The organism is Rhizobium sp. AAP116 (assembly GCF_001295785.1).
In the GTDB taxonomy this organism is placed as follows: Bacteria; Pseudomonadota; Alphaproteobacteria; order Rhizobiales; family Rhizobiaceae; genus Allorhizobium.
Window position 1 is genome coordinate 229,309 of sequence record NZ_LJIB01000002.1, and the last position, 55,672, is coordinate 284,980.

The window sequence follows — 55,672 nt, forward strand, 5'->3', positions numbered from 1 at the left end:
TGCCTGATACCCACACCGATCCCCCATCTCTCCTCATCTCAAACATAGTCAGCATCGGTAGCCTGAAGGTTACCGATGCTGACTATGTTTGCTGTGGTGGTACTACAAGCAGACGGGCGAAACGCGCAAAAGGAAAGGGAGCCCGAGAGCTCCCCTTCCCCATGCGGCCCGCCTTGGGAGGCCGTCAATCGCTGGCGGTCTGGTTCTCGGCCGGTAGCACTGCAGCGGCCGTCTGAGAGGTTGTCTTCATCGGCAGTGCACTGCTCTGCTCCGCCGGTGCCATCCGTTGGGTCACGCCCGGCTGATAGGTCGTGAAGTCCGGCACCGTGATCGGGCCCTTCTTGGCCAGGGAGTCGACATAGTCCTGGAGCATCGAGACACCGTAGAGCGGCTTCTGCACACCGGCATGGCAGGTTGCGCAGCCGACCTTGAAGACATCGCCTTCCGGTCCCTTGCGGGTGTCAGGGAAGACCGGCGTCAGGCCAACCATGTAGTTGGCGTTGATGTCGCGGGTCATGCGGATGCCGTGCCAGGCGGTTACGCGCTGCGGTGGGCTTTCATCCCAGGCATTGAAGGCTCTGGAGTTGTGGCAGGTGGTGCAGTTCACGCCGAGCGATTCCGACATGTGCATCATCAGTGACCAGGTGGCTTCGGTTTCCTTCGTCCCGGCGAGGTTGGTGCCGGTCGGCAGAGCCGTCGTCGAATGAACACGGATCTGCTCGGCTTCGAGAAGGTAGTCCTTCAGCACGTTCTGTGGCAGGGACGAATTGCCTGCGAACTTCGCCACGACATTCTGGCCCGCGCGGTTCTGGGTCATGCCGCCGGCCGGCTTGGGCTCCAGATCCTCGTACCAGTAGTTGGCGGGGATCGCCTGGCCACGGTGACAAGTGTAGCAAGTGGCGCCAACCTGACCGACATGGGCAGTCCAATCGACATTGATCGCCTGAGTCATCTGGATCATGCGGCGGGAGACAACTTTCTGGTAGACCTCGTCGGATGCGAGGTTTTCCGGATTATGGCAGTAGTTGCAACCCACTTCAGGCGCGATCCATTCGGTGATCGAGGCCATAAACTGGTTGAACTGGTCGTCCGACAGATCGCCGAGGATCTGCACATTTTCGTAGATGTCGCCTGCCCTGTCGCCCGCGGGGTCGGCTTCCCATGGAGCTGGCGGCACGACGTTCGCCAGCTTCAGTGCTTCCTGCTTTTCGACATCCCGGTGGACATACATACCGGTACCGCGAAAGCCGATCTGTTCGCTCTCGACGGGCGGAGCATCCCAACCGGCGCCGACGAAGCTTGCGATTGTCAGCAATGAACCGGCGGAGACGGCGAAGGGAATCCAGAGTTTCATCGTCGTTCTCCTCAAAGCGCCGGGTCGACGACGCCGGGATAGCCCGGCAGCGGGGACACGATCCCGTGGTTGATGCCCCAAAGGTACCAGTTGTCGACAACGGTGCCTGTCAGCAGGATGCCGATGCCGCCGGTGATCGGGGTCAGAATGGCGAACCACCAGGCCCAGCGGTGGACCGATTCCATGGTGGCGTTGAAGCCCATGGTCCATCTCCAGAAGAGGGCTGCGCGTTCGGAAGCGGTGCCGCGATCGGTGATCTGTTCCAGTTCGCGTTCACCACCATACTTGCCGACGGCCAGGATCGTCGCGCCATGCATCGCAAAGAGCAGCACGGAGCCGTAGAGGAAGACGATCGAGAGGCAGTGGAACGGATTGTAGTAGAGGTTGCCGTAGCGGATCGAGAAAGCAGCCGTCCAGTCGAGATGCGGGAAGATGCCGAAGGGCACGGCTTCCGAGAAGTTGCCCATCAACAGTGGACGAATGAAACCGAGCACCAGGAACAGCCAGATTGCGGCTGCAAAGGCCCAGGCTACATGAGTCCCCATCTCCAGCTGGCGTGCCCGACGATAGACGCGCACCCACCACAAAAGGACCGACATGGTCAGGAAGAAGCCTGCGATCAGCCACCAGCCACCTTCCGCGAGCGGCGGCAGGACCTTCAGGCCGTATTGTGCAGACGGCGGTTCTAGACCCAGCCAGAAGAGCTGGCGGACGAACTGGATCGGATCCCAGCCGACCGAAGCCAGCATGTTGAGGCCGATGATCTCAAAGGCAATGAAGCCGAAGACCAGCGACAGTGTGCCGAGCCAGCCGAGATAGATCGGTCCGATCTGGGCATTGCCGATGATACCGAACAGGCGGACGAAGATCGGTTTGCCGGTGCGCGGGCTGTCGCCTGCGGGAAGGGGCATGCCTTCTTCCGCTGGACCGCTGACCTGGATCGGCGTGATGATGTTTTGATATTGCGCTAAGAACATGGTCCGGTCCCCCTCAGTTCCAGATCGGCAGCGTCAGCCACCAGTTCCACCATTGCGGCCAGCCCTGGTTCCAGAACGGTCCGCTGATGACGATGCAGACGGCGCTCCAGAAGCCCGCGTTCAGCGCCAGGATGAGGCCGAGGCGGTGGATGCCCAGCGTGCCGATCGAGTAGCCGATGATGTCGCGGAAGAATGTGTCTTCGTATTCCGGCGTCTTCACCTCTGCCTGCTTTCCGGCTTCGGTGATCGATGAACCTGGATTGGCAGCGGACAGGATGAGGCCACCATGCAGGGAGAGCGCCAGCGTCGTGGTGAAGAAGAAGGTCACCGCGATCATGTGCGCCGGATTGTAATGGAAGTGCAGATATTGGTAGCCGACGTTCGAAACCCAGTCGAGGTGGCTGAAGATGCCGTAGGGAAAACCATGTCCCCAGGCGCCGAGCAGCAGCGGACGGAAAACGACGAGCGTCGCATAGGCGAAGATCGCGACGGAGAAGGCGAAGGGTACGTGGTAGCCCATGCCGAGCTTGCGGCAGATCTCCACTTCACGCAGGGCCCAAGATATGAACGCGCCCAACGCGCAGACGGTAACTATCTGCCAGAGGCCGCCTTCCTTGAGTGGCGCCAGCGCTAGACCGTAGGATAGGTCGGGTGGCGCGATCGAGATCCGCCAGATGTTCCAGGTCGGACCGATGGCCGCGCCATAGACCAGAAGTGCAGTCCCGAGGATCGCGAAGAATGCCGTGGTGACGCCGAAGAACCCTACATAGAAGGGTCCTACCCAGAAATCGAAGAGATCGCCCCCGAGCAGTGTCCCGCCTCGTACGCGATATTTGCGTTCAAAACTCAGCAGCGCCATGTTCGTTTCCTCCAGAGGTGATCAGCCAGGCGGCGTTGTCGGGTCGTGCCGTTTGGCGGCGGGCGAGACCGAGGTGCCGCCCGCTGCCGTCTTGGTTCTTCAGCCAATGAGCCGGAAATCCACGCCTTCAGAGTGGGACTGCTCGACAGAGCTGGTCGTGAGGGGCTTGCCCTCGAACCAGTTGTAGCGGTCCGTGCTCAGCAGGATGAAGTGGATCAGGATCGCTAGCGTGAACAGGAATACAGACAGTGCAACCAGCGCCTTGCGCGGGTCGAACATAAGCCAGACTCTCCACATATCGCGTCCTCCTCAGGTCAACATCGGCAGAAGCGTGAGAGCCGTCTGGTTAATGCCCTCGAGAGAGCTGTAACCTTCCGGACCCGGGATCCAGGGACGCCACATCCAGACCAAGATATGCGCGACGATGGCAATCGCCGTGAATATCATGAAGCCTTGGATGAAGAATCCATGGACCTCGCGCGCTTCGCTTTCGGTCAGACCCGAAAGTGAAACATTTGATGTTTCAGCCATCAAATTCACCTCCTAGTCTCGAACACCGCGGCGCCCCCGCGGCGGGGTTTCGGGAGGTCTTTGAAAAGACCTGCCGGGTTTCTGCCGGTGTCGAGAACACCGGCAAAGGGATCGGGTCACGCGTGGAAGGCGTAACCGGCAGCTGCATAGGCCGAGGAGCGAGCCTCGGCGAAGATCGATTGAGCTGGCCGCTCGGCGGCCTCTTCCGCATGGCCGGTCATGCGCGACGCGACGGCCGCGAACAGGCAGAGCGGATAGAGTAGCAGGTAGAGGCGCCGCATGTTCTGGCGCTCGGACTGGCGGTCGCGATGTCGACGCAGGTCCTGATCGGATCGGGTTGCAGTGACCATGGCTTTGCCTCCAGTTGTCCCGTTGATGGGTCTCGTTCCGATGTTCATGCGTAGGCTCCCTCTAGGCGGGCGGCCGTTTCGACATGATCGCGGGTAACTTCGTTATTTTCGGCGCGGCGGGCTTCGCGTTCCGCTGCTTCCCGCAGCCGCTTGGCGGCCGAGATGCGGACGAGGACCGGCTCGTTGCCGATGAATTTTTCGAGCGATGCCTGGGCATCGGAATGCCAGGCCATTTCCGTGCGCGGGCGGGCCGTCGTCGCCTCGATCGCGTCCAATTCTCCGGCGCGCGGCAGGATATCGAACAGCATGTCGAAAAGCGCGTTGCAGACTTCCTGGATCAGCCAGGCCGCACCCGAATAACCCATGACAGGTGTGCCGGGATGGCGGCGCACGATGGCGCCGGGATAGGACAGCTGCACGAACTTGCCGCGGGCCCCGCGCTCGGCCATGTACATGCGCTCGTTGAACGAGCCGAACATGATCATCGGCGGTTTCTTGGCGGTCAGTTCCGCAACCTCGATATTGTCAGTCTTCGATCCGGCCTTGCGCGGGATCGCGAAGTTGCAGGGCAGGCCCATTTCCTCTTCGAGGAAATTGCGGATGCCGCGCACATAGGTCTCGTTTGCGACGATCGCGAAGCTCGCGGTCGCGAAGAAGTCCTGGGTGACGGAGCGCCAGAGATCCCAGAGCGGCTTCAGCGTCGTGTGCTTTTCCTTCAAAATGAAGGGTTCAGGGTCGAGCCCGAGCATGTCGCCGAGTTCGCGCAGGAAGGCCGTCGTCGAATGGATGCCGATCGGTGCCTGCAGATACGGGCGGTCGAGCGTTTCACAGAGCAGGCGGCCGAATTCGCGGTAGAGGCAGATATTGGCATCGGCATCGGCGAGCTTGCGGACGTCTTCGAGATGGCTGCCCAATGGGAAGACCATGTTGATTTCGGCGCCCAGTCCCTCGACGAGACGGCGGATTTCCGCCAGATCCGAAGGCATGTTGTAGGTGCCGTAGATCGGGCCGATGATGTTGACGCGGGGCTTTGCGCCTTCCGGACGTCTGCGCGGTGCGGGCACCTTGCCGCCCTTGGGGCCGAATTCTGTCCAGAGCCATTTCAGGGCGCGGTCGGCGCTCTGCCACTGGTCTTCGTCGATCGTGCGGGGCAGGAAGCGGACGATGTTGGAACCTTCCGGCGTCACGCCACCACCGATCATCTCGGCGATCGAGCCGGTAACGACGACGGCCGGCAAATCAGGATCGAGCGCGAGACGCGCCCGCTTCATCGCACCTTCCGTGCCATGTTGACCGAGTTCGTCTTCGGAAAGACCCGACACGACGATCGGCAGCTCGTGCGGAGGCAGGGCGTCGGTGTAGTGGAGGACCGAGGTGACCGGCAGGTTTTCGCAGCCCACCGGGCCGTCGATGATCACCTGGAGACCCTTAATCGCGGTGAAGGCATAGACACTGCCCCAGTATCCGCCGGCTCTGTCGTGGTCGAGGATCAGCATCCGACACTCTCCCCATTGTCGACGGCGTTGCGGGACTGCTTGACCTTGGCGGCGAATTTCTTGCGATAGGCGCTGCGATCTTCCGGCACGTCTTCCCAGATACCGGCGCCATCGCCCTGGCCTACGCCTTCAAAGAAGGCGTTCATGGCGAGGAAGCGGTCCTTGTTGCCGATCGCGGCGTTGATCACGGCGGGCAGCGAGGCGACGCCGGCCGGACCCATGAGTGGGCGGGCGGAAATCAGGTTGGTGAAGTAGAGGGCAGGGGTGGCGCTCTCCTTGGCCTTCTGCACCACGGGGGTCGTGCCGATGGCGAGGTCCGGCTTGAACTCATGGAAGGCGGCGAGGTCCTGCTCCAGCGATGCGCGGAAGCGCAGCTGCACACCATGCGCGGCAAGCCATTCGGCGTCTTCACTGTTGTAAGGCGTCTTCGGACAGGCAGTGCCGACATAGCGCAGGTCTGCGCCGAGTTCGACGAGCAGGCGTGCGACCAGCAGTTCGGAGCCTTCGTAGCCTGACAGCGTGATGCGGCCGTTGATCTTGTGCTCGGCGAGTGCTGCCTTGATTGCGCCGCGCATGGCATTGCGGCTGATATTGGTCTTCGCCTCCGGGACGTTGCAGCTGTCGCCGATCGCCTTCAGCCAGGCATCGGTACCGTCGATACCCACAGGGGCCGATCCGACGATCGGACGACCGGCCGCCTGGAATTCGCGGATGCTTGCCGTGTAGAAGGGATGGATCGCAGCCACAGCGGCGCAGTCGAGAGCAGAATAGAGCTCGCGCCATTCGCGGACGGGAACGGTCGGGCCGGCAGCAAGGCCCATGGGTTCCAGCATGCCGCCGATCACAACTGGATCGACCGGGAACATTTCGCCGAGCAGTGTGACTGTTGGCCTGTCCTTCAGTCCACCACGCGGACGCTGAACCGGGCCTTCGCCGATTTCCTGGCGGGCATAGGCGAGCATCGCGCCTGACAGAACGTCCTTGGCTTCCGCATGGGTCGGGACACCAAAGCCGGGGACGTCAATCCCCACGATACGGACGCCATCGATTTCGCGTGGCAGCATGCGGAGCGGCACGCCCGAGGCCGAGGGGACGCAGAGGTTGGTGACGACGACGGCGTCGAACTTCTCCGGATCCGCCATCTGGTGCACGGCCTCGACGATGTCCTCGTATAGTTTGCCGGTGACGAGCGTTTCGGAGGAGAAGGGCACATAGCCGACCGAGCGCTTCGCGCCGTAGAAATGCGAGGTGAAGGTCAGGCCGTAGACGCAGCAGGCAGAGCCCGAGAGGATCGTGGCGACACGGCGCATACGCAGGCCGACGCGGAGCGAGCCGAAGGCCGGGCACATGGATTGCGGCTGATCATGAGGGCCCTTGGGATAGTCCGCCTCGAAGCGATCCATCAGTTCGCCTTGGCCAGCGGCACGGGCCGCTGCCTTGGAAAGCTCGACGCCGCCATGGCATCCAATGCCGTTTGTGTCTGCGGTCGCCATGTCGCCAAGGACGGCGGCATCGTTGCCGACGGGAGCGATCCCGCCAGCGTCGTCCAGCTCGAATTCCTTGCGCAGGTCATCCATGATGTTCACCCGATCTCACACGTTGTCGTAGACGACTTCCAGCGACGGCCGTTTCAGCGCGCCCGTGGCGCACATGTCTTCCGGCAGGGCTGGCTGGAGCTTGTAATCGGCGCCTGTTTCGCTGGCGTCGAAGAGGCCGAGCAGGCCATCCTGGTCGAGCGGCTTCGGGAGGATCGGCGGCGCTTCGGCCAGATTGATCGAGAGCGCCTCGAAGAGGGGACCCCAATGGCTCTCATGCGTGCCGATGATCTGATAATTCGCGCTCTTGCGCCTGATGTCGTCGTCCTGCGGGATCGAGGCGAGCACCGGGATGCCAACGGCGTCCGCAAAGGCTTGGGCTTCACCCGTACCGTCATCCTTGTTGATGACGAGACCCGCGACGCCGACATTGCCGCCGAGATTGCGGAAGTATTTCACCGCCGAGCAGACATTGTTCGCGACATAGAGTGACTGCAGGTCGTTCGAGCCGACGACGACGACCTTCTGGCACATGTCGCGGGCGATCGGCAGGCCGAAGCCGCCACAGACCACGTCGCCGAGGAAGTCGAGCAGGATGAAGTCGAAGTCCCAGTCATGGAAGCCGAGTTTTTCCAGCGTTTCGAAGCCGTGTATGATGCCGCGGCCACCACAGCCACGGCCGACTTCCGGTCCGCCGAGTTCCATGGCGAAGACGCCATCACGTTTGAAACAGACATCCGAGATCGAGACTTCCTGGCCGGCTTCCTTACGGCGCGAGGCCGTCTGGATGATGGTCGGGCAGGCGCGGCCGCCGAAAAGCAGAGAGGTTGTGTCGCTCTTCGGATCGCAGCCGATCAGCAAGACCTTCTTGCCGAGCTGGGCCAGCATGTAGGAAAGATTGGCGAGCGTGAAGCTCTTGCCGATGCCACCCTTGCCGTAGATCGCGATGATCTGCGTATCCTTGGTCACCTTGCCGGTCGCCGGGGCATCGGGTTCGATGGCGGCTTCGTCACGAAGGTTCTCCTGCAGGCGCTCCAGGCCGTCTTGTGCGGGGTCGAGGCTCATGCGGCATTCCTCCAGTCGATGATCATTTTCAGGCAGTCGGGGTCTTTGAATGCGGTCCGATAGGCCGAGGCCGCATTCGATGGGTCGGAATGGTGGGTAATCAGGCCGCCTAAGGAGAGGCGCCCGGAGTCGACAAGGGCGAGCACCGCCTGGACATCCGCCGGCGTAAACTCCGCGGAGATGGCGATGGAGGCTTCCTTCATGAAGGCCGCCGGGAAGGCGAAGTCGAGCCGTTCGCCATAAAAGCCCGCGAGCACGAGTTCTCCGCGCCGGTTGAGGCGCGCGATGGCCTTGTCGACAACGCTGGGATCGCCGCTTGCATCGATGATGGCGTCGTGACGCTGGTCGCCGGCGGCCTCCGGTGTCTCGACGACATATCCGGTCGCTCCATCGCGGCGGGCAAGGCGTGTCTCCCAGACGGTCGGGGCCGAATGCCCGGTTGCCATGACAATCCGGGCGATCAGGCGGCCGAGGACGCCATGGCCGATGACAAGTGTGGCTGGATGTGCCGACCGACAGACGGCGTGGTGTGCGGTTGCCGCCAGCGCAAGCAGGGCCGCCTCTTCCGCGTGCTCAAATTGGGTCTTGACGGTGCGGGCACCGGGAACCACGAGCCTTGCGGCGCTGGCACCGAACAGTCCGGCAGCATCTTCATAACAATTGGCGCCCGGGACGAAGACCTGATCTCCGACGGAGCGGCCGGAGTCTGGCCCGGCCTCAACCACCGTGCCAACCGTCTCATAGCCTGGGACGAGGGGATAACGCATGCCCGGAAAGGCTGGCATGGTGCCGTCGTAGAGCAACTTCTCTGTGCCACTCGAGACGCCGCTGAAGCAGGACTCGACAACCACGTCCGACGCCTCGGGCGCACGGAGCGCCAATCGCCTGACGGCGAGTATTCCCGGTTTTTCAAAGACGATGGCTGAACTGCGCATTGTCGTGCCCTCCCCGGACACGGGATGCTTTCTGCTCCCAATTGTCATCTTAAGATTACGCATCAAAGTGTCAATCAAAATTTACACTTGGGGCTGTGAAGTTCACCAACATTCAGCGCTTGGCGATCACAAGGCCTGCCAGGAGGGGATTTGTTGTGGTGGCAACCTTCGCGCCGGCGAAGCCGCTACGGGCCAAGAGTGCGATGATTTCACTGGCGGTCCGGCAGCGGCCGGATCCCATGGCGGTGAAATAGCTGGTGAAATAGATGGCTGCGAGGTTGGGGCCGTCCGTATTGCCGGCCATGGCTTCCGCGACCAGGAGATGGGTGCCGGGTGCGAGATGCCGGTGCAGGTTGGCAAGGATCTTCAGGACGCGGTCGTCATCGTGATCGCAGAGAATCCGGACCAGCGTTACGCAGTCCTGGTCGGCCGGAATGGGATCGCGCGTGAAATCACCGGGGTGCAGTCTACTGCGGGTCAAAAGACCGCGCTCCTGCAGGTGGCGGGTTGCAAGCTGTGTGACCGCGGGCAGATCGAACAGCGCGAGCCGTGTCGCGGGATGCCGCGCGCCAATGGCTGCGAGGAATGCGCCTTCGCCGCCGCCGAAATCGAGGACGGATCGGTATTGGCCGAAGTCATGGGATGCCAGGAGGCAGTCGGCCAGCATCGTCTGGCTCTCGCGCATCAGGGCGGAGTAGGGCGCAGCCTCCTCGTTGCCGATGCTGGCGGGGTCGCCGCCCCTCACATAAGCCCAGTAGCGGCGCAGTTCCGTGTCGCTGTGATCGCCACGCCAAAAGGCGGGCGCATCGGCGAGATCACGGTATAACATGTCATGGTGCCGGATCATCTCCCGCAGACCGCGATCGGCGGCGAGCACCGTGCCGGCATCCGAGAGCAGCCAGAGATCAGGGGCGAGGCTGACGACGAGATCGAGCCGTCTTGCCTGCTCGAGCAGACGCCGCATGGCGTCCGACGGCATGCCGCAGCGGGCAGCAATTGCATTCGTGGACAATGCCTCGCCGTCCAGGGCCTCGAAGATCCCGACACCCACACAGGCAGACAGGATCTGGGTGTGGACGAAGCCTGTTGTCAGGCGAAACAGATGATTGGCCTTGCGGTTGGCGATCTGCCGCAGCAGCGGCATCCGCGAAACGAACGCGCGGAAGCGGGGCGAGGCGATTTGGCGGCTTCGCCAGAGACGAAGACCGATCGCCACCGACTGCAGGAGGCTTTGTCGAGGCTCCCCTCGCGCCTCGCTGGTGCGGATCGGCGGGCTGGCATCGAAGCCTCTTCCGCCTCCGGTGTCCATGACCTTACGCCGCGCTGGTGGCGAGCGTTTTCGGCATCAGCCGTGTCGCTTCGTTGCGGATCATTGCGCGGAAAGCTTCCGCACCGGGGCAGTCGGGCACGCTCTCGACGGCCTCGGTGACAAGACGCTTCAGGCGAACCAGCGCCGCTTCGAGGCCGATGCTGGCGACGATGTTCGGCTTGCCATTGCGGCTGTCCTGTCCGGCCGGCTTGCCGGCGTCGGACTGTCCCACCGCGTCATAGAGGTCGTCGGCCACCTGATAGGCAGCGCCGAGCGCGTCTGCGAGCACCAGCCATTCCCTCGGATTGCCGCCCGAGGCGATCGCGCCGGTCGACACGGCACCGCTGAACAGCGAGGCGGTCTTGGCGCGATGATAAGCGGTGATGTTGATTTCGGGTTCGCTTTCCCAGGCCTGGCCGGCCACGAGGCCATAGGGGCTGCCCACAGCATTAGCGATGGTGGCGATCATTGGTGCGGTCAGAAGCGGTGTCTGCTGTGTTTCCCGGGCGACCGTCTCGAAAGCTGCGATGATTAGGCCGTCGCCGACAAGAAGCGCGATCTCTTCACCGAATTGGGCATGTACGCTCGGCGCGCCTCGACGCGTCAGCGCATTGTCGAAGCATGGCATGTCATCATGCACGAGGGATGCGCAATGCAGGAGTTCGATGGCCACGGCAGCACTGTCGGCGGCATTCGGCTCACGGTCACCGCAGGCGGCCGCGACCGCAAGGCAGAGCCGAGGCCTGATACGCGCACCTCCGGGAAACACCGCATGCCGAAGGGCTTTCGCCAGGATGGGTGGGCATCCATTGGCGGTCGCATAACGCAGGGCGCGCTGCATGCCGGTTTCGATGCGCTCGGGGAAATCCATTGGGTTGACCTCCGGAGAATGCGCTGTTGTAAAATTTGCGCAACTCAATAATGTGTAAATCAAGATTGACACATTAAGTCCGTAAGTCAACTGGCCACAGGAGACGAAGGTGCCTGTTTCGACAGACGATACCGTGCTGGTGATCGGTGCCGGCATGGCGGGGCTCTCGGCTGCCATTCGATTGGCTGCGGCCGGATATCGCGTCGTTGTCTGCGAGGCGCAGGCAGAGGCCGGCGGCAAAATGCGTCGTGTCGAAGCGGCTGGCAGAGGCTTTGATGCGGGGCCGACGGTGCTGACGATGAAATGGGTCTTCGAGGCACTCTTTGCCGCTGCGGGACGCAGAATTGAAGACGAACTCAGCCTGGTCCCATCGAGCGTGATCGCGCGCCATTACTGGCGGGGCGGGGTCTGTCTTGATCTGCATGCAGACCATGACGAAACGATCAGGGCGATCGGAGACTTTGCCGGACGGCGCGAGGCAGAGGGATACCGGCGCTTCGCGGCCGACAGCCGGCGGACGTTTGAGGTGTTGAAAGACAGTTTCATCGACGCCACCAGACCCAATCCGGTTTCCCTGTCTCGTCGCATCGGGCTCGGTCGGCCGGCGGATCTGCTCGCGATCAAGCCGTTCTCGACGCTCTGGTCTGCGCTTGGCGGCTATTTTTCCGATGTGCGCCTTCGCCAGCTTTTCGGTCGTTACGCCACCTATTGCGGCTCTTCGCCCTTCCTGTCTCCGGCAACACTGATGCTGGTCGCGCATGTCGAGCAGGAGGGTGTCTGGACCGTCGAGGGCGGGATCAGGGCGCTTGCCATGCGTCTCGAAGCGCTGGCTGTCGAGCTCGGCGTCGAGTTTCGCTATGGCGATCCCGTCAGCGAGATCCTCATCGATCCCTCGCGTCGGGCCGTGTCCGGTGTGGTCACGCGAACTGGCCGACGGGTGGATGCCCGGCAGATCGTCTACAACGGAGATGTCGCCGCGCTGCCCCGGCTGATCGGCGCCTCGCCTCCGGACCCGGCTCGCAGTCGGGCACAACGGTCTCTGTCAGCCCTTGTGTCATGCAGCGTCGCCGAGCCTAAAGGTGTCGAGATTGCGCATCATACGGTGTTCTTTTCCGACGACTACGAGCGCGAGTTCGAGGCGATCTTTAAACGGCGCGAGGCACCTTCCGATCCGACCGTCTATCTCTGCGCTCAGGACCGCGATGCGACCGGTCGCCTAAAGGCCGGCGGTGTCGAGCCGGAGCGCATCTATGCCCTGATGAACCTCCCGGCGGATGGAGATCGTCACCGGTTCGATGAACGCGAGGTCAATGCATGTCTGAAGAGCATGGAACGGCGACTGTCACTGAACGGTCTGACGCTCTCGAACCCACAGGCTACGGCGAACATCACGACTCCGGATCGCTTTGCGAGCCTCTATCCGGGAACGGGGGGAGCGCTATACGGGATGGCCTCGCACGGGTGGATGGCATCCTTCGCCCGGCCGGGATCGGAGGGGCCGCTGCCGGGGCTTTATCTGGCGGGGGGCAGCGTACATCCGGGGCCGGGGCTGCCGATGGCGGCGCTTTCCGGCAAGCTCGCGGCCGAACGGTTGATGGCGGACCGGCCTTTGACCAGGCGGTCGCACCTGGCGGCTATCACTGGTGGTATGCAGACGGAACGAGTGACTGCGGACAGTTCGCCTTCACGGTGATCGCCTTCATCGGCTCCGTGTTTTCGCCCTACTATCACTGGTCCGGCCGGCATGATCCGGAAAATCATATTGCCTTCAATGTCGCGCTCTACGGGCCTCAGGGTCACGCCTGGGCGATGACCGAGCGTGGCAAGGCCCGGCTCAGTCGCGACAAGCACTCCCTGGCGATCGGCAAAAGTTCGTTCCGCTACGATGGTTCAGGCTTCGTGATCAGCTTCGACGAGATCTTCCTGCCCTGGCCCGGTCAGCGTTTGCTGCCAAAACGAATGCGGGGCGAAATCCGGCTAGTGCCGGATTTTCTTGGTGCGCGGGCCTATGGTCTCGATCGCGCCGGGTTTCATGCCTGGCAACCAGTCGCCCCCAATGGGCGGGTCACCGTCGCCTGCGAGGCGCTGCCCGATGGTGGATGGACGGGGACGGGCTATCACGACATGAACCATGGCGCCCGTCCGCTTGAGACGGATTTTTCCGGCTGGGACTGGGCCAGGGGCAATACGGGCGATGGCCGTACGGTGATCCTCTACGATTCAGTGCTGGCCGACGGGACGAACAGCCGCTTCGGGCTCATCTGTGGTCGTCACGGTGCGATATCCGACTTCGATCCCCCGCCACGAAAACTGCTACAGCGCGGGTTCTGGGGCGTCGGCGGCGGTATCGCCTGCGATGGTGGCGCAAGTCCCGTCTTGAAAAACGTGCTCGAAGACACGCCGTTTTACCGGCGCTCGCTGGTCGAAACGGTGATTGCCGGGGATCCGGTCGAGATGATGCAGGAGACGCTCGATTGTCGCCGACTGGCAAATCCGGTCGTCAGGCTGATGCTTCCGTTTCGCATGCCGCGCCGCGCCTAGTCGGTTTTCGGCTCTTCCGTAAGAGGCTGGCTCGCCTGCCGCTCGCGGGCTTCCGCCTCGCGCTTCGCTTTCTTCAGATCGCGCATCTGCCAGACATAGAAGGCGATCGCCAGGCTAAAGACGAAGATGGCTTCGATGATGCCGAAATAATGCTCAAGCAAGGCTCGCCGCCTTTTCCCGCGCCGCGTCTCGGCGTCTCAGCGTCTCAATCCGTGCGTCGGCATGAAGCCTCAGCAGAATGTCGGTTACCCGTCCCACGGCCGTCTCCCCATCAGATGCTGGCGTGTCGGGGCGTTGCGTCGGGGCACTCTCTCGCAAGATGCCGCTGAGTGTCACCAGCGATCGTGCGACAGGTTCCGTCCCGGCATGGAGATCGCGCACGGCCGTCGCCGTCCAGCGGCTGTCGTCGGAGCGTGCCTTGATCAGGAGGCCAAGCTTGGTGCTGAGTCCCGTTGTCGCGCGATGGTTGACGCTGTCATAGCCATTGGCTGCAATGCCCTGGCCGATCGCCTCATAAACCAAGGCGGCAGTGCGGATCGCATGACGACAGGGTTTCGGCAGGCTGCGGATGCCGGCATGGCCGAGCCGGTAGTGGCGGGCAGCCTCGTCGAGCAGTCGCCTTACCACCAGACCGAGCGCGGGGGTGAATTGCGGATTATGCAGGAAGGCCGCGACGTCGACACCCTGTTCATCCAGCCAGTCGAGCGGCAGATAGAGCCTGCCGTTTCGGGCGTCTTCCCCGACATCGCGGGCGATGTTGGTCAGTTGCATAGCGATCCCGAGGTCGGCCGCGCGGGAAAGCGCAGCCCTATCGCTGACGCCCATCACCGATGCCATCATCAGCCCGACGCTTGCAGCAACACAGGTCGCATAGGCTTTCACGTCGTCGATGGTCGCGTGGCGCCGCCCGTCCAGATCCATGGCAAAGCCGTCGAGCAGGGCTTCGACCACCGGCTTGGCGATGGCATGGTCGTGCACCACCCGTGCGAAGGCGCGGTCGCAGGCAAAGGGTGCCGGGTCCCCGGCATAGATCAGGTCCAGCCGCTCGCGCAGGCGCTGGAGGGCTGGCATGCCGCTGCGTGGATCATCGATCAGGTCGTCGGAATGCCGACAGAAGGCATAGAGCGCGCGCGCGGCCTCGCGAGTCGGTCCCGGCAAAAGCAGAGAGGCGAGGTGAAAGGATTTCGACCCCCGACGAATGGCGGCCGAACAGGCTCTTTGATCCTCGAAGTCTCCGGAAAAGCCATAGTTCAAGAGGATTGGCCGACGGATCGTCGGACGGGCCAGATAGGCTTCGGAGTGGGACGGGTGTGTGTCTGTCATTGTGCAGATCCTCTTCCGCGACCTTCCCAAGTGCCGGCTGGCAGGGTTGCCGGATCCGGCACCAGATCGGCGACGATGCGCGCCGACGACACGACGCCGGGCAGGCCTGCACCGGGATGCGTGCCGGCACCGCAAAGGAAGAGATTGTCGAGTTCCTCGCTTCTGTTGTGCGGTCGGAACCAGGCGCTCTGGAGGAGCTTGGGTTCGAGTGCAAAGGCGGCCCCCTGCCACGAAAGAAGTCTGTCCCGGAAGTCGAGGGGGGTCGCAATTCGCGAGGAGACGATGCTCTCTGAAAGACCGGGCAGCATGGTTTCCTCGAGCCGTTTTTCGATCTTGCGCCGGTAGATTTCTGCTGCCTCGTTCCAGTCGGTCCCGCTTTCGAGGTTTGGCACCGGGCTCAAGACGTAGAAGGCATCGCCGCCGGGCGGAGCCAGCGAGGGATCGCTGGCCGTCGGTCGATGCAGGTAGAGGCTGAAATCGTCTGCGAGGCGGTGGTTCCGGAAGATGTCGTCGAGAAGTCCTCGATAACGCGGGCCGAAGAGCATCGTGTGATGCAGGACATCGTCATAGCGGCGGTTCGTGCCGAAGTACCAGACGAAGAGGCTCATCGAATAGTCGCCACGTTTGAGCTTGGCATCGGTCCAGCGTTTCCGGGGATGGTGCTTCAGGAGCTTGCCATAGGTGGTGGCGGGATCTGCGTTCGAGATGACAATGTCGGCAGCGATCCGCTCGCCGGATGCCAGGCGTACGGCCGTTGCCCGACGTCCCTCCGTCTCGATGTCAGTGACCGTCTCGTTCAGCCGGATGCGTCCGCCGTTGCGGGTGACGAGCGATGCGATGCCGCGCACCAGCGCATTGGTGCCGCCGATCGCATGATGCACGCCATATTTGCCCTCGAGATGGGCGATCAGGCAGTAGAAGGAGGTGGCCGAGAAGGGATTGCCGCCGATAAGCAGCGGATGGAAGGAGAAGAGGGTGCGCAGCGTGTCGCTTTTGAAATGCTTCGAGACGACCGAATAGACGGAGCGATAGCCGCCCAGGCGCACCAGACCGGCAAGCGTCTTTGCCGTGAACAGCAGGCTGTGGAAGGGTTTGTGCGCCAGTTGCTCGAAGGCGACTTTATAGATCCGCCGGCTCTCGTCGAGAAAGCTGCGATAACCAGCGACATCCCTGGGTTCGATCCTCGCGATCTGTGCTTCCATCGCCGCGCGGTCGCCGGAATAGTCGAAGACCGTACCGTCGTCGAAGCGCACCCGGTAAAAGGGGGTGTTTGGCCGGAGTTCGACATCGTCACTCAGGCGACCGCCGCAGTCATGCCACAGCTTTTCGAAAAGCCATGGGGCGGTGATGATGGTCGGCCCGGCGTCGAAGGTGAAACCGTCCTGGCGATGGGCATAGGCCCGTCCACCGGGTTCGTCCAGCGGATCTATGATCGTGACACGATAACCTTTGGCGCCGAGCAGGGCACCGGTCGCGAGACCTCCCACGCCAGCACCGATCACGATCGCATGCGGTCTGTTGTCGATGGGTTTGGGCTTGTGTCTGGGAAAGCGGCCGGCGACATTCATGCTGCATCCGCTCCGTTCGGTCGCTGGTTTCCAATGGCCTCGTCCAGCCACCGCACGACGTCGGCGGGCCGGCATTCATGCAGAAGGTGTCCGCCCGTGTCGGTCAGCACGAGCCGGCTCCCCGGAGCCTGTCGCGCTGCGTGGCTGGAGTTTTCGATCGGTACCATGGGGTCGTCCTTGGCGGCGATGAGCGTCATGGGAAAGGGCAGGCGCTGCAAGGTGGCGTCGAAACGGGACAGGTCCCAGGCGGCCATCATGCCGAGCGCGCCGCGAACGTGGGCGGGGGAGGCGAGCAGCATGCGGTAGATCGCGCGCCCTTCCTCATCGATCGGTGAGCCGGTGGCGGTCAGCAGATTGCCGCCGAGCGGCGTCACCCGTGACATCAGGGAAAACATCGAGGCGGAAAATGGGTTGGCGAAGAGCGCCTTGGCCAGCGGCGAAAACAGTGCGTTGCCACGGATCGGCAGGTAGGCGCCGTTGATGCCGATGACATGGCGCGGCACGGCGGAGGCCTTGCTGGCCGCCAGCGTGACGGCGATGGCCGCACCTGCCGAATGTCCAAGAATGACGGCGGGGCAGCGATCCAGTCGAGAGACCAGTTCCGTCAATGCCCGCACCATCCCGGGAAGCGAGGGGTCTGTTGGTCCGCACGGCCGGGTGAAGCCGTGGCCGGGAAGGTCGGGCGCCACGACGCGAAAGCGCGCGCTGAGTAGCGGCAACAGATGCCGCCAGGAATGGGAGGATGCACCCGTCCCGTGCAGCAGCAGGATCATGGGTGCGGTGTCCTGCCCCGCAATCTGCACATGCCAGTCACAGGCATTGGTCTTCACGAACTGGCTTGCGCTGCGGTTCGGCCAGTTGCGGCCGTCCGTTTCCCAGTTCAGTCGATCGCGCCCGAGTGTCATACACGCGCCTCCTGCATCGAACGGTCCACGAGCTGTGAGACATGACCGGCATCGGCTTTTCGCAAGATGTGCAAGTCGGCGCCGAGCATGCTCGCAAGAGTGGTCACGCTTTCGCGCGGGCGGCGTGCAATATCGATGCAGATTGTCTTCAAGTCCCTGGATTTGCAGTTTCGGGCAAGACGCGAGAGTTCTTCGGCGGCCAGGGCCCGATCAGGGGTGCCATCGAGGGCGATGTTGCCGCTCCCATCGGTCAGCAGGACAAGCACAGGGCTGCTGCCGCGTCGCTCGACGGAGAGCGCGAGCTCAAGGCCGGCTTTCAGCCCCGCGGCAAGCGGCGTTGGCCCGCCGCCGGGAAGGGCGGCGAGTTTGCGTTTCGCGGCGGTGAGCGACCGGGTCGGTGGCAGAAGCAGCTCGGCGCTTGTGCCCCTGAAGGCGATCAAGGCCACTTCGTCGCGGCGGACATAACATCGCGCCAGCAGCTGTTCGATCGCGCCCTTGGTTTCGCCGAGGCGCTCCAGTGCGGTGGAACCCGAGGCGTCGACGACAAAGATTGCCGTCGAGGGGGCTGCATGGCGCAAACGCAGATACCGGAAGTCATCGCGGCTGACATAGGCGCGCGGCGCCGTGGCTCCTGACGATGGACGAGGGTTCGCCACACTCAGAGCCTGACGTTGGGCCGCGCGGATACGCTGAAAGGGCGCTGCTGCGCGCAGGGTCGCGATGATGTCGGGCCGGGCCTCCGGATGGGGCGGCGCTAGCCCAATGCCGAAAGGCCGACCCCGCCGGGTATTCTTGTGCAGGTCACCCGATTTACCCGCCCCGCCCGCATTGCGGCTGGGGCGCTGGGCGATGGTGAGCCAGGGATCTGCCGATAGCGAACCTGCCTTGATGGCCGCCAGCATTTCCGTCAGCGCGTCGAGCTGTGTCGGCTTGTCGGAATTGCTGTCTTGATCCTGATCGGCCGGGTCCGTCGGAGCCGAGGGATTAACCGGTTCTTCGGGCTGTCCCGGAGGAGCGTCTGTCGATGGATCTTCCGGCTGCTCGGCTGGCGCTTCAGCCTGAGGCGCCAGTCGCAGACCGAGGCACAGGCGAAGGGCTGTCAGCGCGTCGCTCTCTTCGACTGTCGTGCGGTCTTGTCGACATGCCAGAAGCCGTGCCGTGCGTGCGAGATGCGCCAATATGCGGGTCGAGCTATGGCCTGATATCGCCGAGATGGTGGCGAGGCCCTTCAGCAGCCGATCGTCGATCGTGACATCCTGCCAGGTGGCGACCGGGGTCCGCAACCGGGCTGGCTCTGTCTCTGGGCTGCTCACATGATGCCAGCCGATGCCGTCGAGATCGATGCGCAGCGCGAGGCGATCGGCAAGTCCGCCGGAAAGCGGGGCTTCATCATCAAGGGATTCATCGAGGGCGACCAGCAGAAAGCTGCTCTCTGCAGGTTGATCCATCGCGCGGGCGACCATGGCTGCGAGCGATGGGTCGAGGCGCTCTGCCATGGGAACCATCAGTCCGCCGCCTTCGGCCCGAGCCAGAAGCCCCTGTTGCCGGACGAGGCTTCCTGTCGCAGCGGTTGCCGCGAGGTCGACGCCGCCTGAGAGGTTGGCCGCAGATGTACCGGGTGGCAGGCGGACAAATCCGATATTGAGGCGTTCCTGGAGCCGGGACATGAAAAAATCGCGTACGCCACCCGACCGGGCCCTGAGCCAGACGCCGCCGAGGCTTGGGCCGCCCAGGCCGAGTAGCTCGATCGCCAGCTGCGCATCCGCCCAGAGTTCCGCGCCCCTGTCATCAAGGGCTTTCTCATAGGCGTCGTGGGGGCCGAGTTCAGCCATGGGCGTGACGGTCTTTGCCGGTGTCGTCGATCGACGCCAGGGCGCGCTCAATGCGGGGTGCAGAACCGGCATCGTCGAGCGGGTCACGGCGCAGACGGTGGCAAAGTACCATGGGTGCGATATCGGCTACATCATCCCATGTGACCTGAAGACGCGCGGAGAGCGCTGCGGCAGCCCGGCTGGCGCGCATCAGGGTCAGCTCGCCGCGCATGCCGTCGATCCCGAGACGCAAACAGAGCTGCGACATGCGCCTGACCACATGATCAGGGATCTCCACCTGACGGAGAATTTTTCGCGCGGCGATCACGCGGCGACCGACTGCGGCGTCGCGCTTGGCCCAGAGCTTAACGAAACCGCGCGGGTCCGTCTCGTAGGTGTCACGGCGACGGATCACCTCGATGCGTTGGTCGAGATCGTCGATGGTGCGGACGTCGACGGAAAGACCGAAGCGATCGAGCAATTGCGGTCTGAGATCTCCCTCTTCCGGATTGCCGCTGCCGACGAGGACGAAACGGGCGGCGTGGCGGATGCTCAGGCCTTCGCGCTCGACGACATTGACGCCAGAGGCTGCCGCATCGAGGAGGAGGTCGACCAGATGGTCCTCCAGCAGGTTTATCTCATCGATGTAGAGGAAGCCGCGGTTGGCGGCGGCCAGGAGCCCGGGCTCGAAGTGCTTCTCCCCGGCGACCAGGGCCTTTTCGATGTCGAGCGAGCCGCAGACGCGATCTTCCGTCGCGCCCAGAGGAAGATCGATCATCGGTGCGCGATGCTTCACTATAGCAGGTGGCTTCAGGCCGCTTGAGGGATTGCAGACGGTGCAGGCGGATTGCGGCTCTGCCGGGAGGCAATTGTAGCGGCAACCGTCGCGCGTTTCGATCGGTGGCAGCAGCTCCGTCAGGGCGCGGACTGCCGTGGATTTTCCCGTGCCGCGATCGCCGAAGATCAGCACGCCGCCGAGCAGAGGCTCGACGGCCGCCATCAAGAGGGCCTTCTTCATGTCCTCCTGGGCGACGATGGCGGCGAATGGGAATGGTTGGGCCATGGGTCCCGCCTCAGCTTGAGTGTAAAATTTAGTTTACACTTTTTAATGTCGCTTTGAAGGGGGTGTGCTGAGAATCTTCTGTCCAAATAAAAATGGCCGCGCTTGCCGCGCGGCCATATGTCCTCTGGTCAGTCTTTTCAGGTGCGTAGCACCCGGTAGATTGCGGGGATCACCAGGACCGTCAGCAGGGTCGACGAGATCAGGCCGAAGAGCAGCGAGATCGCCAGCCCCTGGAAGATCGGGTCGGTCAGGATGACGGCTGCACCGATGATCGCCGCAAGCGCCGTCAGGAGTATCGGCTTGAAGCGGATCGAACCGGCTTCGATCAGGACATCGGTCAGTGTTTTCCCGGTGTGATCGGCGTGGCGGATGAAATCCACCAGCAGGATCGAGTTGCGCACGATGATGCCGGCGAGCGCGATGAAGCCGATCATCGAGGTCGCTGAGAATGGTGCACCGAAGAGCCAGTGGCCGCCGAGGATGCCGATGAAGGTCAGCGGCACCGGCGTCAGGATGACCAGCGGCACCTTGAACGAACCGAACTGGGCGACGACGAGGATATAGATGCCGAGGAGCGCAATCATGAAGGCGGCGCCCATGTCGCGGAAGGTCACCCAGGTGACTTCCCATTCGCCATCCCAGAGAAGCGTTGCCTGATCTTCGTTGGTAGGCTGGCCGTTGAGGGTGATCACCGGCTTGGGAAGTCCCGTCCAGTCCTGCGCGTCGATCGCTTCCTGCACGGCGAGCATGCCGTAGAGGGGGGCCTCGAAGTCGCCGGCGAGTTCCGCCGTCACCATCTCGGCATTGATGCCGTTGTGACGGAAGATCGGCAGCGTGGTCTTTTCGTCGATGACGCGCACGACGTCGCCGAGTTCGACGACACCCTTGTCGCCGGGTAGGACATTGGCCGGCATCGGCGTCGAGAGGAAACGCTCGTCGATCACCTTCTCACTCTTGGCGCGTTCCAGCCGGATCGGGATCGGCGGACGGCCTTCGCCGCGATGCGAGTAGCCGATGGTCTTGCCGTTCGCGAGGATCGCGATGGTGTCGAAGACATCGCCTTCCTCGACACGGTAGAATTCCGCGTCGTCGGTCGAGATGACCAGCCGCTTGCGCGGTGCTTCCACGCCATAGGAGTTGTCGACGTCGACGATGAAGGGCACCGAGCGGAAGGCTGCCTCGACCTTTTCGGCCACGGCGCGGCGGATCTCAGGCGTTGGGCCATAGATCTCTGCGAGCAGGGTTGCCATGACCGGCGGTCCCGGCGGTGGCTCGACGACCTTGAGGCTGGTGCCCTCGGGCATGGCAATGCCCGAAATCTTCCGGCGGATATCAAGCGCAATGTCGTGGCTCGTGCGATCACGCTCCGCCTTGGGCGTCAGGTTGATGGCCACGTCACCCTGATAGGAAGCGGCGCGCATATAGGCGTGGCGGACAAGACCGTTGAAGTTGAAGGGGGCTGCTGTTCCGGCATGCGTTTGGACGGAGACCACTTCCGGCATATCGAGCACGGTGCGCCCCACGGCCTGGGCTACGGCATCGGTCGCCTCGACGGATGAGCCTTCCGGCAGGTCGATGGTGACCTGCAGCTCCGACTTGTTGTCGAAGGGAAGCAGCTTCACCGTGACATGCTTCGTGTAGAAGAGGCTCAGCGATCCGAGCGTCAGTACGCCGACGAGGATCAGGAAGACCCAGCTGCGGGTCTTTGTTGCAAGGATGGGGCGGGCGGTTGCCGCGTACATCCGGCCCAGTATGCCGCCGGTCTCGTGATCGGCATGGGTGTGCACGGGTGCGTTGCCGGCGACCTTCAGCATCAGCCAGGGAGTGACCATGACGGCGACGAAGAAGGAGAAGATCATCGCGGCCGAGGCATTGGCCGGGATCGGGCTCATATAGGGGCCCATCATGCCGGAGACGAAGAGCATCGGCAGGAGGGCGGCGACGACTGTCAGTGTCGCGACGATCGTCGGATTGCCGACCTCGGCTACCGCCTCGATGGCGCTGCGCTGGCGCGAGCGCTTGTCGGCCATGCCCCAGTGGCGGGCGATATTCTCGATGACGACGATGGCGTCGTCGACGAGAATGCCGATCGAGAAGATGAGCGCGAAGAGCGACACCCGATTTAGCGTGTAGCCCATCAGCCAGGAAGCGAAGAGGGTGAGCAGGATCGTCACGGGAATGACGATCGCCACGACTAGCGCTTCGCGTCTGCCGATCGCCAGCCAGACCAGCGCGATGATCGAAACGGTCGCAAGGCCCAAATGATAGAGGAGCTCGTTCGCCTTTTCATTCGCGGTTTCGCCGTAGTCACGGGTGACCTCGACACGGATGTCCTCTGGGATCAGCTTGCCTTCCAGAGCTTCGACGCGCTCGAGGATCGCCTCGGCGACGACGACCGCGTTGGAGCCGGCGCGCTTCGCGATAGCAAGTGTGACAGAGGGCACGCGTTCGACGGTATCGCCGTCCTTGCGCAGGGTGGAAACGAGGGCTTCGCTGGTGTCTGTGGCAAAGTCGATGGTCGCGACATCGCGGACGTAGACCGGCCTGCCATCGCGGGCCGTCAGCAGGAGATTGCCGATCTCGGCGGGGGAAGCGAGGGTTTCGCCGGCGATCACATCGATCTGGCGACCGTTTTCGCGGACCTGAGAGGCCGGCATCGCCGTATTGGCGCCACCGACCTTGCCGGCAAGCTGCTGCAGCGTGATGCCGTAAAGGGCGAGCTTTTCCGGCTGTGGCGAGATGCGGATGATCTCGTTGGTTTCGCCGACGACATAGGTGAGGCCAACATTATCGACCTTGGCGACCTCGTTGCGGACTTCGCGGACGATGCGGGTCAGGTCGTTTGCGCCCACATGGCCGCTCGCGTCTTTCGTCGGGGAGAAGGTGAGTGTGACGATCGCAACGTCATCGATGCCACGGCCGACCACCTTGGGCTCGGCGATGCCGACGGGGATGCGGTCGATGTTGGCGCGCACCTTGTCGTGGACGCGCAGCACCGCGGCATCCGCGGAGGTGCCGACCAGGAAGCGGGCGGTGACCATGACCATGTTGTCCATGGACTGGGAGTAGATGTGCTCGACGCCGTTGATGCTCTTGACGATGGTTTCCAGCGGCTCGGTGATCAGCTTCTGCGCATCGTCGGCGCGTAGGCCCGGGGCCTGGACGATGATGTCGACCATGGGCACGGAGATCTGTGGCTCTTCCTCACGCGGGAGCGAGAGCAGGGCCACAAGACCGAAGGCGAAGGCGGCGATCAGGAAGAGTGGTGTTAGCGGCGACTTGATGAAGGCGCGTGTCAAATGACCGGCAATGCCCAGATTGGTCATTGGCGTGTCGTCATCCGGCCCTGCGGGATTGGGTGAGTTGTCGACGGGAGTGCTCATTCTGTCACCACGATATCGCCGGCCGCGAGGCCTGAGAGTATTTCGACCTGTGTCACTCCGCCGATCTCCAGGGTTTCGCCAGCGACCACGGCGCGCTCGACGACCTGATCGTTTTCACGCACGGCGACGAAGTTGACGCCTGACCTGTTCGACAGGGAGGCTGCCGGCACCACGAGTGCCCGGCGGTTGCCGATCGGCAGTTCCACCAAAACCCTTGCCGCGACGAAATCGGTATCGAGTCCGTCTACCTCGACATCGGCTGTCACCCGGCCGCCTTCGATCTGCGGATAGATCTTGACGAGTTCGCCTTCGAGCGTCGTGCCGCTCGCTTCGATGCGGATCGGCGCCCCCTGTGTCAGGTCCTGTGCATGACGCTCGGGGATCGCGAGCCGCAGGAAGAAGCCGCCGCCAGCGATGGTCGCAATCGTCTCGCCTGCCATGACGACGGAATCGCTGGTCACGGGAACGGCGATGATACGCCCGTCAGAGGGGGCGAGCACTGCGCCTTCCGACGCCTGCTGGACTAGAACGGAGCGCTGGGCTTCTGCCTGGCGTACCTGGTTGGTCATGACGTCCAGCTGGGTCTTCAACTGATCGAGGCGCTGGGTGCTGGTAGCGCCACTGCGCACCAGCCGGTCAGCACGATCCAGTTCGACCTGAGCATCCCGCAGAGAAGCGTTCAGGCCCTGAAGCTGGGCATCGACGGCCTTGATCTGGAAGTCGATCTTGTCGTCCTTCACCTCGGCGATCACATCGCCAGCCTTGACGATGTCGCCTTCGGTGACATTCAGCTGGACGAGGGTGCCGCCCAGCCTTGCTCGGGCCAGTACGCTGTTGCGTGGCTGGATCTGGCCGTAGACCGCCTTCATCTCTGTGATGTCGACGGCTTCGAGTTTGAGATCAGCGGCATGGCTGACGGTCAGTCCCATGGCTGTCGCAGCCGCAAACAGGGCGATGAAGGCGGATTTCGGCATGACTTGTTCCTTAGAATGCTGTGCCGGGGCGAAGCCCCAGCTTGCGGAAAATCGTGGCCGCCGGGCAGAAGCCGGTGAAGGCCGACTGTATCATGTTCACGCCGATAAAAGCGGTGAACCAGACGAAACCTGGATGCACGAAGTATGTCAGCAGGAGGGAAAGCAGGATCATGAACCCTGCAAAGACGAGAACGGCGCGATCGATCGACATGTTTTTCTCCTTAAGATACATATCTACGATGATACGTATATATTAGATAAGCTTGTGTCAAGCCGTCATCCGCAGAATGGATGACGGTGTCGGCTGCCGCGTCAGGCGGCGCAGTCGGATGTTTTGCAGAAGCTGTCGTATAGAGTGCCGATGATGGCGCGCGCCGGTTCGCTCTCGATCCGGTACCAGATGGTCTGACCGTCACGCCGTCCCATGATGATCTTTTCCCGGCGCAACAACGCCAGATGCTGCGACACGGTGCTGTCGCGGATCCCGAGGAATTCGGCAAGCTGACCGACGGAATGCTCGCCGTCGGCAAGGCGGCAGAGGATCAGCAGTCGATATCGATTGGATAGCGACTTGAGGAGTTCGCTGGCCATATCGGCACCAGCCTTCATCTGTTCAGGATCAATCTTCATAGATACGAATATATATGAGAAATCGGCACTGGCAAGTGTTGACACCTACGACAGATCTTAAATATATAAAAAACGTTATGTGTAAAGCGGCGACTTCGGTGGGCAGCCGTCTCAAGAAGGAGTTCTCATGAGCATTCGCAGCATCGATCCAAGTTTCCATGTCACCGGACAGATCAAGCCGCAGGAGCTGCAAGCGATTGCCGAACTCGGCTTCAAGGCCGTCGTCTGCATGCGGCCGGACAAAGAAGGCTTCTTTCAGCCGGCCTTTGACGAAATTGCAAATTCAGCCCGTGAGGTCGGGCTCGACGCGCATTATCTTCCGGTAGTCCCGGGCTCCATATCCTTTGATCAGGCGCGCGAGCTGAAAGCGATCATCAGCCGGCAGTCGGGACCGATCCTCGCTTATTGCGCATCCGGCCAGCGATGCGCCGCAGCCTATGATCTTGCCAAACGCGTTCCCTGAAGCGGAGCGATGCGTCCCATGGTGCCTTCAGATCTTCGTTGATTAGGGCTGACTACTAAAATTACCAATCGACGGCATCGGTGAATTGCCGTCCTATGCGCAACTCTGATCTGGAGTTGTGCCCATGGATCAATTGCGTGCCAAACTTGATCGGGACCGATTGGTCGTCCATCCCGGTGTCGAGAAGCATCTCGGGGAACCCGTGTGGCAATTGGCGAGCGGCTATCTTGGCCATTCCGGCTTCGACAGGGCTGTGCTCGCCTATTGCCGCAGCATGGTGGAAGCCAATGCCTTCCGCTGGCCAGCCAACAAGATCTTCGCGCAGAAGATGCGCTACATCACCTGCTATATGCTGATCGGGCTGTCGGCACGTTTCGAGGAGGGCACGGGCCCTGCGCCGACCATGACCCTGCTGCAGACGTTGGTGCCCGGCAGCGCACGCCAGGTCAGCGATCTCATTTCGGGCCTGCGGGCCGGTGGCTATGTCGTGGCAGAACAGAATGCGCGAGACCGGCGAGAAATCAGGTTGCGTCCAACGCCGCCCCTCGTCATTGAGATCGCCCGCTCCCCTCTTGCCTTCATTGCCGCGTCCGCCATGCTTGAAGGCCATTCGCTTCGGGAGGCCCTGGACGCCGATGTGTCGCTGGTCTACCGCCTGATCGGCCGATCGACCATTGCCTTCCAGTCGATGGATGTCCTGTTCACGCCCTTCGAGACGGTCGTCGACTTTACCGGTCGCGACAGCGGATATCTCATTCTTTGTGCAGTCATGGGTGCCCACCTGGCCGGCGCGCTGGGTGAAGACTGGCCGCTTGCGCTCACCTATGATGCATTGTCGCAGCGGTTTCAGGTGTCTCGCCAGCACGTTGGAAATGTACTGGCGATCGCGACGACGCAGGGGAGACTCAGCATTCACGGTGGTCGGATCGGCGCGGTCGAGCCCTCGCTGCTGCAAGAATTTTCCTGGTGGAGTGCCGGACAGATGGCGCATTTCACCATGCTCGCCCGATGACGGCCATGTCCGTGGCACCAGTTGCGGATTATCCTGATTGATTTAGATATTCTTTAATTACTGGTGGGCTAAATTGATTTGGAGTGCAGGGCAGGCCTCTGCCGCCGGGATCCCCGGTGAACCAATATCGTGACACGGTGCCAGCCGACGTAGGCTTGCAGCAGGAGGAAATCGCAGATGAATACGACGTCGAACACCGCCGATGCCCTCGAAATCATCGCCTTTCGGCTTCATCAACAGGAGTTCTGCGTCAAGACGACATCGATCCGCGAAATCCGCGGTTGGGCTCCGGTTACGCCCATCCCGCACTCGCCCTATGAAGTTCTCGGCGTTATGAACCTTCGCGGAACGGTCATCCCGATCGTCGATCTCGCCGTGAAGCTCGGCATGCCGGCCGCCCAGGCGACGGAGCGCAGTGCCGTGGTCGTCACCGAAGTCAACGGCATGACCGTCGGTCTGCTGGTCGACGGCGTCTCCGACATTCTGACCGTGTCTGGCAGCACGCTGCAGCCTCTTCCTGCCGCGACCGGTCCAAGTGCAGCCTTCTCCGATGGCATCATCGCCCATGACAAGAGCATGATCTGCTTCCTCAGCCTCGAGCGCATGTTCGGCGATGACGACCCGTCCGCCTGGGGCATGGCAGCCTGAAATAACTCCGGGGGCGTAAGCCCCCTTAAGTCTTCCGGCCGACGCTGACTGACCATCACACTTTGCTTGCGATTCTGCCCGAAAGCGGCGTCGCTTGGGCGCGGCCCCTGGTGGAGCTGCGACTTCATCAAGTGTTAGGGGCCAGCTCTGATAGCGAACAGCTTCCGAAATTCCCATGTTTGTAGCAGGATGTCGCCGGTCGAGCGCCGAGGTGACGCCGTGTCTGCATAATCGGACAAAAGCCCTTCTGGGCTACCTGGGCGAAGGCCTTGCCGGCACGCATGGACGCGAGTGGCCTCAGGGCCGCCGGTTGTGTTTTAGATGCGCGCCCTTCAGGCCGCCGTGTCCAGGGTCTGTAGATCGCGTCGTGCTGCATAGGCCGGGGCCGCCGCCGCGCCGACGTCGACGTGCGACAACACTTCGTCGGCGAAGGCCTGTGCATTCAAGATCGCCTTCTCGCTGCCTGGAGTCTGGGCGTTGTCCAGCTTTCGAAGCGGGCGATGCATGTCAAACATTTCGCGGAAGGCGGCGCGTTCGGCAATCGGTGTGTCGAAGACACGGATGTCCTGTTCCGACAGCAGACGCTTCACCGCCTGCATCGATCGCGTCGTGATGGCCGGATTGACCCTGGACAGGACGACGGAATACGGGATGCGGATGCCGGCCTTACGGTCGAGGTAGCGCAGGAGATCGAGGACCTGAGCGCCGCCCTGGGCGTCCATGCTCGAGCCCTGGATCGGAACGATGACGTGATCCGACAAGCCGACGGCCGAGGCGAGCAGGGGTGACTGTAGGCCCGGCAGATCGATGATGACGAAATCCCACTGGCTGCGGCGCTCGTGGACGATCTTCTGGATCGTCGGCGCCGACACATAGGTTTCGATGGAGAGCCTCGGCATCAATGCTGCGCCTTCGTACCACTTCGAGAACCACCGCTGGGGGTCGGCGTCTATCACGCAAACTCGATAGTTGCGGTGGAGAAGTTCAGTGGTCAGAAGGAGGGCCGCAGTTGTTTTTCCTGCGCCACCCTTCGTATTCGCGAAGGTGATCACTGCCATTGGGTATTCCTGTCTCGAATAGCGGGAGCCGGAATCGCTCATGCGGAGGCACAGGCATCGTGCGTCGGGAAATATAAAGAAAACTGGTTAACAGAAAATTACGAAATTTAGGGAGGGCGAGCCGTAACCCCTGTATTTCAGGGCTTTCTCGTTCTCCTGCTTTGCCTATACTCGGCCAGTGCGGTCGGGTCGGTTAACCTTTCGACCTTCGAGGTTGCGGTGTGGGACGGTGAAGTGTAGCTAAAGTTTATGCTGCGATGCACAACATATAATAGTACTTTTGGACTTTACAGGTCTCGAGCCTTTGCCTATGCATAATGCCAGGCACCGTGGAGGCGGTGTCTTTTCAAGGGAGGACATCATGACATTTCTTCGCAAGCTTGCGCTCAGCGCAAGCGTGATTGCACTCGGCTGCTCGTCTGCCATGGCTGCAGACCTGACCGTTGGCTTCTCGCAGATCGGTTCGGAATCCGGCTGGCGCGCTGCTGAAACTTCCGTCACCAAGCTTGAGGCTGAAAAGCGCGGCATCGAACTGAAGTTCGCCGACGCACAGCAGAAGCAGGAAAACCAGATCAAGGCTATCAGAGGCTTCATCGCCCAGGGCGTTGACGCCATTCTCGTCGCACCTGTCGTCGCAACTGGCTGGGAAGACGTTCTGACCGAAGCCAAGGAAGCCGAAATCCCGGTCATCCTGCTCGACCGCGGCGTTGACGCTCCGCAGGATCTTTACCTGACCTCGGTCGCTTCCGACCAGGTGAAGGAAGGCCGCGTTGCCGGCGAATGGCTTGTCAACACCGTCGGCGACAAGCCGTGCAAGGTCGTTGAGCTTCAGGGTACCGTCGGTTCAACGCCTGCGATCAACCGCAAGAAGGGCTTCGAAGAGGCTATTGCCGGCAAGGCGAACATCACCATTGCCCGCAGCCAGACCGGTGACTTCACCCGCGCCAAGGGTAAGGAAGTCATGGAAGGCTTCCTGAAGGCCGAAAATGGCGGCAAGGACATCTGCGCCATGTACGCCCACAACGACGACATGGCCGTCGGCGCCATCCAGGCGATCAAGGATGCCGGCCTTAAGCCGGGCACTGACATTCTCGTCGTCTCGATTGACGCTGTTCCGGATATCTTCGCCGCCATGGTTGCCGGTGAAGCCAATGCGACCGTGGAACTGACGCCGAACATGGCAGGCCCTGCCTTCGATGCGCTCGACGCATTCATGAAGGACGGCAAGCAGCCGGAGAAGTTCATCATCACGGAATCCAAGCTCTACACGCCTGCGGACAACCCGCAGGGCGAGTATGACAACCGCAAGGGCCTCGGTTACTAAGGTAACCCTCCCGGCCGAGACCCCGCCCCACCCTGGTGGCGGGGTCTCTGTCGCTTTCTCCCGGCTTCGATCGGGGATAGCTTCATGGGAGAGGGGGAAGAGGCAATGACCGAGCATCCATCGATCGTGCTTGCAGCGGCGGGCATCACCAAAACATTCGGAAATCATACGGCGCTCGACGGCGTCGATATCGCGTTTCATCGGGGCGAAGTACACGCACTCCTCGGCGAAAACGGTGCCGGCAAATCGACGTTGATCAAGATCCTGACGGGCGCCTACATTCCCGATGGCGGAATGATCTCCGTCGATGGCGAGAACGTCAATTTCACGACGCCACAGCAGGCCCAGGCACTCGGCATCGGCACGGTTTATCAGGAGGTCAACCTTCTGCCGAACATGACCGTGATCGACAATCTCTTCATCGGCCGACAGCCGACCAACCGCTTCGGTCTGGTCGACAAGCGTCGGATGGAGCGCGAATCCCGCGAAATACTGACCACCTATGGTCTCGACATCGATGTGAAGGCCGAGCTTTCGACCTTTTCCGTTGCCGTCCAGCAGATCATTGCGATCGCGCGCGCCGTCGAACTCTCCGGCAAGGTGCTGATCCTCGACGAGCCGACCGCCAGTCTGGATCGGTCGGAGGTCGAGAAGCTCTTCGGCATCGTCCGGCAACTGCGCGACCGTGGGCTTGCCATCGTCTTCATCACCCATTTCCTCGATCAGGTCTTCGAACTCTCGGACCGCGTGACGGTTCTGCGTAATGGACGCCTTGTCGGGACGCAGGCGATTGCCTCGCTCGATCGGACCAGCCTGGTACGCATGATGCTCGGCAAGGACCTGGCATTCCATCATCCCGACGTTCTCGGCGAAGAGGGCGAAGTCGGCGAGACGCTGATGCAGTTCGAAGGTTTCGGTCTCACCAACAGCGTCCAGCCCTTCGACCTGAACATCCATCGCGGCGAAGTCGTCGGTGTGGCCGGGCTGCTCGGCTCCGGTCGTACCGAGATGGCGCGGCTGATGTTCGGCATCGATCAGGCAGACAGCGGCTCGATCACGATCGACGGCTCGACGCGTCAGGTGCGTAATCCGCGCGAGGCGGTCGAACTCGGCTTTGGCTTCTGCCCGGAAGATCGCAAGATCGACGGCATCTTCGGCGACCTCTCCGTGCGCGAGAATATCGTGATCGCCATGCAGGCCCGGCTCGGCTGGTTCAAGGCGCTCAACCGCGACGAACAGCTGGAAATTGCCGGCAACTTTATCGAGGCGCTCGACATCCGCACGGCGTCTGCCGAGCTTCCGGTCAAGCTGCTCTCCGGCGGCAACCAGCAGAAGGTGATCCTCGCCCGGTGGCTCGCCACCGACCCGCGTTTCCTGATCCTCGACGAGCCGACGCGTGGCATCGATGTCGGTGCCCATGCCGAAATCGTGCGGATGATCAGCCGATTGCGGGAAGACGGATTGGCTCTCGTCGTCATATCCTCAGAGCTCGACGAGATCGTCAGCTATTCCTCGCGTGTTGTCGTCATGCGCGATCGCAAGATGGTCGCCGAACTGCATGGCGCCGACATCACTCCCGGTGTCATCGTCCAGACCATCGCCGCGCTGCCGGCGGAGGTCGAGGCATGAAAAGGCTTTCCATGTCGCGCATCATTTCCCCGCAGCTACTTGCCTTGGCCGGTGTGCTGTTCTTCAACTGGCTGGTCTTTCCCGGTTTCTTCAACATCACATGGCAGGATGGCCGGCTGTTCGGCAGCCTGATTGACGTCATCAATCGCGGTGCACCCGTCGCAATCCTGGCGATCGGCATGACCGCGATCATCGCGACCAAGGGGGTAGACCTTTCGGTTGGTGCCGTGATGGCGGTCGCCGGAGCTGTCGCTGCGACCTCAGCCGTCGCCGGGCAGCCCCTGATCGTGACGCTTGCCGCGGCGCTTGCCGTCGGAGTGCTGTGCGGTCTCTGGAACGGAGTTCTGGTCGCCTATCTCGGCATCCAGCCCTTCGTCGCCACACTGGTGCTGATGGTGGCGGGGCGAGGGGTGGCACAGCTGATTACCGAGGGGTCGATCGTCACCTTCTCCGATCCGGCGCTGATCTTTGTCGGCACAGGTTCGCTTTTCGGACTGCCGATGCCGGCCGTCATCGCGATCGTTCTCATGATCGTTGCGCATCTCTTCATGCGCCGCACGGCAATCGGCCTGTTCATCGAAGCCATTGGCATCAATCTTTCGGCGGCCAATTATACGGGGCTCCGCAGCAGGCTCGTGATCCTTTGCATCTATGCCTTCGGTGGATTTTGCGCAGCTATGGCCGGCATCATCGCCGCTGCCGATATTCGCGGGGCCGATGCCAACAATGCCGGCCTCTGGCTCGAGCTCGACGCGATCCTCGCGGTCGTCATCGGCGGTACCTCGCTGCTCGGCGGGCGCTTCTCTATTCCAATGTCGGTGATGGGTGCGATCATCATCCAGGCGATGAATACCGGCGTGCTCGTCTCGGGCTTCCCGCCGGAATTCAACCTGATCGTCAAGGCCGGCATGATCATCATCATTCTGGTGCTGCAGTCGGCCCGGATCGCTCAGTTGCTCGGGCGCAAGTTCGGTCCACGCCAGGCGGTTCCGACCACACCCACCAAGACCGCAGACCAAACTTCGGGACAGGCACGATGAATCCGCGTTATCGCCCTCTCGCCGCGACCACACTCATCTTCGTGATCGCCTACGCCATCTGCATTTTCCAGTTTCCGGCGATGTGGTCGACGCGGGTGTTCGGCAACTTCCTGACGGACAATGCCTTTCTCGGCATCGCGGCAGTTGGAGCCACCTTCGTCATCATTTCCGGCGGCATCGATCTCTCCGTCGGGGCGGTGATCGGCCTGACCGGCGTGATCACGGCCATTCTGATTTCCTGGGTCGGCATCCATCCCATGGCGGTCTTTGCGATCGTGCTGGTTCTGGCCGCGGCCTTCGGGGCGTCGATGGGCGCGGTCATTCATTTCCTACAGGTGCCACCCTTCATCGTGACGCTGGCCGGCATGTTTCTCGCACGCGGTCTGGCATCGGTGCTCAGCCAGGATTCCATCCCGATCGACCACGAATTCTATCGGACGATCTCCAGCCTCTACTACCGGCTGCCCGGTGGCGGACGTCTGAGCTTCATCGGCCTGCTGATGCTCGCCACCTTCCTCGTCTTCGGGTTCATCGCCCACAAGACGCGGTTCGGCTCCTATGTCTACGCCATCGGTGGCAACGTCAATTCCGCGTCGCTGATGGGGGTTCCGACCGGGCAAGTGACCATCGGCATCTATGCCTTGTCGTCCTTCCTGGGCGGGCTCGCGGGGATCGTCTACTCGCTCTACACTTCCGCGGGCTACCCGCTGGCGGCGGTCGGCATCGAACTTGACTCGATTGCAGCCGTGGTGATAGGCGGAACCTTGTTGACGGGCGGTTATGGTTTCATCTTCGGAACCCTGATCGGGGTCATGCTGCAGGGCCTTGTCCAGACTTACATCGTCTTCGATGGGACGCTCTCCAGCTGGTGGACTAAAATCGCCATCGGGTTCCTGCTGTTCATGTTCATCTTGCTTCAGAAGCTGGTGTTTACCGCGCAGACCGGGCGTACGCGCCTGAAGAAGGCCCCTGCATGAGTGAGCCGGGGAGCCTTCTTCGCTCCCTGTCCGGGCGGTCGACGGCGCGTAACTACCATTCGCATGTGATCAACGAGATCGGGGCCGGGGTTATCTCCGGCCGTTACCCGATCGGCACGACACTGCCGAATGATGCTGAATTGATGGAGGAATTCGAGGTCTCGCGCACGGTGTTGCGCGAGGCCTTGAAGACTTTGGAGGCCAAGGGGCTGCTCGAAGCCCGCCCGAAAGTTGGCACCAAGGTCGCCAAGAAAAGCCGCTGGAGCCTTTATGATCCACAGGTGCTCGCCTGGCACCTGGAAGCCCCTGTTGATGCGGAGTTTCTGTCCGGGCTGCATGAGGTGCGCCGCTCGCTGGAGCCGCAGGCGGCGGCCGAGGTGGCGCGGCGTCGTACCGCCGACCAGATCCGCCTGATGCTCTACTGGATCCACCAGATGGAGACCTCGCTCGGCTCCCTGCAGAATTTTGCTCTGGCGGATTTCGAACTGCACCGCATCATCGCGGATTCGGCGCATAATCCCTTCGTGCGGGCACTATACGGCGTCATAGAGCTTGCCCATGCGCTGGCCTACAAGGCGCTGATGGCCGCACCGGATCCCTGCCTTCTGGACGCGGTCCTCGACAAACACCGGCTCTTGGTCAACCGGATCGAGTATGGCGACGAGGCCGGAGCCAGAAATGCCATGCTCGAGACCATCGAGCACGACCGCAAGGTGGCGCAGCGATCCGGCTGACACGCTCCAGGGTTGGCTGAGGTCGACAAGTTCAGAGAGCGAGCGCGTCCTTGAGTGTGCGCGCTTCGGCCATGGTAAGATCGAGATCGGCCTCGATATGGTCGATGTGATGCAGCATGAGATGCGTCGCCTTCTTGGTGTCGCCCTTCTCCAGCGCATTCAGGATTTCGTCGTGCTCGTCATGCCCGCAGCTGGAAATGCCGGTTCGACCATAGAGCGCGATGACGAGGGAGGAACGGGCGACGAGTTCGTCCATGAACTTTTCCAGCACTTGGTTGCCCGCCACCTTGGCCAGCATCAGGTGGAAATCACCCGACGCCTTGATCTCTGCGCGTCTTGCGTTCGCGCCGCGTTCGGTGCGGTAACGCGCCTCTTCCTTCAGGTGTTCGCGCAGGGCGGCGATATCGGAAGGCGTGATGCGTTCGGCGGCGGCGGCAATGATGCCGGCCTCGATCAGGCGGCGCGATGCGAAGACCTGGCGTGCCTCTTCCGTGCTCGGATTGGAGACGAAGGCCCCCCGATTTCTCTCGGTGCGGACCAGACCCTCGAAGGCCAGCATCTGCAGCGCGTCGCGCACGACCGTCCGGCTGACGTCGAAAAGCGTGCCGACTTCGGCTTCGGAGAGCTTTGTGCCGGGGGCAAGGCGTCGGTCGACGATCGCGTCACGCAAAGCGTCGCGGATCGCCCGGGCGCGGTCTTCGAGATTGGGGTCGAGTTGCCTGCGGAGTGAGCTGTTGGCGGTCATGGGATCATCCGGTGTCTGATAGTCTTGTAGCCCGCAGATCGAACTTGCGAAAGATCTATCCGACACCAAGGCTCCATAAGATTGCATACAATTTAGATCTCAATTTGAAGGCAATCGATTAATTGCTGTGCATGCAGTCGTATCAGTTGCTCATTCCTTTTGCGCTGCAGCAATTGCTTTCATGGGATTCAAGCACTTAGCGACGTGGCGTCGAACTGGCACGGCTTATGCATCGTCCTTTGCGAGACGAAGGAGCCGCCATGACGAAAGCCGCCGACATCGAACTCGCTGCCGTGACCAAGGTTTACGGTGCTGCGACTGCAGTTCATGCCATCAGCCTCAAGATTCCGGCTGGTACTTACTGCTGCCTGCTCGGCCCTTCCGGTTGCGGCAAGACATCGACGCTCAGAATGGTCGCCGGGCATGAAAGCGTGTCGTCTGGCGATGTTGTCTTCGGCAATAACAATGTGACCACGCTGCCGCCTGCGCAGCGTGGCACGGCGATGATGTTCCAGTCCTATGCGCTGTTCCCGCATCTCGATCTTGTCGACAATGTTGCGTTCAGCCTGAAGATGAAGGGTGTCGACAAGGAGACGCGCCGCGCGCAAGCGCTGGAGATGCTCAAGCTGATGCAGCTCGAGCCCTATGCCGAGCGTCGTCCGGCCCAGTTGTCCGGTGGACAGCAGCAGCGCGTAGCACTTGCGCGTGCCTTGATCACGAGGCCCGAGGCTTTGCTGCTCGATGAGCCCCTCTCTGCGCTCGACCCGTTTCTTAAGATCCGCATGCGCGCCGAACTGAAGAAACTGCAGACCTCGCTCGGCATCACTTTCGTGCATGTGACCCACAGCCAGGAAGAGGCGATGGCGCTCGCCGATCTCATCGTCGTGATGAACGAGGGGCGCATCGAGCAGGCGGCGACGCCGCGGGCCGTCTTCGAGCGGCCGGCGACCGCCTTCGTCGCGCGCTTCATGGGAGACCATAATGTGCTCTCCGGGCGCATCGTCGAGCGCACCGCCGATGGCTTGTTTATCGAGGTGGTCGGTGGCGGCCGCTTCTTCGCGCTCGGTGCAGCGCCTGTCGAGGATGAAACGGCCGATATCGCCATCCGCACGGACCATGTGCGCATCGGCGCCATGCCGGCCGATGGTCTCGGCTTCGACGGTATCGTCTCGAATGTAGAATATCTCGGCGCCAAGGTGAAGCTGACCGTCACCACCGCCTTTACCGATGAATTCACCGCCGTTCTCTCGGACGCGGCCTTCTTTGCCTCCCCGGTTCGCGTCGGGGAAGGCGTCACCCTGTCATGGGATCAGCCGGATTCGATCGTCCTCGGACGCATCGTGAAGTGAAGTCAAACCAATAAAACCAGGAGAACAGCGCAATGTCAGACAGCAGCAAGACGAAGAAGGGCGTATCTCGCCGCACATTCCTGAAGACCGCATCGGCCGCCGCCGGCCTCGCCGCCGGTTCGGGTGCCATCACCGGCTTCCCGACAATCTGGGCGCAGAACCCGATCACGCTTCGCCAGTTCGGCACGGGCGTGTCGAACATCAATGCCATCGCCCAGAAGTGCAAGGAAGACCTCGGCATCACGCTTGAGATGACGGCGACGGATTCCGACGCTGCAGCCCAGCGCGCCGTGACCCAGCCGATGTCCTACGACATCGCCGACATCGAATACTGGATCCTGAAGAAGGTCTATCCGACCGGCGTCATCCAGCCGATGGAAACCTCGAAGCTCAAGTTCTACGACAAGGTCGTTCCGCTGTTCAAAAACGGCAAGCTGCTGCCGGACAGCGTGATTGCGCAGGGGACTGCGCCGCACACGGTCGGCTATGTCGAAAGCAAGGATGCCAAGACTTTTGCGTCCGGCGAAACCGAACTCTTCACGATGATGCCGACCATCTACAATGCCGATACGCTCGGCATCCGTCCGGACCTCGTTGGTCGTGAGATCTCGTCTTGGGCCGACATCATGGACCCGGCCTTCAAGGGCAAGACCTCGATCCTCAACATTCCGTCGATCGGCATCATGGATGCCGCGATGATCTGCGAAGCCATGGGCATCATCAAATATGCCGACAAGGGCAACATGACGCAGGCCGAGATCGACACGACGATCGACTTCCTCATCAAGGCGAAGCAGGACGGCCAGTTCCGCGCCTTCTGGAAGTCGTTCGATGAGTCAGTCAACCTGATGGCATCGGGCGAAGTCGTCATCCAGTCGATGTGGTCGCCGGCCGTTGCTGCCGTCCGCTCGAAGGGTATCGCCTGCAAGTATCAGCCGCTCAAGGAAGGCTATCGCTCGTGGGGTGGTGGTCTGGGGCTCGCCGCACACCTCTCGGGCGCGCAGCTCGACGCGGCCTATGAATACATCAACTGGTACACGTCCGGTTGGGTCGGCGGCTACCTCAACCGCCAGGGCTACTACTCGGCCTGCATGGAAACCGCGAAGGAATTCATGTCTGCCGACGAATGGGGCTACTGGATCGAAGGCAAGGCTGCGACCGGCGACATCATGTCTCCGGAAGGTGCCGTGATGGAAAAGGCCGGTGCGGTTCGCGACGGCGGCTCCTTCGAAGAGCGCATGGGCAAGGTCGCCTGCTGGAACTCCGTCATGGACGAAGATCGCTACATGGTCCGCCGCTGGAACGAGTTCATCGCGGCTTGATCTACCACCCTCCCCTTGAGGGGGAGGTTAGCCACAAATGCCTTCTCCCCGCTTGCGGGGAGAAGGTGGCGGCAGCCGGATGAGGGGCAACCTCCCGGTCCGCTCTTTTCGAAGCGACAGGAGACCTAACATCATGGTGGAAGTGCGATTTCTGGGTGTCGGCGAGCCGAAGCCGAAACGCGTCATCCGTGTGCCGCTTGGGCTCGTCTCCTATCTGCAGGCGACGCCGCTCATGCTCATCCTCGGCGCCTTCCTGCTGCTGCCGATCCTGATGATCGGGACGGTGTCCTTCTGGGACTACGACTTCGCCCAGATGTATCCCGACTTCGTCACCTTCAACTATACCGAGACACTCGGCTCCTGGGTCACCTGGAAGATCTATTTCAACACGTTGAAATTCGCCTTCATCGTCTGGGCGATCACGCTCTTCGTCGGCTTCTGGGTCGCCTATTTCCTCGCATTTCACGTCCGCACCTCAACGATGCAGAGCGTGCTTTTCCTCGTCTGCACCGTGCCGTTTCTGACATCCAATATCATCCGCATGATTTCGTGGATCCCGGTGCTCGGGCGAAACGGGTTGATCAATACGGCGCTGGTCAATGCCGGCATCGTGCCACAGCCGATCGAGTGGCTGCTCTATTCCGATTTCGCCGTGGTGCTTGCCATGGTGCATCTCTACACGCTGTTCATGGTGACGCCGATCTTCAACACGATGATGCGCATCGACCGGTCGCTCTTGGAAGCCGCGCGTGATGCCGGTGCCAGCGGCTGGCAGATCCTGACCAATGTCATCATCCCCCTGTCGAAACCCGGCATGGCGATCGGTACGATTTTCGTCGTGACGCTTGTTATGGCCGATTTCTCTACGGTGCAGGTCATGTCCGGCGGGCAGAGTGCGTCTGTTGCGCTGATGATGAAGAACCAGATGTCGCTGCTTCAATATCCGGCAGCTGCCGCCAACGCCGTCGTGCTCTTGGCGCTGGTTCTGCTGATGGTTGCCGCCATTCTGCGTGTCGTCGATATCAGGAAGGAGCTTTGAGATGAACACCGAGAAACGATCGCGCGAATTCTACGTGCTCGCCATCTTCTTCACCCTCTTCGTACTCTTCCTCTACGGCCCCTTGTCGGCAATTGTGATCCTCTCCTTCCAGGGGCCGAATGGCGGCCTTACCTTTCCGCTGAACGGGGTCTCGCTGCGCTGGTTCGCCAACCTGTTCGAGCAGCAAGCGGTCGGTGATTTCGGCGGTTCGTTTCGCCGTTCCTTCGCGCTCGGCTTCATGGTCATGGTGGTCACGGTGGTCGTTTCGCTGCTGGCGGGCCTTGCTTTCCGTCGCAAGTTTGTCGGCTCGACTGCGCTTTTCTACCTCTCAGTCGCTAGCCTCGTCGTACCCTCGATCATCATCTCGCTTGGTATCGGCGTGTTGTTCAGCCAGCTTGGTTTCCAGCCTGCCTGGTACACCTCCGGTTTCGGAGCACATCTCACCTGGACGCTGCCCTTCGGCGTGCTGATCATGTTTGCGATCTTCAACCGTTTCTCACCTGCTTACGAAGAAGCCGCGCGCGATCTGGGTGCCACCTCCTGGCAGACCTTCCGCCACGTTGTCTTGCCGATGATCGCGCCGCCGCTGATCGGGGTCGGACTCTTCGGCTTCACGCTCTCATATGATGAATTCGCCCGCACGCTGATGACCTCGGGCACCTACAACACGCTGCCGCTCGAGATCTACGGCATGACGACCAATGTCACGACGCCGGTGCTCTACGCGCTCGGCACTGTGACCACGCTCTTCTCCTTCCTGGTGATTGCGGGAACGCTTGGGCTCATCATGGCCATGAACCGCCGTCGGGGGCGGGCGTGATCGCATGAAGATTGCCGTCATCAATCCGAATACGACGACCAGTATGACTGCGACGATCGCGGATGCGGCGCGCCGTGTCGCCCATTCCGAAACCGAAATCCTGGCGATCACCTCGTCGATGGGCCCAGTTTCGATCGAGGGCTATTATGACGAGGTATTCGCGGTGCCTGGCCTGCTGGTGGAAATCGCCAAGGCGGAACGCGAGGGGGCAGATGCGATCGTCATTGCCTGTTTCGACGATACGGGGCTGGATGCAGCCCGGGCGCTGGCTGCTATTCCGGTCATCGGCATCTGCGAGGCAGCGGTCTCTACAGCCGCATTCATAGCCCAGCGTTTTTCGATCGTGACCACCATGGAGCGCTCGCGGCTCCCCGTCGAACATCTCGTGCACCGCTATGGCATGGGCAGCCGCTGCAAGGTGCGGGCTGCCGATGTGCCGGTGCTGTCGCTGGAAGACCCAAATTCCAACGCTTGTGACCGGCTGCGCAGCGAGATCTCGGCAGCGCTCAAGGACGATAGAGCCGAGGCGATCGTGCTCGGCTGTGCTGGTATGGCCGATCTAACGGCAGCGTTGCGGCAGGAGTTCGGCGTGCCTGTCGTTGATGGCGTGGCGGCGGCCGTGAAACAGGCGGAAAGCCTTGTTGCGCAGGGCTTGTCAACCGCCAAGCGCGGCTCCTATGCGACGCCGGTCTCCAAGACCTATCACGGCGAGCTCGCCCGTTTCTCTCCCGCTGCCATGGGCGTATGAGCGTGGCAGAGGATGTGCAGATCAAGGTGCTGACGGCTGGCGAAGTCGAGGATCTCGTTGGCTGGGCGGCGCTCGAAGGCTGGAACCCGGGGCATGGCGATGCCGCAGCCTTCCGTTCCGCCGATCCAGAAGGTTTCATTGGCTGCTTTGTTGACGGGCGGCTCGCCGCCGGGATTTCCGCCGTGCGCTATCGGGACGGCTTCGGCTTCATTGGGCTTTATATCTGCCATCCGGACTTTCGGGGCAGGGGCCTCGGCCGGCGGGTTTGGGAAGCTGGAATGGCGCATCTGGCGGATCGCGTGATCGGGCTCGATGGGGTTGTCGAGCAGCAGGCGAATTATGGCTGCATGGGTTTTGCGCCCGCCTATGACACCGTGCGCTGGAGCATCGAGCGCATGCCGGCCCTGCCTGCGAGCTTCGCACGGTGCGAGGCGATCACCGAGGGTGATACCGGCGAGATCCTTGCGCTCGATCGGGCTTTCTTTCCCGCGCCGAGAGAAGACTTCCTCACAGACTGGCTGAAGCCGCCGCGCCGCGCCTTCCTCTGCCGACGGCAGGGTGTGGTGGCCGGTTATGCCGTGATGCGACCTTGCCTCAACGGCTACAAGATCGGGCCGCTGTTTGCCATGGATGGGCGAACGGCGGAGGATCTGCTGAAGATCTGCCTTGCAAACCTCAAGGGCGAGGAAGTGCATCTGGATGTGCCGGAATACCAGGAAGGGTTCCGCTACCTGCTCGGCCGTCTCGGCTTCAGGCAAGGTTTCCAGACGTCGCGCATGTATCGAGACGAGCCGCCTTCCGTGCAGAAGACGGGCGTCTATGCGATCACCACACTGGAACTCGGCTGAGGTTTCTCAGTCCGCCATGCCTGACGGTGCGGCAAGCGGCAGCATCTCCTTGTAAATGCCGGGCGACGAGCCGGGGATGGCGATGGCACCGACACTCTTTTCATAGAAGCCCATGGGGCCGGCGCCGCCGATGATCGCATAGCCGTATCCCTGGTCGCGCATGTCGAGCAGCGTGCGGATCAAGAGGGCATGGCCGATGCCCCGGCCGCGGGCGCTTTCATCGACGCCGGTCGGGCCGAAAAAGCCCTTCATCGTGGCATCATGACAGGCAAAGCCGAGCAGAGTGTCTCCCTCGTGGGCAATCCAGCAGGTGACGGGCTGGCGCATGATTGCGGCGGTCGCTTCGGCCACCCAGCCTTTGCCGAAACGGGGCTCGATCCAGGCAGCGATCGCGGGGAGTTCGGGGACCAGGGCACGTCGGATTGTGACGCCTTCTGCCGTCATGCGCCCGATGATCTCGGGATTGGCCTCAAGTTCGTAAAGCTTCACCAGCATGTCTGCGGCCATGTCAGGCTCCGTTGTGGTCTTTGGCGAAGTCGAGGCCGAGGATCGCCGCGCCCACCAGACCGGGCTCGACGCGGCAGGCGGCTGGCACGACGATCGGATGGGCGAACTTGCGCAGGATGCGTGACCGCAAGGCCTTGTCGATCCGCGTCAACAGTTCCGGGACGTTGGAGAGGCCGCCGCCGACGGGCAATATCGTCGTGCCGGTGACATTGACCACCATCGACAGCGCATCGGTGAGGATGTCGACATAGACGTCGACCGTGCGTTCGGCCTTGGCATTGCCATTCTGCCAATCAGCGATGATTTCCTCGCTCGTCAGCTGTTCGGCGTGAATATGCCTGTGGAGCTTTTCGAGGCCCCGCGCGCTGCAGACCGCGTCGATGCAGCCGATCTGGCCGCAGCCGCACTGGAAGCGCGGCACGTGGATCGGAGGCGTGCCGGCCTCGGTCGGCTGGATCGGCCCATGGCCCCATTCGCCGGCGAAACCGCTCTCGTTGATCAGCTTGCCGTCGATGACGAGGCCGCCGCCGACGCCGGTGCCGAGGATGACGCCGAAGACGACCCGGTGGCCCCGGGCCGCACCGATGCCGGCTTCGGCCAGCACGAAACAGTCGGCATCATTGGCGACGATAACAGGCAGACCGAGGGCGGCTTCGAGATCCGCCTGCAGAGGCCTGCCATGGATGCAGGGGATGTTGGCAACGACGGCGTTCAAGGTGTCCGGATCGATGACACCGGCAATCGAGATCGCGATACAGGCGGGGCGTTCACCGGCGATGGCTTCAGCCTCGGTTATGACGGATGCCAGCGTCGCGACGAAGGCGTCGAAATCGTGTATCGGGGTCGGCTGACGCGGGAAGGGGCGGATGTCTTCCGGGCTCGTTGCGAGCGCACCCTTGATGGCTGTGCCGCCAATGTCGAAGCAGACGATCATGCGAAGGCCCGGCTCGGTTCTGTGCGCTTCGCGAAGACGCAAGTGCCTGCGATCCAGGTCGAGTGGATGCCGAGATCCGGGCCGAGCACGACGAAGTCGGCATCCTGGCCTGCAGCTAGGCTTCCTTTGCTCGGCACGCCAATGGCCTCGGCGGGATAGAGCGATGCCATGCGCAGCGCTTCTTCCAATGGTTGTCCCAGCTTTTCGTGCACGTAGCGAACGCAGGAGAGCATGTCGATGTCGGCGCCAGCCAGCGTTCCATCGGCAAGCGTCAGGCGACCGTCACGGCGGTAGACGGTTCGGCCGTTCAGGTCGAAGCTTGTCTCATCAGAGCCAATGGTCGACATGGCATCGGTGACGAGGAAGATGTGGGCGGTGCCGGTCTTGGAGGCGAGCGCGATCTTCATGGTGACAGGATCGACATGGAAGCCGTCAGCGATCAGGCCGCAATGCAGGGCAGGCGAGGTGAGGGCAGCACCCACGAGGCCGGGTTCGCGATTGCCAAGCGGGCTCATGGCGTTGAAGAGATGGGTGACGAGCGTCGCCCCGGCTTCAACATAGGCCTCGACGCTGGCGCAGCTCGTGTCGGTGTGGCCAAGGCTGACGCGGTAGCCAGCCTCAACAAGGCGCTTGACCTGATCCGGTGTGACACTTTCCGGTGCGACGGTGATCATCGGGATGCCGAAACGCGATGCCTGCTCGACGAGATAGTCGAGATCGGCTTGCGCCATCGGGCGGATCAGGGCCGGATCATGGGTGCCCTTGCGGGCGATCGAGAGGTGCGGGCCTTCCAGATGCAGGCCGAGATAGCCCGGCTCGCCAGCGGTAGCTGCTGCCTCGCCGGCGGTGATTGCCTCGCGCTTGATCTCCGGTGCATCCGTGATCAGCGTGACCATAAGCGCTGTTGTGCCGTAGCGGGCATGGGCCTCGCAGATCGTGCGGATGCCGGTGAGAGTCGGATCGTTGTTGAACAGCACGCCACCGCCGCCGTTCACCTGCAGGTCGATGAAGCCGGGGGCAATCAGCGCATCGCCCAAATCCTGCCTGATTATGCCGGCGGGCAAATCGGTGCTGGATAGAACAGCCTTCACCTGGCCGTTGTCGACCAGGAGGGCTGCATCTTCGTGGAACTGGTGCCCATCGAAGATGCGGCTTGCAGTGATGGCGAAGGCTTGTCTCATTGGGTCTCGGTGACTTTCTTCAGTGCGACCGGCTTGTCGGGATTGAAGCCGCGCGCACGGGAGAGGGATTCGATAAAGCCATAATAGGGAACGATGAGGGCCAGCGCATCCGTGATTGGATGTCCGGTTGCGATGAAGGGCAGCTTGTGGCCGGCCGTCGCCTGATCCGAGGTGATGAAGCAGGTGGCGTTGCTGGCCGCAAGCTTCGAGACGGTGCCGGCGATCGAGGCCTCGGCCTTGTCGCGGGCGGCAAAGGCAACGACGGGAAAATCACGACCGACGATCGAGACGGGACCATGCAGGACTTCGGCTGAAGAATAGGCCTCCGCATGCAGTTCGCAGGTTTCCTTGCATTTGAGTGCGGCCTCGGCTGCGATGGCAAGTGTGGGACCGCGACCGAGCATGTAGAGCGACTCGGCCGACTTCAGCGGTTCGAGCAAGGCGCTCCAGTCGAGGGCAAGCGCCTTTTCGAAATGCTCGGGCAGCGTGTTCACGGCGCGAGTGAGTGCGGCGTCACGGCTCCAGCTTGCAAGGATGGCAAGGCCTGCCACGATCGAATTGACGAAGGACTTGGTGGCGGCAACCGCGATTTCGGGACCCGCCTTGATGTCGATGGCGAAAGTTGCGGCATCGGCGAGCGGCGAGGGCAGGGTGTTGACCAGGCTCACCGTGGTTGCGCCGCCGTCCCGGGCTGCTCTGGCCATGGCAACGATGTCGGGGCTTGCGCCGGACTGGGAGACGGCAAAGGCTGCGGCCTTGCCGAGCTTCATCGGCGTCTCGTAGATCGAGGCGAGCGAGGGACCGAGCGAGGCGACCGGCAGGCCCATCTGCAGCTCGATTGCATATTTCAGGAAGTGCGCCGCATGATCGGAAGAGCCGCGGGCGATCGTGACGACCACGCCTGGGTCCTTGTCGCGCAGCGCGTTCGCCGCTTCTGATATCACGGTCCTGGAGCTATCCAGCAGTCGGGCAGCGGCTGCGGGGATCTCGTCGATCTCCTCACGCATCTTGGTGGTCATCGGGCAAACTTTCAGTCTTGAGGCTTCATGGGCGAGCCGATGCCGAGTTCGGCAACCAGGTCATAGGCATCGCTGCGATAAAGCGCGCGCGACATTTCCATCACGCGGCCGGTTTCGAGATAGGCAATGCGCTGCACCGACAATGCGGCCGAGCCGGGCGGAACACCGAGCAGCTTGGTTTCTTCGTCCTTCAGGAGGACGGCAGAAATGCGCTGGTTTGCCCGTACGGGCCGGATGCCGGCATCCAGCAGGCAGAGATAGAGGGAATCCTCAATTCTGTCCGGATCCGGCAGCAGGTCGTCCGGCAGGCTCGTGCGCTCCAGCGCAATCGGCATGTCGTTCGCTGTTCTCAAACGGTCGATCCGGGCGACACGGGCGCCGCCGACGAGGCCGAGCATCATGGTTTCCTCTGCGGTCGGATAAAACAGGCCGCGTCCCAGCCAGCGAGAGCCTGCGACCATGCCGCGCCGGCGCATGTCTTCGGTAAAGGATGTCAGCTGGCTGAGCGGCTGTTGCATGCGTGGGACGGGTTTCACGACGAAGGTGCCAGACCCACGACGACGGATGAGCAGGCCTTCTTCCACGAGTTCGTCGATCGCCTTGCGCACTGTGACGCGGCTGATATCGGCCGCTTCTGCGATGTCGCGTTCGGCCGGGAGTGCGTCGCCATGCTTCAGGCGACCGGACGCGACGGCGTCCTCGATCATCTTGCGGAGCTTGACGTAAAGCGGTCCGCCGCGGACCGATTGAAGCTGTTCCAGGGGAAGGGGCGTGCTCATGCGGTTCCTCTGGCTTCGTGTTGGGGGACGCGCCGGCGGAGGGTCGATGTGCAATCCGTCATCAGCATCGGCATTTTTCCGTCCCTCGGTGGTCTTTGCGAAAACAATACCAACCAGAAACCTATTTCGCAAATGGTTTTGAAAAGGGTGGGCTCGATAACGGTGAAATGTAGAAATTTCATCGTCAAAACAGCGATTTGCACGATTTACCCTCGGATTCCTGGGGTTCTGGCTTTACGATTGGACTAGTTTTGGTATCTTAAATTAACGATTGGAGAGGGGCCAATCCAAAGCCTTTCCTCTTTGCCGCCGAATTGGAGTGCGCGGCGCTGGGAACTGCGATGTTTCGCTCTTCATCCGATTTCGGTGACTGGTGTGAAAACTATTTTCATCAAGCGTGGGAATTTTGCTTCCCATGTTGACGATGTTGGATTTTTGACGCAGTCTACGAAAAATAATTACGAAACCAGGGGAATGCACTATGAAGGTCGCCATTATCGGACTCGGATTCCGTCTGGGGTATCTGGGTCGGGTGTTCAAGGAGATCGACCCGACTTTCGAGATTGTCGGTTATGTCGATCCGGCGCCGGCCGGCATGGCGACGCTTGATGAGCATGGTATCTCTCCCGGCAAGGTCTATGACACGCCTGAGGCCCTGATCGTCGGCGAAACCTTCGATCTTCTGATGATTGGGTCGCCGAACCACCTGCATCTCGATCATATCCGGCTCGGCCTTGAGGCTGGTCTGACCGTTTTCACCGAAAAGCCGATCGTGACCAGCATCGAGGAGAGCTACGCGCTCGCCTCTCTGCTCAACACATACGGCCACGACCGCCTGCTGGTCGGTCTCGTCCTGCGTTACTCCCCGCTCTATCGCGATCTGCGCAAGGCGCAGGAAGAGGGGCGTCTCGGTAATGTCGTCTCGATCGAGGCCTCCGAGCACATTCAGCCCTATCACGGCGCTTTCTTCATGCGCGACTGGCGCCGCTACGGCCGTTATGCCGGCGGCTTCATGCTGGAAAAGTGCTGCCACGACCTCGACCTTTACAACGGTGTCGTCGGTGCGCGCCCGCGCTTCGTCGCGAGCTTCGGCGGTCGCAAGAGCTTCGTGCCGGAAAACGCACCTGAAGCGGAAGGCGTCAACGACCTCAACGTCTATCACCGCAAGCCGAGCGGCTGGCAGGGTTCCGACAAGGTCTTCGACAGCGACGGTGACATCATCGATTTCCAGACCGCGATCGTCGAATACGAGAACGGCGTGTCGATGACCTTCCATACCAATCTCAATGTGCCGGACGAATTTCGCCGCTTCTGCGTGATCGGTTCGAAGGGCATGGCGGAAGGCGATTTCGTCCGCGGTTTTATGGACGTGCATGACGCCCGCACCAACGAGAAGGTGATCGCCAACACCTACAAGGCGCCGTCCTCGCTGTCACAACATTATGGCGCCGACGAGCAGATGGCCGAGGATGTCATCGCCTTCGTTCAGACGGGCGCCAAGCAGCCCGTTTCCGCCATCGATGCGCTGGAGGCCGGTATTCTGGCGCTCGCCATGGACGAGGCACGCCTCGCCCGCAAGGTCGTGGATCTGAAGCCGGTCTGGGAAAAGTTCGATGCATGCCTGCATGGCGCGTCGGACGCTTCCGTCCGCGCCCGGTCAGCGTAAGGGAGCGGTCGGATGCAAGCTCGCCAAAGTGCCATCATCTTCGCCTGGCTGCTGATCGCGCCGGCTCTTCTCTACATTGCCGTCATCGTCGCCTATCCGCTGGTCGATACCTTCATCCTGTCCTTCACAGATGCGTCGCTCCGCAAGACGACGAACTGGGTCGGCTGGACGAATTACGAGAAGATTTTCAACGACACCTTCGGCGAAGTCATCGTCAGGACCTTCATCTGGACCTTCTTCTCGGTGTCGATCAAGATGATCATCGGTACCTTCGGTGCGGCCATGCTGAATGCAGCCGTGCCTGGCCGGACGCTCTTTCGTGTGTTGACGATGCCGCCGTGGATCGTGCCCATGGCGATTGGCATCTTCATGTGGGGCTGGATGTATAACGGCCAGTTCGGCATGATCTCCGGCGTGCTTCAGCGCATGGGCGTGGTCGATGGCCCCGTCGCCTTCCTCGCCTATGGTTCAACGGCCTTCTGGGCGACGATCTTCACCGATGTGTGGATCGGCGTGCCGATGGTGACGCTCTACATGCTCGCGGCCATGCAGGCGATCCCGCAGGATCTCTACGAGGCTGCCTGGACGGATGGCGCCGGTCGCTTCTATCGCTTCCGCCGCATCACTATGCCGCTGATCTTGCCCGCCATGATCACCATGTCGATGCTGTCCCTGATTGCGACCTTCAATTCCTTCGACATCATCTGGATCCTGACGCGCGGCGGTCCGAGCGGTGAAACCACCACGATGATCATCGATACCTATCACACGGCGATCGGCTCGAAGAAGTATGGCGAGGGCGCTGCCCGTGCGGTCCTGATCTGCATCTTCCTTTCGATCTTCTGCGTCGCCTATTTCCGCGTCACCAGCCGTCTCTCGCAGGAGCATGCCCGATGAGCTACGACAAGACAGCCCTGATCAACCGCTATCGCTGGTATGAACTGGTTGGCATCTATGCCGGGATCGCGGTGTTCCTGACCTTCGTTCTGGCGCCCTTTGTCGAAGGCTTCCTGGTGTCGCTGAAGCCGCTCAGCCAGCTCTTCTCCTCGCCCTACCGCTTCTTCCCGGAGAACGGCTCCTTCGATGCCTACATCACGATGTGGGACAGTGTGCCGGGCTTTGCCCGCTATATCTTCAACTCCTTCTTCATCTCGACGATAGCGACCGTCGTTGTCCTCCTACTGGTCGTGCCGGCATCCTATGCCTTCGCCCGTTTCGAGTTCCGCGGTCGTGGTCAGTTGCTCGCCGCCTTCCTTGCGGTCAACATGTTCTCGGGCGCCGTATTGCTCATTCCACTCTTCCGGCTCATGCGCTCGCTCGGCGTGCTCAACACCTATTTCGCGATGATCGTGCCGGGTGTCGCCTTCCTCATTCCGTCAGCCATCTGGTTGCTCCGCACCTATATGATGCGCATTCCGCGTGAGCTGGAAGAGGCCGCCTATGTGGATGGCGCGGGCTATTTCTACACCTTCCGCCGGGTGGTCCTGCCGCTTGCCACGCCGGGCATCGCCGTGGTCGCGATCACCACCTTCATCGGCGCCTATGCCCAGCAGTTCATCTTCGCACTGACCTTCAACTCCAAGACCGAATACATGCCGCTGCCGATCGGGTTGTTTGCCTATTTCGGTCGCCAGGAGGTCATCTGGAACGAGCTGATGGCGGCGAGTTTCGTGGGGATCGCACCCGCCATGATCGTGATCTTCTTCCTGCAGCGCTACCTCGTCAGCGGCCTGACCGCCGGCGCGGTCAAATAAGGGCTGCCAACCAAAATTCGGGCCAACCGGACGCTTTCAACCTGTCAACAAAGGGGAACTATCGATGACAAGAAAATTGACCATGCTCGCAGGCTCATTCGCCTTGCTCGCAAGCTCGGCGCTCACCACGCTGGCCGCGGACCAGGAAATCAGCTGGATCTATTGCGGCGACAAGATCGACCCGATCCACGAGAAGTACATCGCCGAATGGGAAGGCAAGAATGCCGGCTGGAAGGTAAAGCCCGAAGTCGTCGGCTGGGAGCAGTGCCAGGATAAGGCCACCACACTCGCCGTCGCAGGCACGCCCGTTGCCATGGCCTATGTCGGCTCGCGCACGCTGAAGGAATTCGCCCAGAACGAACTGATCGTCCCGGTTCCGATGACGGATGAGGAAAAGGCCTCCTACTATCCGAACATCGTTGACACCGTGACCTTCGAGGACACGCAGTGGGGTGTTCCTGTCGCTTTCTCGACCAAGGCCCTCTACTGGAACAAGGATCTGTTCAAGGCTGCCGGCCTCGACCCGGAAAACCCGCCGAAGACCTGGGCTGACACCATCGCTGCCGCCAAGCAGATCAAGGAAAAGACCGGCACTGCCGGCTATGGTCTGCCGGCGAAGACCTTCGACAACACCATGCACCAGTTCATGCATTGGGTTTACACCAATAACGGCAAGGTCATCGACGGCGACAAGATCGTCATGGACAGCCCCGAAGTCCTCGCCGCGCTTCAGGCCTATAAGGACATCACGCCCTACTCCGTTGAAGGTGCGACTGCTTACGAGCAGAACGAAATCCGCGCGATCTTCCTCGACGGCAAGGTCGGTATGATCCAGGCGGGTTCGGGTGCTGCCTATCGCCTGAAGGACACTTCGATCAACTGGGGTGTTGCCCCGCTGCCGGTCGGTCCGGCTGCCAAGGGTGAAGGTACGCTGCTGATCACCGACAGCCTTGCGATCTTCTCCGGTTCGGGCGTCGAAGAAAAGGCGATCGAGTTTGCCAAGTACATCACCTCGACTGATATCCAGCACGAATACGAGCTGCAGGGAGGCGCTGGCCTGACCCCGTTGCGTCCAGGTGCGGTTGTCGACCAGTTCGTCGCCAACGAACCCTTCTGGAAGCCGTTCATCGACGGCATCGCCTATGGTGGTCCGGAGCCCCTCTTCACCGACTACAAGGGCTTCCAGAACGTCATGATCGAAATGGTTCAGTCGGTTGTCACCGGCAAGACCGAGCCGGCCGAAGCGCTGAAGAAGGCTGCAGCCGATCTCGAGCAGTACAAGTAATCTCGGGTAACCGAGGCTCCGCGGGCCGGGATCGGCCCGCGGATTTCATCAAGCGGATTTGGCCGGTCCTTTGAGGAACGGCAATGGAGACTGAGGGTCGTGGGTCAGCTATTTCTGAAAAAGGTGCGCAAGTCGTACGGGCATTTCGAGGTCATCAAGGGTGTGGATCTCGAGGTGAAGGACGGCGAGTTCGTCGTTTTCGTCGGTCCCTCGGGCTGCGGCAAGTCCACGCTGCTCCGCATGATCGCGGGCCTCGACGATACGACCGATGGTGACATCGTCATCGATGGCGAGCGCGTCAATGACAAGCCGCCCGTCGAGCGCGGCATCGCCATGGTCTTCCAGTCCTACGCGCTCTACCCGCATATGTCGGTCTTCGAGAACATCGCTTTTCCGCTGCGCGTCGAGAAGCTCTCCGAAGAGCAGATCCGCGAGAAGGTGGGTGCGGTCGCCAAGATCCTGCAGCTTGATCAACGCTTGCAGCAGCGCCCGGGCCAGCTTTCCGGCGGCCAGCGCCAGCGTGTTGCCATCGGCCGCGCCATCGTGCGCGAACCGAAGATCTTCCTTTTTGACGAGCCGCTGTCCAACCTCGATGCGGCGCTGCGCGCCGACATGCGCATCGAACTCACAAAGCTGCATCGCGACCTCGAAGCGACGATGATCTACGTCACCCACGACCAGATCGAGGCCATGACCATGGCCGACCGGATCGTGGTGCTGAATGCCGGTATCATCGCCCAGGTGGGTGCGCCGCTCGAACTTTACCACAAGCCAGAGAATACCTTCGTCGCCGGTTTCATCGGCAATCCCAAGATGAACTTCGTGCCGGTCACCTGCGTCGGTGTCGACGCGATCGGGGTGACGATTTCCTATGAAGGCCAGACGGCGCTGATCCCGGTTGAGGCGCGTCCGGACCTCGTCGGCCAAAAGCTGACGCTTGGCATCCGGCCTGAACATACGCGTCTCAGCGAAGGCGATATCAACATCATGGTGACGCCCAGCGTCGTCGAGCGGCTCGGGATCAACACGATCGCCTATGCTGCGTTGCAGAACGGCGAACCCTATTGTGCGCTCTTGCCGGGCTCGGCGCCGATCCGCGTCGAGCAGCCGATGGTGACAGGCATCATGGCGGCCGATTGCCACCTTTTCGATGCCAATGGCCAGGCGCTCGAACGCCGCATCGACTGGCGCACCCTTGACCTTCCGGCGTCTGTGACTGCCGCCGAATGATGCCAAATCTCGACGATAGGAACCTATAGGATGGCTTACTGCCGGTCTCTGGCTAGGCGCGGCGTGCCAGGCGATGCTTGTGCATCGGCCAAGCGGCGCAACAACGCCTGAGACCGGCGATAAGCCACCTTCGGTCGGCTTCCCGGACCTTTTGGCGTCGTCGAGTTCCTTGACCGATGCGAAAGCATCGCTCGTCGGACCTCTCCTAGCCAGAAGGACCGGTCGAGCCGATCCTATAGGCTCCTATCGTCGAGACTTGGTATTCGTTCCTCCCGGCCATGCCAAAGGCCAATCCCCTGGTCCGCCTTCGGGCGGACCTTTTTTCGTTTGGGCTCCATCGCATTCAGCAGATTGCGACAGGGTCCAACACTGGCAATCTTCGCGACATGAGTGTATAAATGCACCTTTAGTACAACTAAAATTACGGGCCTCCTCTGCTGTTCAGAGGGATATGTAGATCCGTATAGTGAGATGGATTGGGGCCAGGATTGAAAACGCCCACGAGGGATAAATTCGCTCGGCAAGGCTATAGCTTCCTGATCATTTGCCTGTTTCTCCTCGCGATCTTTCTCGTGAGTGGCCCGTATAAGGCGGGTACGGACTATTCCGCAGCGCAGCTGCGACAAGCCTCCGACTATGTGCAGGCGCTCGTGCCGGATACTCAGATTTTCCTCTATCCAAACGGGCAGCCAACCACCAAAACTCATGCTGGTGCGACCTTTGCACGCGCTGTCTCCGAGAGCCTTATGCGTGAAAGACCCGGTCGTTATCGGCGGGCATGGGGAACGGAGGATATCGCGATCGTCGCTGTCGAGAACTTCTTCACGGCCGATCGGGAAGCACGTCTAAGGCAGCTTCGGGACCTTCCTCTACCTGATTTCCTCAAGGAGGGCATGCTTGTATTGCCCGAGTCAGACCTTGGCTGTCATGCCGCAAGTTTCCAACAGTTCGGTTGGGCTGTTGGCGGCTACGTCCTTGTTGATCTCGGTTATTACCGTGAGGATTCCAAACCCGCAATTGACTGTGTCTTTGCTGGGTTCGATGCTGTCGATGGAATGCCGCTCAAGGGCAATTCATTTGATCAGGCGCTTCTGCCCGGTGCCGATGTCCGGCTCGTCATCGTGGATTACGTACGCCTCTGCGCCCATAAGGGCGTGTCGGATGCGCAAGACGGTGTGCGTTCGAGGCACGGCATCAGTTCTCTGCCGTCGATTGGGTGCGTCAGGCAAGAGCTCTCAGTGGCACTCAGCCAAATTCCGGAGCCTTCGGCCAAGTAGCAATAGAATGTGCCGGTTGGGAATTGGGCGAGACGCTACCAGACAAGCCCACGCGCCGCGACGTCCTCCACGCGGGTGACGATGCCGTCGCGGTGGAAGGTCATGACATCGAAGAGGTTTGAGACGACGCAGGTGTGGTTCGGGATGATCCTGACCTTCTCGCCGATCTCGGGGCGTCGCCCCTCAATCTTCGACAGATCGACCGTGCCGTGCTCCTCGGAGAGGACGGAGATCATGGCGTCCGGATACTCGACGATCATGCCGTAGTCGGAGAAGCCGAGGAGGTCCGAGGTGAGCGCCTTGGAGCCTGAATCAAGGATGGCGCGATCCTTGGTCGGGCTTGAGACAATGGTGGCCAGGATGTGCATGGCACAGTCGTCGAGGCTGCAGTGACCCGAGCGGGCCATGGCACGATCGTTGTAGACATAGGTGCCGGCGCGGTGCTCGGTCGCCGATGTCACCTTGTGGGCGGAGAAGAGGCTGGGCGTGCCGCCATTGGAGACGATGGGGCAGGCAATGCCACGGGCCGCGAGGCCGGCGATCGTGGTCGCGAAGAATGCCTCGACGGCTTCCTCGGTGTCGGCCTTGGGGTAAGTCAGGATACCGCCAAAGGTGAGGCCGGGGGCGGCGGCGATTGTCTCGGCAAGTGCTACGGCCGCTTCAGGACTCTGGACGCCACAGCGTCCGCCGCCCGTGTCGCATTCAACGAGAACCGTGAGCGGGTGCGTCTGTGAGAAAGCGCAAGAGAGACCGCGCACGGTGGTCTCGCTGTCCGCGACGACCTTCAGGCCCGAAATGCGGGCGTTCAGATCGACGAGACGCTTGTGCTTCTCGCTGCCGAGAATGTTGAAGGTGATCAGCAGGTCTTCAAATCCGTGATCGGCGAAGATCTCGGCTTCGGTGATCTTCTGGCAGTTGATGCCCTTCGCCCCCGCCTTCACCTGTTCTGCAGCGATCTCAGGGATCTTGTGGGTCTTGATGTGCGGACGGAAGGCGAGGCCATGGCTGTCCATGTAGGTCTGGACGCGGGCGATGTTGGCGGCGAGCTTCTGTTCGTCGATCAGTGGAAGCGGGGTCGAGAGTTCTGATATCGACTGGCCGGGCTTTGGGCGCGGGAGTTCCATCAGGCGGCCTCGCTGCCTTCGGGCGTCTCGTGCGGATTGGCCATGATCGGCCAGATATCGCGGCGCACATGGCGATAGGCGGTCTTGGCCGGATCATTCGGATAGGGTGTACCTGCGGCGCAGTAGAGAATTTCCGAGGCGATCTGCGAGAAGGCCGCATAGAAGTGGTTGGTCGACTTGATGACGAGGAGATGTTTGCTCGTCGGGTCGATGCCGAGTGCCGTGAAAAGCGAGGGGTCGTAGCTCTGGACGCGGACCGAGCTAAGAATGATGTCGATTCCCTCGAGCCGGATATGGGCAGCATCGCCGAAGGGGGCGATGCTGTCGCCGAAGCGCATTTCGGCAGAAGGCACGACCTTCACCACCTTCACCAGACCGTCGATCGGATGGCCGGTGCCGGGGGCCGATTTTGCGCCGAAACGCAGCGGGATTTCAGCGCCTTCGCCGGCGGCCATACAGATCTGCACGGCGATCGGGTCCCAGATCATGCCGACGGCTGCGTTGGTAACGCCACGCGCCAGCATTTCCTCCAGGATCACGGTCGCGTCGCCCGCCGTTCCGCCACCCGGATTGTCCCACATGTCGGCGATGACGACGGGGCCTTCAGGGTAGGCGAGCGCCTGGTCGAGCGCTGTCTTTTCGTCGATCTGCGGCATCATGAAGGTGCCGCGCTTGGCAAAGAGCTCAAGGCCGAGATCGCGGGCGAGCATCGCGCCTTTGTCGGCATTGCCGTTGGTCACCGCGATCGTCTTGGTGCCCATTTCAGGCACGTCGCCGGCCATGAAGCCATGAATGACCGAGAGCGACAGAACGTCTGCATCCACCTTCTCGATGGCCATAAGCCTGTCAACAAAGCTGCGCATCGGCTCGCGCGAGGTCGGGAAGACATCGATCATCCTACAGTCGAAGACTGACATGACCGGCTTGACGCGGCCTTCCAGCGTGTCGACTGCGATCCGCCAGAGATCTTCGGCGCGGTCGACGAAATCCGTATGCGGGAATTCCTTGAAGACGACGAAGAAATCGGCGGCTGCCACGCGCTTTTCTGTCAGGTGGCTGTGCGGATCGAGTTCTGCGCAGAGCAGGATGTCTGGGCCGATGATCTCGCGGATGCGGGTCAAGAGATCGCCTTCCGGGTCGAGATAACCGTCGGCCACCATCGCGCCATGCAGGCCGAGCACGACAGCATCGACGGGCATGGCTGCGCGTAGCTGATCCAGGATCTCGTCACGCAGGCTCTCGAATGTCTGCCGGTTGACGAGACCTGCCGGATCCGCCCAGGTCGCGGTGCCCTCTATCAGCGTCCAGCCCTTGTCAGTGCAGACCTTGCGGCCGACCGTGATCGGCGCGGTGCACAGCGTGGGGGTCGCGGGATGTTGTCCCGGAGGTGCATAGAGCGAATCCTCGAAGGCGCGCCGGTCGATGCAGATCGGGGAGAAGGTGTTCGTTTCCGTTGCAAGCGCGGCGGTGAAGATGCGCAAAGGCTGACCTCCGGGGTCTTGAGGGTTTGAGGGCGGTTCAGCGCTTGCCCATCGGATTGGGCAGATAACCGGTAAAGCCGGAGATTTTCCAGCGGCCTTGATGCAGGCGGCAATAATAGAGCGTCTGCCAGCGCATGACGTCGAGTGTGCCATCCGTCTTCTTGATGCCGCCGTCGAACTTCTTGCGTACGAGCGCCGT

Annotated in this window: 55 protein-coding genes (2 of these 55 running past the window's edge); 23 read left to right on the forward strand and 32 right to left on the reverse strand. The window is 61.8% G+C overall.

All coding sequences use genetic code 11. The features are described from left to right. On the forward strand, window positions 1–7 hold the final stretch of the coding sequence (gene idi / locus IP85_RS01100) for an isopentenyl-diphosphate delta-isomerase (RefSeq protein ID WP_054147813.1). It extends 527 nt beyond the left edge of the window; 7 of the gene's 534 nt are visible here — the last part of the coding sequence; its start codon lies off the left edge, out of view; it ends in the stop codon at window positions 5–7. A gap of 177 nt (window positions 8–184) precedes the next feature. Here idi and pufC read toward each other — a convergent pair whose 3' ends face one another. From pufC to IP85_RS01160, 12 genes are all read right to left on the reverse strand, one after another. After that, window positions 185–1,354, reverse strand: coding sequence for a photosynthetic reaction center cytochrome PufC (pufC, locus tag IP85_RS01105; RefSeq protein WP_054147814.1), 1,170 nt, complete (start codon window positions 1,352–1,354; stop codon window positions 185–187). Between the two features lie 11 nt (window positions 1,355–1,365). Then, on the reverse strand, window positions 1,366–2,265 hold the full coding sequence (pufM, locus tag IP85_RS01110; RefSeq protein WP_245280788.1) for a photosynthetic reaction center subunit M: 900 nt from the start codon (window positions 2,263–2,265) through the stop codon (window positions 1,366–1,368). Window positions 2,266–2,344: 79 nt separating this feature from the next. Beyond that, the gene (gene pufL / locus IP85_RS01115) at window positions 2,345–3,190 is read right to left on the reverse strand and encodes a photosynthetic reaction center subunit L (RefSeq protein ID WP_054147816.1); all 846 of its coding nucleotides are present in this window, start codon (window positions 3,188–3,190) and stop codon (window positions 2,345–2,347) included. A gap of 99 nt (window positions 3,191–3,289) precedes the next feature. Beyond that, entirely contained in the window at window positions 3,290–3,487 is a 198-nt protein-coding gene (pufA, locus tag IP85_RS01120; RefSeq protein WP_054147817.1) for a light-harvesting antenna LH1, alpha subunit, read from the reverse strand. Window positions 3,488–3,499: 12 nt separating this feature from the next. Then, the gene (gene pufB, locus IP85_RS01125) at window positions 3,500–3,721 is read right to left on the reverse strand and encodes a light-harvesting antenna LH1, beta subunit (protein WP_006724822.1); all 222 of its coding nucleotides are present in this window, start codon (window positions 3,719–3,721) and stop codon (window positions 3,500–3,502) included. A gap of 116 nt (window positions 3,722–3,837) precedes the next feature. Then, entirely contained in the window at window positions 3,838–4,071 is a 234-nt protein-coding gene (locus tag IP85_RS01130) for a hypothetical protein (RefSeq protein WP_054147818.1), read from the reverse strand. Window positions 4,072–4,115: 44 nt separating this feature from the next. Further along, window positions 4,116–5,567 (reverse strand): chlorophyllide a reductase subunit Z, encoded by a 1,452-nt coding sequence (gene bchZ, locus IP85_RS01135; RefSeq protein ID WP_054147819.1) that lies wholly within the window; start codon window positions 5,565–5,567, stop codon window positions 4,116–4,118. After that, window positions 5,561–7,060, reverse strand: coding sequence for a chlorophyllide a reductase subunit Y (bchY, locus tag IP85_RS01140; protein ID WP_245280789.1), 1,500 nt, complete (start codon window positions 7,058–7,060; stop codon window positions 5,561–5,563). The genes bchZ and bchY overlap by 7 nt, the downstream gene beginning before the upstream one ends. Before the next feature lie 99 nt (window positions 7,061–7,159). Next, complete coding sequence (locus IP85_RS01145) at window positions 7,160–8,167, reverse strand: chlorophyllide a reductase iron protein subunit X (RefSeq protein ID WP_054147820.1); 1,008 nt, start codon at window positions 8,165–8,167, stop codon at window positions 7,160–7,162. Further along, window positions 8,164–9,102, reverse strand: coding sequence for a chlorophyll synthesis pathway protein BchC (gene bchC / locus IP85_RS01150; RefSeq protein ID WP_054147821.1), 939 nt, complete (start codon window positions 9,100–9,102; stop codon window positions 8,164–8,166). Before bchC ends, IP85_RS01145 begins: the two co-directional genes overlap by 4 nt. Before the next feature lie 112 nt (window positions 9,103–9,214). Further along, complete coding sequence (locus IP85_RS01155) at window positions 9,215–10,411, reverse strand: methyltransferase (RefSeq protein WP_054147822.1); 1,197 nt, start codon at window positions 10,409–10,411, stop codon at window positions 9,215–9,217. A gap of 4 nt (window positions 10,412–10,415) precedes the next feature. Next, a complete protein-coding gene (locus IP85_RS01160) occupies window positions 10,416–11,282 on the reverse strand; it encodes a polyprenyl synthetase family protein (protein WP_054147823.1) in 867 nt (288 codons plus the stop codon). A gap of 109 nt (window positions 11,283–11,391) precedes the next feature. Here IP85_RS01160 and crtD point away from each other — a divergent pair, with 109 nt between their 5' ends. Further along, complete coding sequence (gene crtD / locus IP85_RS01165) at window positions 11,392–12,975, forward strand: 1-hydroxycarotenoid 3,4-desaturase CrtD (protein ID WP_082347541.1); 1,584 nt, start codon at window positions 11,392–11,394, stop codon at window positions 12,973–12,975. Next, window positions 12,972–13,823, forward strand: a complete 852-nt coding sequence (locus IP85_RS01170; protein ID WP_054147824.1) for a hydroxyneurosporene synthase — start codon at window positions 12,972–12,974, stop codon at window positions 13,821–13,823. The genes crtD and IP85_RS01170 overlap by 4 nt, the downstream gene beginning before the upstream one ends. Here IP85_RS01170 and IP85_RS22105 read toward each other — a convergent pair. The 10 genes from IP85_RS22105 to IP85_RS01215 all read right to left on the reverse strand — a co-directional run bounded on the left by IP85_RS22105 (window position 13,820) and on the right by IP85_RS01215 (window position 25,480). After that, window positions 13,820–13,984 carry a hypothetical protein gene (locus IP85_RS22105; protein ID WP_156322691.1) on the reverse strand — a complete coding sequence of 55 codons (165 nt, stop codon included), beginning with the start codon at window positions 13,982–13,984 and terminating at the stop codon, window positions 13,820–13,822. The two genes, IP85_RS01170 and IP85_RS22105, sit on opposite strands and share 4 nt — an antisense overlap. Continuing rightward, window positions 13,977–15,146 carry a phytoene/squalene synthase family protein gene (locus IP85_RS01175; protein ID WP_054147825.1) on the reverse strand — a complete coding sequence of 390 codons (1,170 nt, stop codon included), beginning with the start codon at window positions 15,144–15,146 and terminating at the stop codon, window positions 13,977–13,979. Before IP85_RS01175 ends, IP85_RS22105 begins: the two co-directional genes overlap by 8 nt. Beyond that, complete coding sequence (locus tag IP85_RS01180) at window positions 15,143–16,714, reverse strand: phytoene desaturase (RefSeq protein ID WP_054147826.1); 1,572 nt, start codon at window positions 16,712–16,714, stop codon at window positions 15,143–15,145. The genes IP85_RS01175 and IP85_RS01180 overlap by 4 nt, the downstream gene beginning before the upstream one ends. Beyond that, a complete protein-coding gene (gene bchO, locus IP85_RS01185) occupies window positions 16,711–17,619 on the reverse strand; it encodes an alpha/beta fold hydrolase BchO (RefSeq protein ID WP_054147827.1) in 909 nt (302 codons plus the stop codon). The genes IP85_RS01180 and bchO overlap by 4 nt, the downstream gene beginning before the upstream one ends. Beyond that, window positions 17,616–19,451, reverse strand: a complete 1,836-nt coding sequence (locus IP85_RS01190; RefSeq protein WP_054147828.1) for a VWA domain-containing protein — start codon at window positions 19,449–19,451, stop codon at window positions 17,616–17,618. Before IP85_RS01190 ends, bchO begins: the two co-directional genes overlap by 4 nt. Next, window positions 19,444–20,493, reverse strand: a complete 1,050-nt coding sequence (gene bchI / locus IP85_RS01195; RefSeq protein WP_054147829.1) for a magnesium chelatase ATPase subunit I — start codon at window positions 20,491–20,493, stop codon at window positions 19,444–19,446. The genes IP85_RS01190 and bchI overlap by 8 nt, the downstream gene beginning before the upstream one ends. Before the next feature lie 137 nt (window positions 20,494–20,630). Continuing rightward, the gene (locus tag IP85_RS01200; protein WP_054147830.1) at window positions 20,631–23,819 is read right to left on the reverse strand and encodes an efflux RND transporter permease subunit; all 3,189 of its coding nucleotides are present in this window, start codon (window positions 23,817–23,819) and stop codon (window positions 20,631–20,633) included. 53 nt (window positions 23,820–23,872) lie between these two features. After that, a complete protein-coding gene (locus IP85_RS01205; RefSeq protein ID WP_082347543.1) occupies window positions 23,873–24,850 on the reverse strand; it encodes an efflux RND transporter periplasmic adaptor subunit in 978 nt (325 codons plus the stop codon). Between the two features lie 10 nt (window positions 24,851–24,860). After that, window positions 24,861–25,061, reverse strand: coding sequence for a DUF2892 domain-containing protein (locus tag IP85_RS01210; protein ID WP_006724805.1), 201 nt, complete (start codon window positions 25,059–25,061; stop codon window positions 24,861–24,863). Window positions 25,062–25,162: 101 nt separating this feature from the next. Further along, window positions 25,163–25,480 carry a metalloregulator ArsR/SmtB family transcription factor gene (locus tag IP85_RS01215; protein WP_006724804.1) on the reverse strand — a complete coding sequence of 106 codons (318 nt, stop codon included), beginning with the start codon at window positions 25,478–25,480 and terminating at the stop codon, window positions 25,163–25,165. Window positions 25,481–25,607: 127 nt separating this feature from the next. On the opposite strand from IP85_RS01215, the gene IP85_RS01220 reads away from it, so the two are divergent. The 3 genes from IP85_RS01220 to IP85_RS01230 all read left to right on the forward strand — a co-directional run bounded on the left by IP85_RS01220 (window position 25,608) and on the right by IP85_RS01230 (window position 27,603). Further along, window positions 25,608–25,943 carry a TIGR01244 family sulfur transferase gene (locus IP85_RS01220; protein WP_054147831.1) on the forward strand — a complete coding sequence of 112 codons (336 nt, stop codon included), beginning with the start codon at window positions 25,608–25,610 and terminating at the stop codon, window positions 25,941–25,943. 124 nt (window positions 25,944–26,067) lie between these two features. Then, window positions 26,068–26,955 (forward strand): MarR family transcriptional regulator, encoded by an 888-nt coding sequence (locus tag IP85_RS01225; protein WP_054147832.1) that lies wholly within the window; start codon window positions 26,068–26,070, stop codon window positions 26,953–26,955. Between the two features lie 177 nt (window positions 26,956–27,132). Continuing rightward, entirely contained in the window at window positions 27,133–27,603 is a 471-nt protein-coding gene (locus IP85_RS01230; RefSeq protein WP_054147833.1) for a chemotaxis protein CheW, read from the forward strand. Between the two features lie 332 nt (window positions 27,604–27,935). On the opposite strand, the gene IP85_RS01235 is transcribed toward IP85_RS01230, so the two are convergent. After that, window positions 27,936–28,661, reverse strand: a complete 726-nt coding sequence (locus tag IP85_RS01235; protein ID WP_054147834.1) for a ParA family protein — start codon at window positions 28,659–28,661, stop codon at window positions 27,936–27,938. 361 nt (window positions 28,662–29,022) lie between these two features. On the opposite strand from IP85_RS01235, the gene ytfQ reads away from it, so the two are divergent. The 5 genes from ytfQ to IP85_RS01260 all read left to right on the forward strand — a co-directional run bounded on the left by ytfQ (window position 29,023) and on the right by IP85_RS01260 (window position 34,365). Beyond that, a complete protein-coding gene (ytfQ, locus tag IP85_RS01240; protein WP_054147835.1) occupies window positions 29,023–29,985 on the forward strand; it encodes a galactofuranose ABC transporter, galactofuranose-binding protein YtfQ in 963 nt (320 codons plus the stop codon). Window positions 29,986–30,090: 105 nt separating this feature from the next. Beyond that, window positions 30,091–31,614, forward strand: coding sequence for a sugar ABC transporter ATP-binding protein (locus IP85_RS01245; protein WP_054147836.1), 1,524 nt, complete (start codon window positions 30,091–30,093; stop codon window positions 31,612–31,614). Beyond that, window positions 31,611–32,654 carry an ABC transporter permease gene (locus IP85_RS01250; RefSeq protein WP_054147837.1) on the forward strand — a complete coding sequence of 348 codons (1,044 nt, stop codon included), beginning with the start codon at window positions 31,611–31,613 and terminating at the stop codon, window positions 32,652–32,654. The genes IP85_RS01245 and IP85_RS01250 overlap by 4 nt, the downstream gene beginning before the upstream one ends. After that, on the forward strand, window positions 32,651–33,631 hold the full coding sequence (gene yjfF / locus IP85_RS01255) for a galactofuranose ABC transporter, permease protein YjfF (RefSeq protein ID WP_054147838.1): 981 nt from the start codon (window positions 32,651–32,653) through the stop codon (window positions 33,629–33,631). Before IP85_RS01250 ends, yjfF begins: the two co-directional genes overlap by 4 nt. After that, on the forward strand, window positions 33,628–34,365 hold the full coding sequence (locus tag IP85_RS01260; RefSeq protein WP_054147839.1) for a FadR/GntR family transcriptional regulator: 738 nt from the start codon (window positions 33,628–33,630) through the stop codon (window positions 34,363–34,365). Before yjfF ends, IP85_RS01260 begins: the two co-directional genes overlap by 4 nt. Before the next feature lie 31 nt (window positions 34,366–34,396). On the opposite strand, the gene IP85_RS01265 is transcribed toward IP85_RS01260, so the two are convergent. Next, a complete protein-coding gene (locus tag IP85_RS01265; protein ID WP_054147840.1) occupies window positions 34,397–35,110 on the reverse strand; it encodes a GntR family transcriptional regulator in 714 nt (237 codons plus the stop codon). Window positions 35,111–35,370: 260 nt separating this feature from the next. On the opposite strand from IP85_RS01265, the gene IP85_RS01270 reads away from it, so the two are divergent. From IP85_RS01270 to IP85_RS01295, 6 genes are all read left to right on the forward strand, one after another. Next, window positions 35,371–36,459, forward strand: coding sequence for an ABC transporter ATP-binding protein (locus IP85_RS01270; protein WP_054147841.1), 1,089 nt, complete (start codon window positions 35,371–35,373; stop codon window positions 36,457–36,459). A gap of 32 nt (window positions 36,460–36,491) precedes the next feature. Continuing rightward, window positions 36,492–37,781, forward strand: a complete 1,290-nt coding sequence (locus IP85_RS01275; RefSeq protein ID WP_054147842.1) for a PotD/PotF family extracellular solute-binding protein — start codon at window positions 36,492–36,494, stop codon at window positions 37,779–37,781. 133 nt (window positions 37,782–37,914) lie between these two features. Next, a complete protein-coding gene (locus IP85_RS01280) occupies window positions 37,915–38,820 on the forward strand; it encodes an ABC transporter permease (RefSeq protein WP_054147843.1) in 906 nt (301 codons plus the stop codon). A 1-nt stretch (window position 38,821) separates the two neighbouring features. Then, a complete protein-coding gene (locus IP85_RS01285) occupies window positions 38,822–39,640 on the forward strand; it encodes an ABC transporter permease (RefSeq protein ID WP_054147844.1) in 819 nt (272 codons plus the stop codon). A 4-nt stretch (window positions 39,641–39,644) separates the two neighbouring features. Next, entirely contained in the window at window positions 39,645–40,388 is a 744-nt protein-coding gene (locus IP85_RS01290) for an aspartate/glutamate racemase family protein (RefSeq protein ID WP_054147845.1), read from the forward strand. Further along, complete coding sequence (locus tag IP85_RS01295) at window positions 40,385–41,236, forward strand: GNAT family N-acetyltransferase (RefSeq protein ID WP_054147846.1); 852 nt, start codon at window positions 40,385–40,387, stop codon at window positions 41,234–41,236. The genes IP85_RS01290 and IP85_RS01295 overlap by 4 nt, the downstream gene beginning before the upstream one ends. Before the next feature lie 6 nt (window positions 41,237–41,242). Here IP85_RS01295 and IP85_RS01300 read toward each other — a convergent pair whose 3' ends face one another. From IP85_RS01300 to IP85_RS01320, 5 genes are read right to left on the reverse strand one after another with little or no spacing between them, the layout of a single operon-like run. After that, window positions 41,243–41,743, reverse strand: a complete 501-nt coding sequence (locus IP85_RS01300; protein WP_054147847.1) for a GNAT family N-acetyltransferase — start codon at window positions 41,741–41,743, stop codon at window positions 41,243–41,245. A 1-nt stretch (window position 41,744) separates the two neighbouring features. After that, the gene (locus IP85_RS01305; protein ID WP_054147848.1) at window positions 41,745–42,677 is read right to left on the reverse strand and encodes an ROK family protein; all 933 of its coding nucleotides are present in this window, start codon (window positions 42,675–42,677) and stop codon (window positions 41,745–41,747) included. Further along, window positions 42,674–43,858 (reverse strand): N-acetylglucosamine-6-phosphate deacetylase, encoded by a 1,185-nt coding sequence (gene nagA / locus IP85_RS01310; RefSeq protein WP_054147849.1) that lies wholly within the window; start codon window positions 43,856–43,858, stop codon window positions 42,674–42,676. Before nagA ends, IP85_RS01305 begins: the two co-directional genes overlap by 4 nt. After that, entirely contained in the window at window positions 43,855–44,877 is a 1,023-nt protein-coding gene (locus tag IP85_RS01315) for an SIS domain-containing protein (RefSeq protein WP_054147850.1), read from the reverse strand. Before IP85_RS01315 ends, nagA begins: the two co-directional genes overlap by 4 nt. Window positions 44,878–44,888: 11 nt before the next feature. Next, window positions 44,889–45,656 carry a GntR family transcriptional regulator gene (locus IP85_RS01320; RefSeq protein ID WP_054147851.1) on the reverse strand — a complete coding sequence of 256 codons (768 nt, stop codon included), beginning with the start codon at window positions 45,654–45,656 and terminating at the stop codon, window positions 44,889–44,891. 481 nt (window positions 45,657–46,137) lie between these two features. Between IP85_RS01320 and IP85_RS01325 the strand changes: the two genes are divergently transcribed. The 6 genes from IP85_RS01325 (at window position 46,138) to IP85_RS01350 (ending at window position 52,868) form a co-directional block, all read left to right on the forward strand. After that, complete coding sequence (locus IP85_RS01325; RefSeq protein WP_054147852.1) at window positions 46,138–47,322, forward strand: Gfo/Idh/MocA family oxidoreductase; 1,185 nt, start codon at window positions 46,138–46,140, stop codon at window positions 47,320–47,322. A 12-nt stretch (window positions 47,323–47,334) separates the two neighbouring features. After that, complete coding sequence (locus IP85_RS01330) at window positions 47,335–48,219, forward strand: sugar ABC transporter permease (protein ID WP_054147853.1); 885 nt, start codon at window positions 47,335–47,337, stop codon at window positions 48,217–48,219. After that, window positions 48,216–49,076, forward strand: coding sequence for a carbohydrate ABC transporter permease (locus IP85_RS01335; protein ID WP_054147854.1), 861 nt, complete (start codon window positions 48,216–48,218; stop codon window positions 49,074–49,076). The genes IP85_RS01330 and IP85_RS01335 overlap by 4 nt, the downstream gene beginning before the upstream one ends. A 64-nt stretch (window positions 49,077–49,140) precedes the next feature. Next, window positions 49,141–50,361: an extracellular solute-binding protein gene (locus IP85_RS01340; protein ID WP_054147855.1), complete on the forward strand. Its 1,221-nt coding sequence runs from the start codon at window positions 49,141–49,143 to the stop codon at window positions 50,359–50,361. A gap of 99 nt (window positions 50,362–50,460) precedes the next feature. After that, on the forward strand, window positions 50,461–51,591 hold the full coding sequence (ugpC, locus tag IP85_RS01345) for a sn-glycerol-3-phosphate ABC transporter ATP-binding protein UgpC (RefSeq protein WP_054147856.1): 1,131 nt from the start codon (window positions 50,461–50,463) through the stop codon (window positions 51,589–51,591). 488 nt (window positions 51,592–52,079) lie between these two features. Beyond that, window positions 52,080–52,868: a hypothetical protein gene (locus IP85_RS01350; RefSeq protein WP_156322693.1), complete on the forward strand. Its 789-nt coding sequence runs from the start codon at window positions 52,080–52,082 to the stop codon at window positions 52,866–52,868. A 35-nt stretch (window positions 52,869–52,903) separates the two neighbouring features. Here the strand turns inward: IP85_RS01350 and IP85_RS01355 are convergent, their stop codons facing one another. The 3 genes in view from IP85_RS01355 to IP85_RS01365 are tightly spaced (at most 37 nt apart) and all read right to left on the reverse strand, a layout consistent with a single transcriptional unit that may run on beyond the window. After that, window positions 52,904–53,992 carry a D-TA family PLP-dependent enzyme gene (locus IP85_RS01355; RefSeq protein WP_054147858.1) on the reverse strand — a complete coding sequence of 363 codons (1,089 nt, stop codon included), beginning with the start codon at window positions 53,990–53,992 and terminating at the stop codon, window positions 52,904–52,906. Then, window positions 53,992–55,473, reverse strand: a complete 1,482-nt coding sequence (locus IP85_RS01360) for a M81 family metallopeptidase (protein ID WP_054147859.1) — start codon at window positions 55,471–55,473, stop codon at window positions 53,992–53,994. Before IP85_RS01360 ends, IP85_RS01355 begins: the two co-directional genes overlap by 1 nt. A gap of 37 nt (window positions 55,474–55,510) precedes the next feature. Beyond that, window positions 55,511–55,672 carry the 3' portion of a hypothetical protein gene (locus tag IP85_RS01365; RefSeq protein ID WP_054147860.1) on the reverse strand. Its footprint extends 330 nt past the window's final position, so the window shows 162 of its 492 coding nt (coding positions 331–492); the start codon falls outside the window, past its right edge; its stop codon occupies window positions 55,511–55,513.

Bases quoted from the DNA above. Each gene is read 5' to 3' on its own strand.
- pufC (WP_054147814.1), bottom strand. From the start codon at position 1,354: ATGAAACTCTGGATTCCCTTCGCCGTCTCCGCCGGTTCATTGCTGACA.
- pufM (WP_245280788.1), bottom strand. From the start codon at position 2,265: ATGCCCCTTCCCGCAGGCGACAGCCCGCGCACCGGCAAACCGATCTTC.
- pufL (WP_054147816.1), bottom strand. From the start codon at position 3,190: ATGGCGCTGCTGAGTTTTGAACGCAAATATCGCGTACGAGGCGGGACA.
- pufA (WP_054147817.1), bottom strand. From the start codon at position 3,487: ATGTGGAGAGTCTGGCTTATGTTCGACCCGCGCAAGGCGCTGGTTGCA.
- pufB (WP_006724822.1), bottom strand. From the start codon at position 3,721: ATGGCTGAAACATCAAATGTTTCACTTTCGGGTCTGACCGAAAGCGAA.
- IP85_RS01130 (WP_054147818.1), bottom strand. From the start codon at position 4,071: ATGGTCACTGCAACCCGATCCGATCAGGACCTGCGTCGACATCGCGAC.
- bchZ (WP_054147819.1), bottom strand. From the start codon at position 5,567: ATGCTGATCCTCGACCACGACAGAGCCGGCGGATACTGGGGCAGTGTC.
- bchY (WP_245280789.1), bottom strand. From the start codon at position 7,060: ATGGCGACCGCAGACACAAACGGCATTGGATGCCATGGCGGCGTCGAG.
- IP85_RS01145 (WP_054147820.1), bottom strand. From the start codon at position 8,167: ATGAGCCTCGACCCCGCACAAGACGGCCTGGAGCGCCTGCAGGAGAAC.
- bchC (WP_054147821.1), bottom strand. From the start codon at position 9,102: ATGCGCAGTTCAGCCATCGTCTTTGAAAAACCGGGAATACTCGCCGTC.
- IP85_RS01155 (WP_054147822.1), bottom strand. From the start codon at position 10,411: ATGGACACCGGAGGCGGAAGAGGCTTCGATGCCAGCCCGCCGATCCGC.
- IP85_RS01160 (WP_054147823.1), bottom strand. From the start codon at position 11,282: ATGGATTTCCCCGAGCGCATCGAAACCGGCATGCAGCGCGCCCTGCGT.
- IP85_RS01175 (WP_054147825.1), bottom strand. From the start codon at position 15,146: ATGACAGACACACACCCGTCCCACTCCGAAGCCTATCTGGCCCGTCCG.
- IP85_RS01180 (WP_054147826.1), bottom strand. From the start codon at position 16,714: ATGAATGTCGCCGGCCGCTTTCCCAGACACAAGCCCAAACCCATCGAC.
- bchO (WP_054147827.1), bottom strand. From the start codon at position 17,619: ATGACACTCGGGCGCGATCGACTGAACTGGGAAACGGACGGCCGCAAC.
- IP85_RS01190 (WP_054147828.1), bottom strand. From the start codon at position 19,451: ATGGCTGAACTCGGCCCCCACGACGCCTATGAGAAAGCCCTTGATGAC.
- bchI (WP_054147829.1), bottom strand. From the start codon at position 20,493: ATGGCCCAACCATTCCCATTCGCCGCCATCGTCGCCCAGGAGGACATG.
- IP85_RS01200 (WP_054147830.1), bottom strand. From the start codon at position 23,819: ATGACCAATCTGGGCATTGCCGGTCATTTGACACGCGCCTTCATCAAG.
- IP85_RS01205 (WP_082347543.1), bottom strand. From the start codon at position 24,850: ATGCCGAAATCCGCCTTCATCGCCCTGTTTGCGGCTGCGACAGCCATG.
- IP85_RS01210 (WP_006724805.1), bottom strand. From the start codon at position 25,061: ATGTCGATCGATCGCGCCGTTCTCGTCTTTGCAGGGTTCATGATCCTG.
- IP85_RS01215 (WP_006724804.1), bottom strand. From the start codon at position 25,480: ATGAAGATTGATCCTGAACAGATGAAGGCTGGTGCCGATATGGCCAGC.
- IP85_RS01220 (WP_054147831.1), top strand. From the start codon at position 25,608: ATGAGCATTCGCAGCATCGATCCAAGTTTCCATGTCACCGGACAGATC.
- IP85_RS01225 (WP_054147832.1), top strand. From the start codon at position 26,068: ATGGATCAATTGCGTGCCAAACTTGATCGGGACCGATTGGTCGTCCAT.
- IP85_RS01230 (WP_054147833.1), top strand. From the start codon at position 27,133: ATGAATACGACGTCGAACACCGCCGATGCCCTCGAAATCATCGCCTTT.
- IP85_RS01235 (WP_054147834.1), bottom strand. From the start codon at position 28,661: ATGGCAGTGATCACCTTCGCGAATACGAAGGGTGGCGCAGGAAAAACA.
- ytfQ (WP_054147835.1), top strand. From the start codon at position 29,023: ATGACATTTCTTCGCAAGCTTGCGCTCAGCGCAAGCGTGATTGCACTC.
- IP85_RS01245 (WP_054147836.1), top strand. From the start codon at position 30,091: ATGACCGAGCATCCATCGATCGTGCTTGCAGCGGCGGGCATCACCAAA.
- IP85_RS01250 (WP_054147837.1), top strand. From the start codon at position 31,611: ATGAAAAGGCTTTCCATGTCGCGCATCATTTCCCCGCAGCTACTTGCC.
- yjfF (WP_054147838.1), top strand. From the start codon at position 32,651: ATGAATCCGCGTTATCGCCCTCTCGCCGCGACCACACTCATCTTCGTG.
- IP85_RS01260 (WP_054147839.1), top strand. From the start codon at position 33,628: ATGAGTGAGCCGGGGAGCCTTCTTCGCTCCCTGTCCGGGCGGTCGACG.
- IP85_RS01265 (WP_054147840.1), bottom strand. From the start codon at position 35,110: ATGACCGCCAACAGCTCACTCCGCAGGCAACTCGACCCCAATCTCGAA.
- IP85_RS01270 (WP_054147841.1), top strand. From the start codon at position 35,371: ATGACGAAAGCCGCCGACATCGAACTCGCTGCCGTGACCAAGGTTTAC.
- IP85_RS01275 (WP_054147842.1), top strand. From the start codon at position 36,492: ATGTCAGACAGCAGCAAGACGAAGAAGGGCGTATCTCGCCGCACATTC.
- IP85_RS01280 (WP_054147843.1), top strand. From the start codon at position 37,915: ATGGTGGAAGTGCGATTTCTGGGTGTCGGCGAGCCGAAGCCGAAACGC.
- IP85_RS01285 (WP_054147844.1), top strand. From the start codon at position 38,822: ATGAACACCGAGAAACGATCGCGCGAATTCTACGTGCTCGCCATCTTC.
- IP85_RS01290 (WP_054147845.1), top strand. From the start codon at position 39,645: ATGAAGATTGCCGTCATCAATCCGAATACGACGACCAGTATGACTGCG.
- IP85_RS01295 (WP_054147846.1), top strand. From the start codon at position 40,385: ATGAGCGTGGCAGAGGATGTGCAGATCAAGGTGCTGACGGCTGGCGAA.
- IP85_RS01300 (WP_054147847.1), bottom strand. From the start codon at position 41,743: ATGGCCGCAGACATGCTGGTGAAGCTTTACGAACTTGAGGCCAATCCC.
- IP85_RS01305 (WP_054147848.1), bottom strand. From the start codon at position 42,677: ATGATCGTCTGCTTCGACATTGGCGGCACAGCCATCAAGGGTGCGCTC.
- nagA (WP_054147849.1), bottom strand. From the start codon at position 43,858: ATGAGACAAGCCTTCGCCATCACTGCAAGCCGCATCTTCGATGGGCAC.
- IP85_RS01315 (WP_054147850.1), bottom strand. From the start codon at position 44,877: ATGACCACCAAGATGCGTGAGGAGATCGACGAGATCCCCGCAGCCGCT.
- IP85_RS01320 (WP_054147851.1), bottom strand. From the start codon at position 45,656: ATGAGCACGCCCCTTCCCCTGGAACAGCTTCAATCGGTCCGCGGCGGA.
- IP85_RS01325 (WP_054147852.1), top strand. From the start codon at position 46,138: ATGAAGGTCGCCATTATCGGACTCGGATTCCGTCTGGGGTATCTGGGT.
- IP85_RS01330 (WP_054147853.1), top strand. From the start codon at position 47,335: ATGCAAGCTCGCCAAAGTGCCATCATCTTCGCCTGGCTGCTGATCGCG.
- IP85_RS01335 (WP_054147854.1), top strand. From the start codon at position 48,216: ATGAGCTACGACAAGACAGCCCTGATCAACCGCTATCGCTGGTATGAA.
- IP85_RS01340 (WP_054147855.1), top strand. From the start codon at position 49,141: ATGACAAGAAAATTGACCATGCTCGCAGGCTCATTCGCCTTGCTCGCA.
- IP85_RS01355 (WP_054147858.1), bottom strand. From the start codon at position 53,992: ATGGAACTCCCGCGCCCAAAGCCCGGCCAGTCGATATCAGAACTCTCG.